Annotated in this window: 51 protein-coding genes and 6 pseudogenes (1 of these 57 running past the window's edge); 24 read left to right on the top strand and 33 right to left on the bottom strand. The window is 68.2% G+C overall.

The features are described from left to right. On the bottom strand, window positions 1-342 hold the 5' portion of the coding sequence (locus ACFV2X_RS40335) for an ABC transporter ATP-binding protein (protein ID WP_385626276.1). The gene continues 540 nt to the left of window position 1, outside the view; only the first 342 of its 882 coding nucleotides appear in the window; the start codon lies at window positions 340-342; its stop codon lies beyond the left edge, outside the window. 134 nt (window positions 343-476) lie between these two features. Between ACFV2X_RS40335 and ACFV2X_RS40330 the strand changes: the two genes are divergently transcribed. From ACFV2X_RS40330 to ACFV2X_RS40295, 8 genes and pseudogenes are all read left to right on the top strand, one after another. After that, window positions 477-1604 carry a sensor histidine kinase gene (locus tag ACFV2X_RS40330; protein ID WP_385626275.1) on the top strand — a complete coding sequence of 376 codons (1128 nt, stop codon included), beginning with the start codon at window positions 477-479 and terminating at the stop codon, window positions 1602-1604. After that, window positions 1601-2203: a DNA-binding response regulator gene (locus ACFV2X_RS40325; RefSeq protein WP_385626274.1), complete on the top strand. Its 603-nt coding sequence runs from the start codon at window positions 1601-1603 to the stop codon at window positions 2201-2203. The genes ACFV2X_RS40330 and ACFV2X_RS40325 overlap by 4 nt, the downstream gene beginning before the upstream one ends. Before the next feature lie 253 nt (window positions 2204-2456). Continuing rightward, entirely contained in the window at window positions 2457-2792 is a 336-nt protein-coding gene (locus tag ACFV2X_RS40320; RefSeq protein ID WP_385626273.1) for a pirin-like C-terminal cupin domain-containing protein, read from the top strand. 24 nt (window positions 2793-2816) lie between these two features. Then, window positions 2817-3290, top strand: coding sequence for a TetR/AcrR family transcriptional regulator (locus tag ACFV2X_RS40315; protein WP_385626272.1), 474 nt, complete (start codon window positions 2817-2819; stop codon window positions 3288-3290). After that, window positions 3209-3451: a hypothetical protein gene (locus ACFV2X_RS40310; protein WP_385626283.1), complete on the top strand. Its 243-nt coding sequence runs from the start codon at window positions 3209-3211 to the stop codon at window positions 3449-3451. The genes ACFV2X_RS40315 and ACFV2X_RS40310 overlap by 82 nt, the downstream gene beginning before the upstream one ends. A 380-nt stretch (window positions 3452-3831) precedes the next feature. Further along, window positions 3832-4857: pseudogene (locus ACFV2X_RS40305) on the top strand (LLM class flavin-dependent oxidoreductase). Window positions 4858-4879: 22 nt separating this feature from the next. Further along, window positions 4880-5176, top strand: coding sequence for an NAD(P)-binding domain-containing protein (locus ACFV2X_RS40300; RefSeq protein WP_385626271.1), 297 nt, complete (start codon window positions 4880-4882; stop codon window positions 5174-5176). Between the two features lie 57 nt (window positions 5177-5233). Then, complete coding sequence (locus ACFV2X_RS40295) at window positions 5234-5551, top strand: hypothetical protein (RefSeq protein ID WP_385626270.1); 318 nt, start codon at window positions 5234-5236, stop codon at window positions 5549-5551. A gap of 965 nt (window positions 5552-6516) precedes the next feature. Here ACFV2X_RS40295 and ACFV2X_RS40290 read toward each other — a convergent pair. The 3 genes from ACFV2X_RS40290 to ACFV2X_RS40280 all read right to left on the bottom strand — a co-directional run bounded on the left by ACFV2X_RS40290 (window position 6517) and on the right by ACFV2X_RS40280 (window position 9824). Then, window positions 6517-8256 carry a pyruvate dehydrogenase gene (locus ACFV2X_RS40290; protein WP_385626269.1) on the bottom strand — a complete coding sequence of 580 codons (1740 nt, stop codon included), beginning with the start codon at window positions 8254-8256 and terminating at the stop codon, window positions 6517-6519. A gap of 220 nt (window positions 8257-8476) precedes the next feature. Further along, entirely contained in the window at window positions 8477-8815 is a 339-nt protein-coding gene (locus ACFV2X_RS40285) for a GNAT family N-acetyltransferase (RefSeq protein WP_385626268.1), read from the bottom strand. A gap of 22 nt (window positions 8816-8837) precedes the next feature. Then, window positions 8838-9824, bottom strand: coding sequence for a pirin family protein (locus ACFV2X_RS40280; protein ID WP_385626267.1), 987 nt, complete (start codon window positions 9822-9824; stop codon window positions 8838-8840). 122 nt (window positions 9825-9946) lie between these two features. Between ACFV2X_RS40280 and ACFV2X_RS40275 the strand changes: the two genes are divergently transcribed. Continuing rightward, window positions 9947-10435 carry a carboxymuconolactone decarboxylase family protein gene (locus ACFV2X_RS40275; RefSeq protein WP_385626266.1) on the top strand — a complete coding sequence of 163 codons (489 nt, stop codon included), beginning with the start codon at window positions 9947-9949 and terminating at the stop codon, window positions 10433-10435. A gap of 85 nt (window positions 10436-10520) precedes the next feature. Here the strand turns inward: ACFV2X_RS40275 and ACFV2X_RS40270 are convergent, their stop codons facing one another. The 4 genes from ACFV2X_RS40270 to ACFV2X_RS40255 all read right to left on the bottom strand — a co-directional run bounded on the left by ACFV2X_RS40270 (window position 10521) and on the right by ACFV2X_RS40255 (window position 13848). Next, window positions 10521-10985 (bottom strand): MarR family winged helix-turn-helix transcriptional regulator, encoded by a 465-nt coding sequence (locus tag ACFV2X_RS40270; protein ID WP_385626265.1) that lies wholly within the window; start codon window positions 10983-10985, stop codon window positions 10521-10523. Window positions 10986-11112: 127 nt separating this feature from the next. Continuing rightward, complete coding sequence (locus ACFV2X_RS40265) at window positions 11113-12063, bottom strand: NmrA/HSCARG family protein (protein ID WP_385626264.1); 951 nt, start codon at window positions 12061-12063, stop codon at window positions 11113-11115. A gap of 248 nt (window positions 12064-12311) precedes the next feature. Beyond that, window positions 12312-12842, bottom strand: coding sequence for a MarR family winged helix-turn-helix transcriptional regulator (locus tag ACFV2X_RS40260; protein WP_385626263.1), 531 nt, complete (start codon window positions 12840-12842; stop codon window positions 12312-12314). 181 nt (window positions 12843-13023) lie between these two features. After that, window positions 13024-13848, bottom strand: a complete 825-nt coding sequence (locus tag ACFV2X_RS40255; RefSeq protein WP_385626262.1) for an NmrA family NAD(P)-binding protein — start codon at window positions 13846-13848, stop codon at window positions 13024-13026. 261 nt (window positions 13849-14109) lie between these two features. On the opposite strand from ACFV2X_RS40255, the gene ACFV2X_RS40250 reads away from it, so the two are divergent. After that, a complete protein-coding gene (locus ACFV2X_RS40250) occupies window positions 14110-14472 on the top strand; it encodes a MerR family transcriptional regulator (protein WP_385626261.1) in 363 nt (120 codons plus the stop codon). A 147-nt stretch (window positions 14473-14619) separates the two neighbouring features. Here the strand turns inward: ACFV2X_RS40250 and ACFV2X_RS40245 are convergent, their stop codons facing one another. Next, window positions 14620-15534 carry an alpha/beta hydrolase gene (locus ACFV2X_RS40245; RefSeq protein ID WP_385626260.1) on the bottom strand — a complete coding sequence of 305 codons (915 nt, stop codon included), beginning with the start codon at window positions 15532-15534 and terminating at the stop codon, window positions 14620-14622. Between the two features lie 109 nt (window positions 15535-15643). Here ACFV2X_RS40245 and ACFV2X_RS40240 point away from each other — a divergent pair, with 109 nt between their 5' ends. Then, window positions 15644-16072, top strand: a complete 429-nt coding sequence (locus tag ACFV2X_RS40240) for a MarR family winged helix-turn-helix transcriptional regulator (RefSeq protein ID WP_089512216.1) — start codon at window positions 15644-15646, stop codon at window positions 16070-16072. A 15-nt stretch (window positions 16073-16087) separates the two neighbouring features. On the opposite strand, the gene ACFV2X_RS40235 is transcribed toward ACFV2X_RS40240, so the two are convergent. From ACFV2X_RS40235 to ACFV2X_RS40220, 4 genes are read right to left on the bottom strand one after another with little or no spacing between them, the layout of a single operon-like run. After that, window positions 16088-16438 carry a zinc-binding dehydrogenase gene (locus ACFV2X_RS40235; RefSeq protein ID WP_385626259.1) on the bottom strand — a complete coding sequence of 117 codons (351 nt, stop codon included), beginning with the start codon at window positions 16436-16438 and terminating at the stop codon, window positions 16088-16090. Next, a complete protein-coding gene (locus ACFV2X_RS40230) occupies window positions 16356-17009 on the bottom strand; it encodes an NADP-dependent oxidoreductase (protein ID WP_385626258.1) in 654 nt (217 codons plus the stop codon). The genes ACFV2X_RS40235 and ACFV2X_RS40230 overlap by 83 nt, the downstream gene beginning before the upstream one ends. Before the next feature lie 54 nt (window positions 17010-17063). After that, a complete protein-coding gene (locus tag ACFV2X_RS40225; RefSeq protein ID WP_385626257.1) occupies window positions 17064-17474 on the bottom strand; it encodes a (4Fe-4S)-binding protein in 411 nt (136 codons plus the stop codon). 30 nt (window positions 17475-17504) lie between these two features. Continuing rightward, a complete protein-coding gene (locus ACFV2X_RS40220; RefSeq protein ID WP_385626256.1) occupies window positions 17505-17813 on the bottom strand; it encodes a GNAT family N-acetyltransferase in 309 nt (102 codons plus the stop codon). Between the two features lie 289 nt (window positions 17814-18102). Here ACFV2X_RS40220 and ACFV2X_RS40215 point away from each other — a divergent pair, with 289 nt between their 5' ends. After that, window positions 18103-18570, top strand: a complete 468-nt coding sequence (locus tag ACFV2X_RS40215) for a MarR family winged helix-turn-helix transcriptional regulator (RefSeq protein ID WP_385626255.1) — start codon at window positions 18103-18105, stop codon at window positions 18568-18570. Window positions 18571-18840: 270 nt separating this feature from the next. On the opposite strand, the gene ACFV2X_RS40210 is transcribed toward ACFV2X_RS40215, so the two are convergent. The 4 genes from ACFV2X_RS40210 to ACFV2X_RS40195 form a co-directional block, all read right to left on the bottom strand. Then, window positions 18841-19224 carry a nuclear transport factor 2 family protein gene (locus tag ACFV2X_RS40210; RefSeq protein ID WP_385626254.1) on the bottom strand — a complete coding sequence of 128 codons (384 nt, stop codon included), beginning with the start codon at window positions 19222-19224 and terminating at the stop codon, window positions 18841-18843. Between the two features lie 2 nt (window positions 19225-19226). After that, on the bottom strand, window positions 19227-19538 hold the full coding sequence (locus ACFV2X_RS40205; RefSeq protein WP_385626253.1) for a hypothetical protein: 312 nt from the start codon (window positions 19536-19538) through the stop codon (window positions 19227-19229). A 474-nt stretch (window positions 19539-20012) separates the two neighbouring features. Beyond that, a complete protein-coding gene (locus tag ACFV2X_RS40200) occupies window positions 20013-21209 on the bottom strand; it encodes a serine hydrolase domain-containing protein (RefSeq protein ID WP_385626252.1) in 1197 nt (398 codons plus the stop codon). Window positions 21210-21429: 220 nt separating this feature from the next. Next, window positions 21430-22290, bottom strand: coding sequence for an SDR family NAD(P)-dependent oxidoreductase (locus ACFV2X_RS40195; protein WP_385626282.1), 861 nt, complete (start codon window positions 22288-22290; stop codon window positions 21430-21432). A gap of 89 nt (window positions 22291-22379) precedes the next feature. Between ACFV2X_RS40195 and ACFV2X_RS40190 the strand changes: the two genes are divergently transcribed. After that, window positions 22380-23273 (top strand): helix-turn-helix transcriptional regulator, encoded by an 894-nt coding sequence (locus tag ACFV2X_RS40190; protein WP_385626251.1) that lies wholly within the window; start codon window positions 22380-22382, stop codon window positions 23271-23273. 17 nt (window positions 23274-23290) lie between these two features. On the opposite strand, the gene ACFV2X_RS40185 is transcribed toward ACFV2X_RS40190, so the two are convergent. Beyond that, window positions 23291-23914 carry a LysE family translocator gene (locus ACFV2X_RS40185; RefSeq protein ID WP_385626250.1) on the bottom strand — a complete coding sequence of 208 codons (624 nt, stop codon included), beginning with the start codon at window positions 23912-23914 and terminating at the stop codon, window positions 23291-23293. Between the two features lie 388 nt (window positions 23915-24302). Between ACFV2X_RS40185 and ACFV2X_RS40180 the strand changes: the two genes are divergently transcribed. The 8 genes and pseudogenes from ACFV2X_RS40180 (at window position 24303) to ACFV2X_RS40145 (ending at window position 30051) form a co-directional block, all read left to right on the top strand. After that, entirely contained in the window at window positions 24303-25373 is a 1071-nt protein-coding gene (locus ACFV2X_RS40180; RefSeq protein ID WP_385626249.1) for an LLM class flavin-dependent oxidoreductase, read from the top strand. Then, complete coding sequence (locus ACFV2X_RS40175; protein ID WP_385626248.1) at window positions 25370-26038, top strand: NADPH-dependent F420 reductase; 669 nt, start codon at window positions 25370-25372, stop codon at window positions 26036-26038. Before ACFV2X_RS40180 ends, ACFV2X_RS40175 begins: the two co-directional genes overlap by 4 nt. A 48-nt stretch (window positions 26039-26086) precedes the next feature. Further along, a complete protein-coding gene (locus ACFV2X_RS40170) occupies window positions 26087-26563 on the top strand; it encodes a GNAT family N-acetyltransferase (protein WP_385626247.1) in 477 nt (158 codons plus the stop codon). Then, window positions 26451-27188, top strand: a pseudogene (locus ACFV2X_RS40165) (glutaminase); the annotation flags it as partial. The gene ACFV2X_RS40170 and the pseudogene ACFV2X_RS40165, both read left to right, overlap by 113 nt. A gap of 67 nt (window positions 27189-27255) precedes the next feature. Next, entirely contained in the window at window positions 27256-27699 is a 444-nt protein-coding gene (locus ACFV2X_RS40160; RefSeq protein ID WP_385626246.1) for a glutaminase, read from the top strand. Between the two features lie 64 nt (window positions 27700-27763). After that, a complete protein-coding gene (locus ACFV2X_RS40155; RefSeq protein WP_385626245.1) occupies window positions 27764-28606 on the top strand; it encodes an alpha/beta fold hydrolase in 843 nt (280 codons plus the stop codon). A 35-nt stretch (window positions 28607-28641) separates the two neighbouring features. Further along, entirely contained in the window at window positions 28642-29331 is a 690-nt protein-coding gene (locus tag ACFV2X_RS40150) for a MerR family transcriptional regulator (RefSeq protein ID WP_385626244.1), read from the top strand. Window positions 29332-29649: 318 nt separating this feature from the next. Then, the gene (locus tag ACFV2X_RS40145) at window positions 29650-30051 is read left to right on the top strand and encodes a hypothetical protein (protein ID WP_385626243.1); all 402 of its coding nucleotides are present in this window, start codon (window positions 29650-29652) and stop codon (window positions 30049-30051) included. A gap of 210 nt (window positions 30052-30261) precedes the next feature. On the opposite strand, the gene ACFV2X_RS40140 is transcribed toward ACFV2X_RS40145, so the two are convergent. Further along, entirely contained in the window at window positions 30262-31101 is an 840-nt protein-coding gene (locus ACFV2X_RS40140; RefSeq protein WP_385626242.1) for a transposase family protein, read from the bottom strand. Between the two features lie 52 nt (window positions 31102-31153). After that, complete coding sequence (locus tag ACFV2X_RS40135) at window positions 31154-31477, bottom strand: hypothetical protein (protein ID WP_385626241.1); 324 nt, start codon at window positions 31475-31477, stop codon at window positions 31154-31156. Between the two features lie 610 nt (window positions 31478-32087). Between ACFV2X_RS40135 and ACFV2X_RS40130 the strand changes: the two genes are divergently transcribed. Beyond that, window positions 32088-32405, top strand: a complete 318-nt coding sequence (locus ACFV2X_RS40130) for a hypothetical protein (RefSeq protein WP_385626240.1) — start codon at window positions 32088-32090, stop codon at window positions 32403-32405. A gap of 234 nt (window positions 32406-32639) precedes the next feature. Here the strand turns inward: ACFV2X_RS40130 and ACFV2X_RS40125 are convergent, their stop codons facing one another. Then, window positions 32640-33296 (bottom strand): hydrolase, encoded by a 657-nt coding sequence (locus ACFV2X_RS40125; protein ID WP_385626239.1) that lies wholly within the window; start codon window positions 33294-33296, stop codon window positions 32640-32642. A 404-nt stretch (window positions 33297-33700) separates the two neighbouring features. Here ACFV2X_RS40125 and ACFV2X_RS40120 point away from each other — a divergent pair. Continuing rightward, a pseudogene (locus ACFV2X_RS40120) lies at window positions 33701-33945 on the top strand (IS5/IS1182 family transposase); the annotation flags it as partial. A gap of 96 nt (window positions 33946-34041) precedes the next feature. Here ACFV2X_RS40120 and ACFV2X_RS40115 read toward each other — a convergent pair. The 10 genes and pseudogenes from ACFV2X_RS40115 to ACFV2X_RS40070 all read right to left on the bottom strand — a co-directional run bounded on the left by ACFV2X_RS40115 (window position 34042) and on the right by ACFV2X_RS40070 (window position 40688). Beyond that, entirely contained in the window at window positions 34042-34203 is a 162-nt protein-coding gene (locus ACFV2X_RS40115) for a hypothetical protein (RefSeq protein WP_385626238.1), read from the bottom strand. Between the two features lie 85 nt (window positions 34204-34288). Continuing rightward, window positions 34289-35587 (bottom strand): carboxylesterase family protein, encoded by a 1299-nt coding sequence (locus ACFV2X_RS40110; protein ID WP_385626237.1) that lies wholly within the window; start codon window positions 35585-35587, stop codon window positions 34289-34291. Window positions 35588-35869: 282 nt separating this feature from the next. Then, a pseudogene (locus ACFV2X_RS40105) lies at window positions 35870-36484 on the bottom strand (response regulator). A gap of 13 nt (window positions 36485-36497) precedes the next feature. Beyond that, a pseudogene (locus ACFV2X_RS40100) lies at window positions 36498-36899 on the bottom strand (ABC transporter permease); the annotation flags it as partial. Then, window positions 36896-37876, bottom strand: coding sequence for an ABC transporter ATP-binding protein (locus ACFV2X_RS40095; protein WP_385626236.1), 981 nt, complete (start codon window positions 37874-37876; stop codon window positions 36896-36898). The gene ACFV2X_RS40095 and the pseudogene ACFV2X_RS40100, both read right to left, overlap by 4 nt. 295 nt (window positions 37877-38171) lie before the next feature. After that, complete coding sequence (locus ACFV2X_RS40090; RefSeq protein WP_385626235.1) at window positions 38172-38525, bottom strand: SDR family oxidoreductase; 354 nt, start codon at window positions 38523-38525, stop codon at window positions 38172-38174. 13 nt (window positions 38526-38538) lie between these two features. Continuing rightward, window positions 38539-38850, bottom strand: coding sequence for an SDR family NAD(P)-dependent oxidoreductase (locus ACFV2X_RS40085; protein ID WP_385626234.1), 312 nt, complete (start codon window positions 38848-38850; stop codon window positions 38539-38541). 63 nt (window positions 38851-38913) lie between these two features. Further along, window positions 38914-39228: pseudogene (locus ACFV2X_RS40080) on the bottom strand (response regulator transcription factor); the annotation flags it as partial. A gap of 62 nt (window positions 39229-39290) precedes the next feature. Next, window positions 39291-40043, bottom strand: coding sequence for an SDR family NAD(P)-dependent oxidoreductase (locus ACFV2X_RS40075; protein WP_385626233.1), 753 nt, complete (start codon window positions 40041-40043; stop codon window positions 39291-39293). A gap of 252 nt (window positions 40044-40295) precedes the next feature. Beyond that, the gene (locus tag ACFV2X_RS40070; RefSeq protein ID WP_385626232.1) at window positions 40296-40688 is read right to left on the bottom strand and encodes an ester cyclase; all 393 of its coding nucleotides are present in this window, start codon (window positions 40686-40688) and stop codon (window positions 40296-40298) included. A gap of 161 nt (window positions 40689-40849) precedes the next feature. Between ACFV2X_RS40070 and ACFV2X_RS40065 the strand changes: the two genes are divergently transcribed. Further along, window positions 40850-41779 (top strand): AraC family transcriptional regulator, encoded by a 930-nt coding sequence (locus ACFV2X_RS40065; protein WP_385626231.1) that lies wholly within the window; start codon window positions 40850-40852, stop codon window positions 41777-41779. A gap of 73 nt (window positions 41780-41852) precedes the next feature. On the opposite strand, the gene ACFV2X_RS40060 is transcribed toward ACFV2X_RS40065, so the two are convergent. Together ACFV2X_RS40060 and ACFV2X_RS40055 are read right to left on the bottom strand one after the other, a co-directional pair. After that, window positions 41853-42260 (bottom strand): hypothetical protein, encoded by a 408-nt coding sequence (locus ACFV2X_RS40060; RefSeq protein WP_385626230.1) that lies wholly within the window; start codon window positions 42258-42260, stop codon window positions 41853-41855. A gap of 92 nt (window positions 42261-42352) precedes the next feature. Next, a complete protein-coding gene (locus tag ACFV2X_RS40055) occupies window positions 42353-56215 on the bottom strand; it encodes a hypothetical protein (RefSeq protein WP_385626229.1) in 13863 nt (4620 codons plus the stop codon). Window positions 56216-56959: the final 744 nt, after the last annotated feature.

Below are 56959 nucleotides of genomic sequence, written 5' to 3'. Positions count from 1 at the left end.
GCGGTCGACGTCGTCGTGCCGCCGGGTCAGCATGCCGATCAGCCGGACCGACTCCTTCACCGTGAGATCCGGAGAGAAGCCGCTCTCCTGCAGCATGATGCCCATCCGCGAGCGCACGGCAGCGCGGTCGCGCGGGCCTTGCCCCAAGACGCGGACGGTGCCCGACTCGGCCGGCCGATGTCCCTCGATGACCTCGAGGGCCGACGTCTTGCCTGCGCCGTTCGTGCCGAGCAGTGCGTAGAACTCGCCACGCCGCACTTGGAACGACAGGTCCTTCACAGCATGGAAATCGCCGTAGCGGACGTTGAGCTTCGTGACCTCGATGACTGCTGTAGTGGACATGCCTCGATTCCACCGGCCGCGACGCGCTCTCGGCAGTGCCATCGCATCACGTCCCCGCCATGACATTCCTGGCAGGCATGCATGACGCAGTGTCACTGGTGTACCGGAAGCTCCGCACGGATACTGGCTGAACGATGTCTGAAATTACCGAGGCGACGGCACAGGGACGACTGCGCCGGCTCAACCTGATCACGCTGCTCCCGGTGGTCGCTGTCGGTGGGGTGCTCTTGGTGGCGCTGGACGCCGAGTCCTGGTCGGACGCTGTGGTCCTGGGCCTGGGTGTGGTCGCGGCACTGGTGGCCTTCGTATCCTGGGCGGCAGGCAGTCTGGCCCGGGTCGCCGTGCCGTGCCTGGTCCTCACCGCGGGTGTCTGGCTCTTCGGTGTGCTGGTGGCCGGGAGTGGGAAGGCGATCTTCGGTCTGTCCGTCGTGGGCCCGTTGGTCGTGCCGCGGCTGCGCCGCCATCGTGGCGCAGCCGCCGTCACCCTGGTCGCCTACGTCGCCGTCGTGGGCGCGGCACGGTTCCTGATGACGGATGACGACCCGCGTCAGGTACTGATCAGGTATGTCATCGTCCCCGCGGGCGTCACCGCCATCGTGACGGGGCTGATGTTCCCCAACAAGCGGTTCTACGATGTCGTCCACGACTTGGAGGAGTCGCGTCGGCATGAGGCGGAGCTGGCCGTGGTGCGTGAGCGTATGCGGTTTGCCAGCGACCTGCACGACATCCAGGGTCACACCCTGCACGTGGTGAAGCTCAAAGTCGCCCTTGCACAGAAGCTGGTGCACCGCGACCCCGGCCGGGCAGAGCAGGAGCTGCACGAGATCTACTCACTCGTCAGCGACACCATCACCCAGACCAAGGAGCTCGTCTACGCACAGCGTCGACTCAACCTCCCCGCTGAGCTGGAGAATGCGAAGAACCTGTTCGAGGCCGCTGGCATCACGGTACACATCCGCCGCGATGCGTGCTCGGACAGTCGCACGGGCGAGCTGCTCGGCCAGGTCCTGCGCGAGACAACAACCAACATCCTGCGGCACGCCCAGGCGCGGGAAGTCCGGATCACGTTGTCCGAGTCAGGCATCACCATCGTCAACGACGGCGCAGCAGACAAGCCGCTCTCAGAACTCAGCGGTCTCGCCGTTCTCGAACAACGCGTGGCCGACAACGGGGGAAAGCTCACAGTGGACCAGAAGAACGGGCATTTCCTGACCGCCGCCGACTTCCCGTCGCCTGGTCCCGAGGCACAGGAGGCCCGATGACCACCATCGTACTCGCCGACGACGAGGCACTCCTGCGCAAGGCGCTCGCGGCGCTGCTGCCGCTCGAGGGAGACATCGCTGTGCGCGCCGAAGCCGAGGACGGCGAGGACGCCGTCCGCGCCACCCTGCGGTACCGGCCCGACGTGCTCGTCATCGACCTGGAGATGCCCGGCGTCGACGGGCTCAGCGCCGTCTCGGCCATCCGCAGCGTCCGGCCGGACCAGGTGATCCTCATGCTGACCAGGCACGCCCGGCCCGGGGTACTGCGCCGGGCGCTGAAGCTCGGTGTCCAGGGATTCGTCAGCAAGTCCGCTGAACCGGCGCACATCGCGTCCGTCATCGCGACCCTGCACGAGGGACGGCGCTGGATCGACCCGGACGTCTCCGCGCTCGCCCTCATCGACGACTGCCCCCTCACCGACCGCGAGATCGACGTCCTGCGCGCCACGGCCGACGGCTACTCCGCCGCCGACATCGCCGGTCGGCTCCACCTCGCCGAGGGCACCGTCCGCAACTACCTGTCCAATGCGATGCGGAAGACCCAGGCCCAGACCCGGCACGAAGCGGCGCGGTACGCCCGCGAACACGACTGGCTGTGACCACACCCGACGAGTGAAAGACACGAAGCGGCTGAGGCCCCCTCTGACCTGGACAGCCTGATCCTGGAATGGAAGGTCCCCAGAGGAAACAGCGCCAAGCATCGAGAAGGCATACGGTGCGGCGATTCCCCTGCAGTTGGCGAGAGGATCGCATTGAAGATGTCGCGGAGATCGGCTCGGCGCCGAGATCGTCATCGGACCGCACGTGACGTTCATTCTCGCCGTGGACGCGGCTTGCGAGCACGGCCTCCTCATGGACAGCGAGGGCATCTGCTTGATCGACACCGTGCTGCGGCCTGCCGCGCTCGGCTACGTCCCTCGCGGCGCGGACACCCTGAAGACGTCGAACGAGACCGACGCCTCGGTGCGGACCATCCGCACCGGAGGGCTGCCCTTCGGGGATGAGATCGTCACGTGGTGGAACTTCATCGGTCGCAGCCGCAAGGACATTGTGAAAGCCCGCGAGGACTGGGAGGCCCCGGCCGACCGGCTTCGGCGCCATCGAGGACTTTCCTGGCGGCTACTTTCCCGCACCGGCCCCCTGCCGAACGCCGCCATCACACCGCGCCAGAACCCGTCGACCCGCTGACCTACACCCTACGAAGGGCACACCATGAGCAAGTCGTCCACCACCACGGTCATCGAGCGTGCCGACGCAGCTCGCAACCGGCAGCTCCTACTGAACACGGTCCGCGAGATGATCACCGAGACTGGCGTGGAGCAGGTGACAATGGACGGCCTGGCCGAACGGGCGGGCGTAGGCAAAGGCACCGTCTTCCGCCGCTTCCGAAGCAGGGCCGGCATCTTCCACGCCCTCCTGGACGACGACGATCGCGCCTTCCGGGAACGAGTCCTCTACGGCCCCCACCCCTGGGCCCCGGCGCAATGCCGGCCGCCCGACTGGCGGCCTACGGCCGTGCCCGCATCAGGTTCCTACTGGAACGTCATGCCATCGCCCGCGCCGCCTTGGATCACAACCAGTCGATTCCCGCCGGGGAGTCGACCTTGTCCCAGATCCATCTCCGCATGCTTCTTGGGCAGGCCGGGGTCGACGCTCCGGACGTCGACAGCCTCGCCCTGCAGCTGACCGGCGCGCTCGAAGGCCCCATCCTGCTCTACCTGCCCATGTCCCCGCGGGCCAACAAGGCCCTCCACATCGCACGCCTGGCCGACAGCTGGCAGATCCTCATCGAACGCCTCTGTCAGCCGACCCCTGAGCGGGAAGCCGAAGCCGACCGGGAGGGGTGACGATGGGCGCCGCCGTGCGGGCCTCAGCACCGCCGAATGGTTGATGCATCACCTTCTTGCCAACATAGGAGCCAGCCGCGCGTCGGCCGACCAGCAGAATCCCGCACCGCGAAGTCCTGGGTCACGGCACCCACCTTTCGAAGACGAGATTTCATCAGTGCGGTCGATGGTGGCGTCCGCCGGGGAAGGCATGGCGCACGTCACCCGCGATACCTCTCGGCTGCGACAGAGCGGCCAGCGAACGACTCCCAAACCTCTCGGGCCGAACGATGCACTCATGCCGCACCCCACGAAGTACCACCACTTCTCAACTGGTTGACAAATCAATCAAATGCCCGGATAATTGACACCTCAACAATCGGTCTGCACAGGAGCCCACCATGTCTGGTCTCGTCTTCGGTCTGGACACATTCGGAGACGTACTGGAGGACGACTTCGGCACCCCGGTGTCCTACGCGAAGGCCATCCGCCAAGTAGTCCAGGAGGCCGTACTCGCGGAGGAGACCGGCGTGGACGTCATCGCACTCGGCGAACACCACCGCCCGGAGTTCGCGATCACCACCCCGGAGACTGTGCTGGCCGGGATCGCCACGCGCACCAACCGGATCCGTCTGAGCTCCGGCGTGACCGTGCTCAGCTCCGACGATCCGGTCCGCGTGTTCCAGCGGTTCGCGACCGTGGACGCACTGTCCAACGGCCGGGCCGAGGTCATCCTCGGACGCGGATCGTTCACCGAGTCGTTCCCCCTCTTCGGATACGACCTCGCCGACTACGACGTGCTGTTCGAGTAGAAGATCGAGCTCTTAGCCAGGCTGCTGGAGGAGAAGCCCGTCACCTGGAGCGGCAGCAAACGGACTCCGCTGGAGAACGCCGACGTCTTTCCCAAGACCGAGTCCGGTCACCTGAGCACCTGGGTGGGCGTCGGCGGTTCTCCCCAGTCGGTCATCCGCACCGCGCACTACGGCTTCCCGCTGATGATCGCCATCATCGGCGGCAGCCCGGAACGCTTCGTGCCCCTCATCGACCTCTACCGGCGCGCCGCAGAACAGTTCGGCACGACCGCCCATCCTGTCGGCATGCACTCGCCCGGCTTCATCGCCGACACGGACGAGCAGGCCCGGGAACTGCACTGGCCGGGCTACAAGGTCGTCCGGGACCGCATCGGCGCACTGCGGGGCTGGCCGCCGCTGCGCAAGGACGAGTACGACTCGGAGATCGAGCACGGCTCCCTCTACATCGGGTCGCCGGAGACGGTCGCCCGCAAGATGGCCCGCGCGATCAAGGCACTCGGCGTCGGCCGCTTCGACCTCATCTACGGCAACCAGCCGATCAGCGCCCGCCTGCGCGCCGTCGAGCTGTACGGCACCAAGGTGCTCCCGATGGTCCGCGAGATCCTCGCGAGCTGACACCGTGAACGGAGAAGAAGACATGCTCAGCACGCCCGTGAACACCGTAGGCATCCTGGGTGCGGGCAAGGTCGGCACGGCGCTGGGGCGGCCGGCCCAGGCCGGCGGCTACCGGGTGCTCATCGCGGACTCGGGCGACCCCGCCAAGATCGCGCTCACCATCCAGGTCCTCACCCCTGGCGCGATCCCGGTCACCGCGGCTCAAGCCGCCGCGGCGGCGGACGTCGCCATCCTGGCGCTGCCGCTCGGCAAGTACCGCGCTCTCCCCCTCGATGCATTGCGCGGCAAACTCGTGATCGACGCCATGAACTACTGGTGAGAAGTCGACGGCATCCGCGAGGACCTGACCGACCCGCTGACCTCCTCCAGCGAGATCGTGCAGGACTACCTGACGGATTCACAGGTGGTCAAGGCGTTCAACCACATGGGCTACCACGATCTGGACGACGGGGCCCAGCGTCCGGGAACGCACGGACGTAAGGCAATCGCGATCGCCGGTGACGATCCGAACGACCTCACCACCGTCGCCCGCATAGTCGATGCAGTCGGCTTCGACCCCGTCATGGCCGGCCCCTGGCCGAAGGGGTACGACTGGAACCGGGCACCGAGCCGTTCGGCGCCAACGTGGGCGCCGAAGAACTGCGTGCGATGCTTCTCCGCTTTCCGGAGTCGGAGCGCGGAAAGAGCGTACTGAGCGCGCGGGCCGCCGCCGCGGAGTCGGCGGAGCACGCGGCCTGATCGCCCAATCCGACGCGGTCGGCAGACTGATAGCTCAAACGTGGTGAACAACTCGTCGAGCAGCACCATGGCCTGCTCCGGGCGGCCCTCCGCATCGGCCATGAGCGCCAGCAGCAAGGCCCTGCGTTGCGGACAAGTATCGCCGGATCGCCGAACATCGTCTGCCCTCGGCCGCGTAGGGCTTCGCCGGGTCACGGTCGCCGGTGTACAGGAGCGTCGCGTCGGCGAAGTGGCCCAGCCCAGTTCGTCGGCCATGGCTGTGCCCGCTTCCGTCTCCGCTCTGGCGTCGGACAGCCGGCCCGCGCCCAGCAGGACGCTGGAGCGGTTCATGAGCCACGGAGGCGTGGCGGCTGCCTGGCCTTGCCGCTGGGTGCGCCGGACGCCGCTCTCGGACTCGGCGGGTGACTCCGCCGGACGCCCTGCCACATCGAGCATGAACGCTTTCCACAGTTCCTCGGGCACCCAGAGGGAGCGCGAGAAAACGGCTTCGGAAGCGATGTCCTCGGCCTCGTCCACGCGCTTGAGCCCCGCGCCCAGTCGCACTGGTAGTAGAGCACGCTCGAGTGAGCCGCCATGACGGTGGCCAACGCGGCCCTGTCCCCCGCTTGCTGCGCGGACCGCAGCGCCCCGTCAACCGCCGCCCTGGCCGTGGCTCCCCAGTCCCCCACCAGCCCCAGATCGAAGCAGCGCAGGGCCAGAAGGTAAGCGCGCAGGCACTCCGGGACCCCCGGCAAGGCCGCTCCGATGCCGGCTTGGCACGCTCCCTCCGTGAAGTCGTACTGGCTCGACACGCGCGCGAGGCTGAGACGCACCCGCGCCCCCGCCTCGCAGGGCGGCGGAGAGCTGGGCACAGTGGTTGCACCAGCGCTCGTCAGGTCGCTGAGGTCGTGAAACTGGACCTCGATGAGGACGGCGACTGTCTCAGGGGTGGGGAATGTTTCGGAGGTTGGCGCGGGCCAGGTCGAGCATCTTGCCGACGCCCCCGTCGAGCACTGTCCGGCCCGCGGCGAAGGCGAATCCCTTGACCTGGGCGGCCGAGATGTGCGGCGGGATCGACAGCGCGTTGGGGTCGGTCACCAGGTCGACCAGGAACGGTCCGTCGTGGGCGAGCGCCCGCTTGAGTCCCTCGACGACATCCCCGGGGCGCTCGATGCGGATCGCCTCGATGCCCGCGCTGCGGGCGATCGCCGCATAGTCCACCGGCTCGTGGTCGGTCTCGTGCTCGGGCAGCCCCTCGACCAGCATCTCCAACTTCACCATGCCCAGGGAGGAGTTGTTGAAGACGATCGTCTTCACCGGCAGATCGTGCAGTTTCACTGTGAGCAACTCGCCCATCAGCATGCCCAGTCCGCCGTCACCCGACATCGATATCACCTGGCGGCCGGCGTAAGCGAACTGCGCGCCGATGGCGTGCGGCAGCGCGTTGGCCATCGTGCCGTGCAGGAACGAACCGATCACCCGGCGCCGCCCATTGGGGGTCAGATAACGCGCCGCCCACACGTTGGACATGCCGGTGTCCACGGCGAACACAGCGTCGTCAGCCGCGAGTTCGTCCAGAACCGAGGCCGCGTACTCAGGGTGGATCGGGGTGTGCCGCTCGACGTCGTGGGTGTAGGCGGAGACCACCGTCTCCAGCGACTTGGCATGTTTGTGCAGCATCCGGTCCAGATAGGTACGGCCCCGCTTCGCCTCGACCAACGGCAGCACAGCCCGCAGCGTCTCCCGGACGTCGCCGTGGACCCCGAGTTCCAGCACAGTACGACGGCCGAGGCGGCCCGCATCGTGGTCGATCTGCACGGTCCGTGCCTGCGGCAGGAAGTCGTTGTACGGGAAGTCTGTGCCGAGCAAGACGACCAGGTCGGCCTCGTGCATTGCGTCGAAGCAGGCACCGTAGCCCAGCAGACCGCTCATGCCCACGTCGTACGGGTTGTCGAACTGGATCCACTCCTTGCCCCGCAGGGTGTGCCCGATGGGGGCGGCAGCCTTCTCGGCGAGCGCCATGACCTCGGCGTGCGCGTCCCGCACTCCCGCACCGCAGAACAGCATCACCTTCCGAGCCGCGTTCACCTTCTCGGCCAGCGCCCGAACCTGGGTGTCCGGCGCGACGACCCGGCCGCGCTCAGTGACCAGGTCGCTGCTTCCCGTCGGGTGAGTCGCCGCGTCGTGCGCGACATCGCCCGGTATCACCAGGACCGACACCGCGCTGTTGCCAAGAGCCCGCTGCATGGCGATCCGCAGAACCCGGGGCATCTGCCCGGGGGTGCTGATCATCTCGCAGTAGTCGCTGCACTCTGTGAACAGCCTTTCCGGGTGGGTCTCTTGGAAGAAGCCGGTGCCGATCTGGTGGGACGGGATGTGCGAGGCGAGTGCCAGCACGGGCGCACCGGAGCGGTGCGCGTCGTACAGTCCCTGGATCAGATGCGTGTTTCCGGGGCCACAGCTTCCGGCGCACACTGCGAGCTTGCCGGTCAGCTGTGCCTCAGCTGCCGCAGCGAAGGCGGCGGCCTCCTCATTCCGTACATGCACCCACTCGATGCCGTCGGTACGGCGCACCGCGTCGACCACCGAGTTCAAGCTGTCACCCACCACGCCGTAAATCCGCTCCACGCCCGCCTGGCGCAGGATGTCCACCATTTGCTGGGCCACGGTCAGCTTCCGCATCGCCGGACTTCTCCCCTCGGGCTGCACACCCGTCTCATGTGGCTGTCGGCAGCCTCAATATAGTTGATGCGTCCACTATAGAAGCACGGGCGCCCGGGGGGCCTTGGCCCCGGAGGGAAGGCATGCATACGAAGTTCCTGCACCCGAGCCGATCCGCACCGTGCGCGCCGGAACCCGTACGCGGGACCCGAGTTGGCCGCCGAAGAGTCGAACGGACTACTCAGTCGAGCTGCGCCTTCAGCCACCGCAGGATGTCGGGTGTGACAGGGTCGGTGATGTCCGCGAACTCGTCGTGCCGCTTGAGGAACTTGGCGACGTAGGGGCAGACGGGGACGATCCGCATTCCGGATGCGCGCACGTCGGCGAGTGCCTGCTGGACCAGCTGCGGGCCCAGCCCCTGGCCGGCGAACGCCTCGTCGACCTCCGTGTGGAAGAAGACACGCTGCACGCCCAGGTCACGGTAGGCGGTCAGTCCCGCGCGTCGGCCGTCGACCAGGATCTCGTACCGGCGATCGGCGTCCGCCCGCTCGACGACCGTAGTGGTGGAGGACTCACTCATGGTATGCCTTTCGTGAGGGAGGTCAGCGGGTCGGTGGGTTCCGGCGCGGCGTGATGGCGGCGTTCGGCAGGGCCGGTGCGGGAAGGCGGCCGCCGGGAAATTCCTTGATGACACCGAAGCGGTCGGAGGAGGCTTCCCAGTCCTCGCGGGCCTTCACGATGTCCTCGTGGCTGCGACCGATGAAGTTCCACCACATGACGATCTCTTCCCCGAAGGGAGGTCCCCCGAGGAGGACGACCCGCGCCGGGGCGTCGGTCTCGTTGACCATCGTCAGGACATCCGCGCCGCGAGGGACGTAGCCGAGTTCGGCAGGCCGCAGCACAGTGTCGATCAGGCGGATGTCCCCGCTGTCCACGAGGAGGCCGTGCTCGAAGCTCGCGTCCACGGCGAGGGTGAGCGTCCTGTGCGGTTCGATGACGATCTCGGCGCCGAGCGGCGTGAAGGCCCGGACCGGGGAGGTCCGGCCGACGAGCGAGCCCAGGAATACCCTGATCTCGGCCCCGTCGACCTGCGCGGGTTCAGGCACGTAGTGCTGGAAGTCCCGGGCGGTGTTGCGGTGTTCCTCGGGCAGCGCGACCCACAGCTGGACGCCGTGGATGACGGTGGTGTTCGGGGTGGAGACCTCCGAGTGGGCGATGCCGTATCCGCCGGTCATGAGGTTCATCTCGCCGGGCCGGACCAGGGCGTGGGTGCCGAGGGTGTCGCGATGCTCGACCTCTCCACTGAACAGCCAGCTCACCGTCTGCAGTCCGGTGTGCGGATGCGGGGGCAGGTCCATGCCACCCGATGCGGCGACCTCGTGCGGACCGTAGTGATCGGCGAAGCACCAGGCGCCGATGAGTGAGCGCTCCCGCTGGGGCAGTGTCCGCCGCACACGCATCGCGCGCGGACCGCCGAGGGGGACCTCGCGCGCCGACAGGACGTCGACGCGGGGGGCTCCGGTCGGCCGGTCGCCTTCGACGAGCGCACCGCAGCGCAGGGCCACGGCATCGGTTTCCGTGTTGCTCACCGAGAGCACCTCCCGCTCGATCTGGTTGTCGCATCAACTATAATGCCACGAGGGCAGGCCGATGGCCACAGCACCCGCACGAACACGGGCCACTTTGAGCGTGGCCCGAAGGAGGCCTCGCCGTGAGCAACTACCCCAGCAGTTCCCCACCCCGCAGGATCTTCGTCGACAAGCAGAGCCCCAAGGCCTTCCTTGCCCTGGTGCAGGTTTCGGAAGCGGTCCGGGCAACAGCCTCCGAGGCCGGACTTGACCGCACCACGGTGGAACTGATCAACCTCCGTGTGTCGCAGCTCAACGGCTGCGCCTACTGCCTCGACGTGCACACCAGGGCGGCCCTGCGCGCCGGTGAATCACCGCAGAGACTCGGTGTCCTGAGCGCATGGCGGGACACCGGCCTGTTCACGCCCTCGGAGCGTGCGGCCCTGGCGCTGGCCGAGGCCACAACCGATCCGGTGAACACCGCGGCTCAGACATCCGCCTACGAGGCCGCCCGGCAGGTTCTCCCCGAGGCTCAGATCTCAGCTGCGATCTGGGTGGCGGTCACCATCAACGCGTTCAATCGCGTGTCGGTCATGAGCAAGCACCCGGTGCCCTCGACTCCCGCCAAGTAGGGGCGGTCGGCCCGCCACACCGGGCTGTCGAGGTCGCAGCGGCGGCGGGGCAACTCATGGCCCCCTTCGTTCCCTTCCCGCTCTCTCAGCGGCCACCGCGGCGACGCTCACGCCGGCCACATGACGCAGGCCGGGCCGCCCGTTCGCGAGAGGCTGGTTCCTCGCCGAGCTTCTCCAACACGCGCTCGGAGATCCGAGCCAGCAACCGCAGCTCGGACGGCGTGACATGGTCGAGGAAGAGCTCTCGCACCGCCTTCACATGACGCGGGGCGGCGGCTTCGACCAACGCTCGCCCCTCGTCCGTGATCGCCACGAACGTGCCACGGCCGTCTTCGGCACACTCGTCCCGCACCACCAGACCACGCTGCACCATCCGGGTGATGTGGTGGGACATCCGGCTCTTCTCCCACTCCAACGCCCTGGCGATGTCCAGAAGCCGCCGCCGGTCCGGTACGTCCGTCAGCTCGGCCAGTACGGCGAAGTCCGCAGGCGAGACGTTGAACTCCGTCTGCAACAAGCGAGACAACCGGCCCATGAGTCTCTCATTCATCCGGACGAAGCTCCGCCACGCACGCTGCTCCTCCGCCGTCAACCTACTCACCGCCTGTTCCATGAAGAGGCTGCGGCCGCTCGTCGGTGGTCCGGCCCCCGGGGCATGGCCCGCCGGCGGTAGCGGGTCAGTCCACCTGGATGTTCGCGGCGTTCTGGGCCAGCCAGTCGTCGAAGCTCTCGAGTGCCGGGTTGATCTCCCGCAGGAGGTCCAGGTCGCGGGCGCCGGTGAACTCCTGGTCGAAGTCGCCGTAGTACTGGAACATGTTGGCGATCTCGTCACCCGCCGGTACGCCCAGGGAGCGGAAGACGTCGTAGGGCACCGACTGGAAGCGCACCGGCTCGCCGATCGCGGCGCCCAGCTTCTGCGCGTACTGGGCGCCGGTCAGGTGGTCGCCGGCGAGGCCGACGGTCTGGCCGATGAACCGCTCACTGTCCTTGAGGATGGCGAGCGCCGTGCGGCCGATGTCGTTCACGTCCACGCCGGCCAGCAGCTTGCCGTCCTCAAGCGGCAGGGTCAGCGTCAGTACGCCGTCCTCGGCCCGCTTGGGACCCATCATCGACAGGAAGCCCTGGAAGAAGAAGGTGGTGTTCAGGAAGGTGGTCGGCACCCCTGCCTGCCGGAACAGCTCGTTACCCTCGCCTTTAACGTCGAAGTGCGGGACGTTGTACTTCCCCTGCAGGACGGGCATCCGCTCGTCCTGCAGCGGCAGCAGTTCACGGGTGTCCTCCAGCGTCGACCACACCACGTGCCGCAGCCCGGCGTTCTTCGCGGACCGCACCAGGACCTCGATCTCCTCAGTCTCCTTGGCCGCCGAACCGTGGGCCCAGAAGTTGGTGACGAGGAAGGCACCATAGGCACCCTCGAACGCCTCGTGCACGGACGGCTCGTCATGGAAATCCGCCCGCACGACCTCCGCACCGAGCTGCGCGAGTTCCCTGGCCGCGGGCGAGCCGGGGTTTCGGGTCAGCGCACGCACCGTGAACCCCGAGTCCGGATCGGCGAGGATCGCCCGGGCGGTGCCGCCTCCCTGGGCACCGGTCGCTCCGGCAGCCGCGATGACCTTCTTCTCACTCATGCCAGTACCCCTACACACAGAGATATTGATGACGCATCAACTGAAGCGCATCCTGGTTGATTAATCAACCAGTGGCACGAATTTCAGCCGCGATCGACGCCCGCCGCCACCATGTAGATGACGCATCATCTACACGACCACCGGCACTCGACCTGTCAACCGGACATCTGTCCGCGCTCGCCGAGCCCTTCAACGCCACGTTCAAGCGCGAGGTGGGCCGGGGCCCGTTCCGTCACAGGGCGGCCGGGTCACTCCTCCCGATCATCCAGGTTCGCGATGATCCTCTCGGCGATGGTGCGCAGTTGCGTGACCTCGGTCGCCGTGAGGCCGGAGAGCACCGTGTCATGGGCGAAGACGTCCTGCAGCGGCAACACTCGCTCCACGAGGTCGAGGCCACGACGTGTGAGGACGGCCTGGTAGGCACGGCCCTTTTCAGGAGTGTCCTCGCGGCGGAGCAATCCGGCAGCCTCGAGTGTTCGGAGTGCATGTGACAGCCGGCTCTTGTGGAACCGCAGCGCCCGACTCAGTCGGGTGAGGCCCATCGTGTACCGATCTGCGCCGGCGAGCAACGCGAGAATCTTGAAGTGGCTGTGCGGGATGCCGGCATCGTCCTGCGTCTTTCGCTCAAGTTCGGCTTCGACCAGGTGGGCGAGAATCACCAGTGACTGCCAGTTCTCCCGCTGCTCCTGCGACACCCGGGGCGTGGCGACCTCGACCGATTCGGCCTGAGAGCGGGCCCGCCCCCGCCCGCTCGGCCGCGGCGACGTGAGATCGGACAATCGGTCAGCCACCTCTCCCGGCCTGCCGGACGACCGAGCCTTCGTACTGTGAGCCCCGTAGTGAGTTGTGAATTCAACTCACTAGGGCAACCACCCTGCCGAGAGAAGTCTAGTCCTGCCAACCCGTCTGTCCCGTGACCGGAGCAGCGCGCAGATAGGGCCGGGCCCACCCGGGGCCTCGTCAGCGCGGGGCGATGCCCGTGTCCGAGGAACGGAGCGCCTGATCAAGGAGACCCGCACCAGGGCCTGCCAGCCAGCGGTCGAAGTCCAGCAGGAAGGGAAACTCCGCGCGCAACGCGTCGAGGTTCGCGTTCCCCGCCAGCCTGCCGTCGTCCACAAGCGCTTCCAACTTGCCGAGGATCTCGTCCTGTCCCGGCAGCGTCGTCGGCAGACGGCTGTAGCTGATCATCCGGCCGGCGGCCCGGGTCAGATTCTCGGCCAGGGCATTGCCGGTGAGAGCGTCACCGGCAATCTCCAAGGTGCGACTGGCGTAGCGGTCGGGTGAGCCGAAGACCGCGGCGACGATGCGGCCGATGTCGCGTACTGCGATGAACTGCATGGCCTGGTCCGGGCGCATCAGGAAGGACAGGTGTCCCCGTTCAAGGCCCATTTCGGGGGTCACGAGGAGCTCCATGAACGTGGCCGGCCGAATGATGGTGCCGACGATGTCCAGATTCCGGACATGGGCCTCGATACGGCTCTTGGTGTCGAGATGGTCCACGCCCGTTGTCGAACCCGCGGTGACCGCCAAACTGTAGACGAGGTGGGCGACGCCGCAGCGCTCGGCGATCTCGGCCACCGCCGCGCCGAAGCGGACCTCGTCCTCGTTGGTCACGTCGGCGCCGGCCTGGCCGGAGTTCGGCTGGACACTGAAGACGCCGTGAGCGTCGGAGAAGGCCGCGCGGAGCGACTCCGGATCGCCGAGGTCACCGCGGACGGTTTCGACGCCCGCGGCGGAGAGGGAACTGGCCCGGTGGCCGGACGGGTCCCGCACGACCGCGCGCACCCCCCAGCCGTCGGCCCGCAGCGCAGCGGCGACCGATCCTCCCTGTGCCCCGTGGCGCCGAGGACGACGACGGTTTTGTCGATGTTGGTCATGCCGACCACACTGCGCCCTCGGTGATCACGACCGTGTTCCTGATGAACATTGCTGATTTTTCCCGAGGCCTTGCGAAGTGAGTCGGAGACGTGCTGGTCATAGGCGTGCTCCAGAGTTCGGACGGACGTCAGGTGCAAGCGGGACGTGGAGTCGAGTCAGGAAGTCGGGATGCGGATCGGAGAGGTCGCCGCGAAGGCGGGCGTCAGCGTCAGGGCGCTGCGCTACTACGAGCAGCAGGACTTGCTCCGCTCCTCCCGGAATCCGGGTGGCCAGCGCCGGTATCCGGACGGTGCCGTCGAACGGGTCAGGCTGATCCAACAGCTGTACTCCGTGGGCTTGACCAGCAGAACCATTCGCGAGGTGCTGCCGTTCGCTGACTCCGGCGGGGCGTCACCGGAACTGCTGGAGCTGCTCGGCGCCGAACGCGACCGCCTCGACCGGCAGATGACGGACCTGCAAATCGTGCGCAGGCGGCTGCACGACTGCATCACCGAGGCGCGCAATCATGGCGGACCAGGAAGTTCATCCTGAACCAGGGGGCAACCGGGCCGAGTGGGCAGTTGATACGTCGACGGCACCAGGGGCGTGTCCGGGAGGCGACCACTTCCCTTACCGGCTCAGGAGAAGCGGTCAACGCCCGCCAGCGCCGTGACCACATGGGTTCGCCGGTTCGGATGCCTACAGGTTGTCGACGTAGAAGTTCGTGAGCCGTTCGACGGCGGCGTCGACGTATTCGGGCTCGTCGTACATCTCGTAGTGGCCGGCGCCCTCGATCACCATCAGGTCGACCGGGTTGGGGGCCATCTTCCACAGCTGTATGCCCGCCTCGTAGGAGCGTGTGTTGCCGATGCGTCCGGCGAGGATGACCTGCAGTGGCTGGGTCATGAGTGGGTCGACCAGGTGGAACGCGTCGTAGCCCAGCAGGAGGGAGTCGCTGCGCGAGAGGCGGCGGTTGGTGGAGTGCTCGTTGCCGCCCCGCTCGGTGCGGTAGAAGGTAATAGCCTGCGTGGTGTCGATATCGGTCAGACCGGCTGCCGCGGCGTCCTCCAGGGTGTCGGGCAGCCAGTTCACTCGGGTCATCTCGCCCGAGCGGGACTCCTCGATGCGCGCGTCGGCGAGGGCGTCGAGTGCAGCGGCCGGGCCGTCGGGCTGGAAGCCGCGGAAGGAGGTGCCCATGTTGCCGGGGACCACGGTTCCGACCGCCTTGATGCGGTGGTCCGTGCGGGCGGTGTGCACGGCGTAGCCGCCGCCGGCGCAGATACCGAGGACGCCGATGCGCTGCGGGTCGATACCGGGGGTCGTGATGAGCGCGTCGATGGCGTAGGAGATGTCCTCACCGCGGCGGTAGGGGTCTTCGAGGTCGCGTGGCTCGCCGCCGCTCTGCCCCTGGTGAGCGGGATCGAAGACGAGCACCGCGATGCCGCGGGCGGCGAGGCGGGACGCGTAGTTGGCGCCGATCTGCTCCTTCACGCTGCTGCCGGGCGTGGAGAGCACCACGGCGCGCAGCGGCGCGGCGCTGTCGGCATTGTCGGGCAGGTGAAGGTCGGCCGCGAGCTCGATCGGTCCGCGCGGGATCGTGATGTGCTGAGGCATGGACAGCGCCCTTCGTGAGACCATTCTTCCATAGCTGCGCCAGTACAAAAACGATACTTGTACAGTTTGGAACTAATACAGAACGGTACCACTTGGTTGGGGGACTCACATGTCGGCCGACGGTGCGCAACTGTGGACGCTGAACCAGCGGCTGCTGAGTGTCGTGATGGACGCCTGCACGGAGGAGCTGACTGATCTCGGGCTGGAGACGAAGGAGTTCTTCGTCCTGGCGGAGGTGGCCGCGTCGCCGTACCCAGCAGAGATCGCGGCGGCACTGCTGCTGCCCAAAGCAAGCGTGACGGTCTACGTCCGCAACCTCGTCGCCAAGGGATTCATCCGGCGCGAGATCGACGACGCGGACCTGCGGCGTCACCGCCTCGTACTCACCTCCGCGGGCACAAAGGCGCGAGATCGTGCACTCGCAGCCCTGGCGGCGGAGTACGACCGCAGGCTGGCGAGAATCACCCCGCAGGACCGCACCGAGCTGCAGCGCATCCTTCAGGAGATGCTCTCGCCCGCCGACCGGGCGGAGGTCTGACCACGCAGGCCCGGGCTACGCCGGCAGTACTACGAGCTTGCCGCTCAGGTGCCCGGACCGACTCACCGCCAGTGCCGCCGCAGACTCGTCGAGGGGGTAAGTGCCCGCGATGGGCATCTGCAGCCGTCCCGCCTCGATGAGGGCGAGGATGTCACCGAGCGCTTGAGGACCCCCCGCTCCCGGCTCGGCCATGTGCACCTGGATTCCCGTGTCCGCGGCATCGAAGGCCACGAGTGAGAGGACGCGTGTCGGACCGCCGGCGAGTTCGATCGAGTCCGGGATTTCACCGCGGCCGGAGGCGTCGAGGACCGCGTCGACTCCGTGGGGGGGAAATCGCTCGTACGCGGTCGACCAGGCCCTCGCCATAGATGACCGGTTCCACACCGAAGGAGCGGAGCTGTTCATGGTTGCGTTCGCTCGCGGTGCCGATGACACGCGCACCGCGAGCGACGGCCAGCTGTACGGCGAAGGTGCCCACGCCACCGGCTGCGGCATGGACCAGCAGCGTCTCCCCCGTGGAGATCTTCAGCTTGTTGAGGACCTCCCAGGCGGTGATACCAGTACCGGCCAGGGTTGCGGCAACCTCCCACGGGACGGAAGCCGGCTTGGCGACCAGTGCAGCGGGGTCGGCGAGCGCCGACTGCGCGTAGGAGGGCGCAAGGGAGGCCCCCAGCACCTCGTCACCGACGCTGAAGGCGGTCACGCCCTCGCCGACCTGGTCGACTACGCCGGCCACGTCGGAGCCGAGGCCGCCCGGGAGATCGACGGGCATCACCTGGCGCATGTATCCGTGCAGGATCTTCCAGTCGATCGGATTGACGCCTGCGGCCCGTACCGCGAGCCGTACCTGCCCGGGGCCCGCGGTGAGCGGCGGAACATCGACGATACGCAGCACGTCAGGGGTACCGTACTCGGAGAACTGCACTGCAAGGGACATCTGCTCGACTCCAAGTTCTTGGGTGCTACATGCGGGAGAGCGGGCACGGCCGTGTCACTGACCGCAGGGCCCCGCATGGTCGCAGTACGGCTGGAGGCGGCTCTGCCCGCAGCCGCACAGAATGACCCTGGTCTCGGCGCGCGCGCCTTGCGGCGTGTCCACGCTCAGCTCCCCGCGCACGGTCAGCTGCCCGATGGCACTGCGGGTGATCGTGGTGGGCCGGTCGGGGGTTTCCGTCCCGCCCTCCACGAGTTCGTACTGGAGCGCGCCCGAGGGACAGCGCCGCACGACCTCCGCCAGGCGCTCGGCCGTAGTCCTGTCCGGCTGGATCCACGGTCGCTTCGTCGGGTCGAACACCTCGGGCAGGCGATGGACGCATTCGGCGGCGTGGAGGCAGCGCCTGGCCTCGAAGATCACCGTGATCGATTCCGTCCGGTATGCCTTCTGCTCGGATTCGCCGCTCATGCCCGCCTCCGTTCCTGCCGTGCTCGGCTTTCAATCACTGACCTTGCTGCGGGACTGGTACAGCAGGTCCTGGTACTCGGGGTGCCGGCTGATCCAGCCCGCGAAGAAGGGACAGGTGGCCAGGACCCGCAGGTTCGCGGCACGTGCCTCGTCAAGGGCTGTACGGACCAGTGCGGACCCGACTCCCGCGCCCTCGTACTCCGCCTCGACCTCGGTGTGCACGAACGCAACGAGTTCCGTCGTGCGGATGTATTCCGCAACGCCCGCCACCTTGAACTCTCCATCAACACGGGCCTCGTAGCGCTTCGCCTCGGGCACGTCGCTCACTTCGACCGTCATGTGTCCTCCTTGTGGGGTCTGATCCCGCTCAACTCAGCAGAATCCCGTCAGCCAGGACATCAGCCTAGCCCTACAAGGTTGATGCATCAACTTAACCCATGGCGAAGGCATCCGAGCGCCGAGCGAGCACGGGGCGCCGACCTCCAGGCCTGCACGAGACATGGCTCGAGCACTCGTCGGCCAGGCGCGAGCCGAAGCATCCCGGTCACGACGCACGCGCCCTCGCTGAGGGTTGCGTCGTCGCCACCACCAGTAGATGAGCTGTCAACGATTTCGTTAGACTGCCCCCATGGACGCACAACCGCGCTGGCTCGACCCAGAGCAGAAGGCCGCCTGGGACAGCTTCATCCGAATGCAGGAGACACTCATCGGACGGCTGTCGCGGCGCATCCAGGCCGACTCCGGATTGTCACCAGCCGACTACATCGTGCTCGTCAGCCTCACCGAAAGAGGCAACGGGCGGATGCGCTTCCTGGATCTGGCCAAACTCGTGGAGTGGGAGAAGAGCCGAATGTCCCACCAGGTCACGCGGATGGCGAAACGCGGGCTCGTGGCCAGGGAGGAATGCCCCGACGACGGACGCGGAGCATTCATCGTCGCCACCCCGGCCGGCTACAAGGCGATCGAAGAGGCCGCACCCCCGCACGTCGAGCACGTCCGCCGCCTGTTCATCGATGCCCTGACCCCGAACCAGCTCAGCACACTCGGCCGGATCTCCAAGCGCGTCCTGGACCACATGGAGAAGCAGCCGGACTGACCGGGCGGGGGACGCGACTGCCTGGATCACGAAAGGCCTGCCCTGCGCCGACCCGAAGGGACGTCCTGGCGCACGGGGCCGCCGGTGGATGAGGGTTTCCCTCCTCTCCCCTCACGCCAGGGCTGGAAGGGCGCAGGGTTTGCTGAGCTTGCACCCGGAACACTAGGACAACATGGTTGACCTGTCAACCTCTGGGGATCGGGGCAGAAGTAGCCGCACATCGGCCGCCCTTGGCGGCGGCAAGGCCGGCGCCGGGTGGCGCTGCCGGGGCTACACCATAGTGTTGCCGTTGGCGGATTTTTCGGCAGGGACGACGTCCCAGTGTTCCACGATGCGTCCGTTGTCCAGCCGGAAGATGTCGACGATAGCCACGGGGTTCGGGGCCCAGCCGTGGACGATGCTGTGGGTGAAGACCAGGTCGCCTTGGGCGGCGATCCGCTGCGGCTCCCAGGAGAAGCCCTCCAGGTTTGGAACGACGTTGCGCAGGGTGTCGAGCCCATTGGGCATCTGCGGGCTGTGCTGGATGCAGGGTTCGGCCCAGTATCGGTCTATCGCGGTGAGGTCCTTGTCGGCGGACAACTCGCGCATCGCGGTGAGTACGATGTCGACGTTGCGTTTTGCCTGATCGTCCTGCGCGGCGGCATGCTGGGTCATGGTCAGGCCTCCTTGATCGTTCCGATGAAGTGGTAGAGCTTGCCGTCGACGGTCACGTTGGAGTACAACTGCCCGTTTTCGAAGTCCTCCAGGTGCGTCACCGTAGCCCCGCTCACCTCGGTCCAGGAGTTCAGACAGACGCCTTCACGGATCTCTTGCAGCTTCAGAGCCACCGTTTCAGCGTGACCGTCGGGGGCGAGCCCCGCACCGTGCTCCACGACGAAGCTGCCCTGGGTCGGCGAATCGAAGGTGAACCGCACCTTTAGGTCGCCGAGGTCGAAGCGGTAGCTGTGGTCGGCTAGTCGCTTGGTCATGGCACGTCCTTCGGATGGTCGATCACAACCTCGACGACCATAAGTTGAAGTCTCAACTCACAGTCGGCGTTTGCGCAAGCCTTCTGAGACGTGGAACACACTCTGAGGCTTGTGGAGCCGCTCACGTCAGACGGTGGACCCCGCTGCGAGCGGCGTTCGACCTGGTTGACAACCCTCCGGTACAGGCCCGATGAGGTTGCCGCCATCCGCGCCGAGCAATGCACGTCGCTCGCTTGGGCGCCGTGCCGGCCCTGCGGTGACATCCCGCCTATTCGCCGACACCGTCGTAGGTCTACTCAAACCCATTGACTTGCCGTGCCGTCGAGGCGGCCCTCGCACGAGCATTGCCCGCTGGGGAGGGCGCATCGGCAGCACGAGGCGAGTCTCCGGTGTTACACCGGCTCCGACGGCCCCTTCGACAGACGCTGTTCGCCGCCGTGGCCGTCGACCCGCCGTGAGGGCGTACCTTGCGAGTCAGAGGCCAGAACGCCCGGAGGCCGGGTCGGGCCGCTGGGGCCGCTCGCCGAGGACCCGCGCGAAGAGCGCCTCCCGCAGGGCCACTTCACGAGGATCGTCCCAAAGCCGGAAGCCAGTGCGGTTCATCGCGTACGCGAATCCCGTACCGGTGTCCGGGTCTGCGAAGGCGAATGACCCGCCCAGGCCCATCGTGCCGAAGGCCCGGTCCGACTCGGAGCCGAACCTGAACGCCGGGAACGGCTTGACGTACCCCAGGGAGAACCTCGTCTCGACGCGCAGCACCTCGTCGAAGTGTCCGTTCGTCGGAGGTGGGGCAGCGACGCGCAACGCGTCCATCGTGGCATCGGTGAGACCCAGGGCGGCGCCGCCGGTCGCCACCTCGCCGTAGAGCTTGGCGATCGACCGCACCTGGCCGACGCCGTTGGCCGCCGGAATCTCCGCGGCCTGTACATCCGGCCGGTTGAAGTTCTCCACGGTGCCCAGCACCCGCGGATTGCCGAACGCCCTGGCGGTCAAGCCCCGTGGGTTCGCGTATGCCCGGACGAATGCTGCCGGCATCGCTCTCAGGTGCAGCATCATCTCCCAGGGACGGAATCCGTGGATACGGGCGACCTGATCGCGATCGGTGTCCTGCGGCAGGCCGAAGTGGAAGTCGAGGTCGAGCGGCGTCGCGACCTCGTCGGCGAAGAACCGGCCGATACGGCGTTTTCCGGGGTCGATCCGGCTGATGAGCTCGCTCTCGTACCAGCCCAATGACTGGCCGTGGTAGCCGTGCCGGGTGCCCGGCTCCCATGCCGGACGCTGTTCGGCAAGAGCCGTGGCGAGGGTGCGGGAGCCAGTCAGGTCGCCGAGCTCGAGTGGCCGGTCGATCACCGGCAGCCCGGCCTGATGGGCAAGCAGCTGGCGGACGGTGACATCGCCCTTGCCAGCGGCGGCGAATTCGGGCCAATAGGCCGCCACACGCTCATCGTGGTCGAGCAGGCCACGTGCGTGCAACACCAGGAGCGCCACTGCTGCCACGCCCTTGGACGTCGAGAAGACCGGCACCATCGTTTCCGCCTCCCAGGGAAGATGGTTGCGGCCGTCCCGGTAGCCGCCCCAGAGGTCCACGACCTTCCGCCCGCCGTGGTAGACGACGCAGGCAGCGCCGATCTCGTTGCGTACGGCGAAGTTCTCGCGAAAGGCGTCGGCCACTGCGCCATAGCCTTCATCCACGTCACCGCGAACCATGCGGCCTGGTACATCGAGCTTGAAGACCACTGCTTCCCCTTCATGTCGCGGCTCCCACCCTGGTGCGTGGGGTGACCCGCTGGTGTCGATTCGAGACGTCGCAACTGCACGCCGAGGGCGCGGGTCGCCGATCCGGTCGCAGCGACGCCGCCCCCTACAAGAGTGAAGCCGTAGTCGCGTCGCATCAGCGGAAGAGATCGGTCTGGCCGTTCGACGCGGTCAGGCCACCATCGACGGCGATGTGCGCGCCGTTGACGTACGAGGCGCCGGAGCCGGCAAGGAACGCCACGACAGCGGCCACCTCGGCGGGATCGCCGGGCCGGCCCATGGGCACCCGGTCGTCGAACCGGTCGCGCAACGGCGTACCTTCGGCGAGCGCTGTCCGGATCTCCTCGCTGCTGGTCGTCACACCGGGATGGACCACGTTGACCCGGATCTCCCGGCCATGGTCGAGGGCCATCGCATTGGTCAGATTGGCCACCGCTCCCTTGGTCGCGTTGTAAGCGGCCTGCGTCCAGTCACCACGCACGCCACCAACGGATCCGATGTTGACGATGCACCCGCGGACCGCGCGCAGGTGGGGCAAGGCGGCGCGGGAGGCAAAGAACAGGCCGTCGACGTTCACGCTCATCATGGCACGATAGGCATCCTCGCTCGTGCTCTCCACGGTGCCCGGCTGCGCCAGCCCCGCGTTGTTGACCAGGACGTCCAGACGCCCGAACCGCTCGGCCACCTCGTCCATGAGTGCGGTGGCGGCGGCCAGGTCGGAGACGTCGCCGACCCACGGGTGCATGTCACCCCCGTCCGGGCCGCTCTCGATGGCCTGGCGCAAGGTCGATTCGGTACGCCCCACCAGTACTGTGGTGTATCCGTCGGCGGCGAAGCGGTGCGCGATATGGACGCCCAGGCCGCCCCCGGCGCCGGTGATCACGGCCACGCGGCTGTTCTGGTCGTTCACCAAGTCCTCCTGTTGTGTGCGTGCTTCGAACACTAGGAAGATCACGGAAGTCTCGGCATGCATCAGGGCGACAACCGACCGGAACATCGGCGACAAACACATCCTGAGAGCAGACTCGTAGGACGATGGACGACAACAAGACGGCATCCTTCTCGCTCGACTCACACCGTGCGGCCATGACCGGTCGGGACGACTTCGAGCGGAGCTGGCGTACCCACGTCGGAGATGAGTTCCCCCTCCCCCGGTTCAGCGCGGCGACAGCGACCGACTTCCGGGTACGCTTCCGTGCCGCCAGGGTGCGCGACGTGGCGATCACCAGCGTGGACGGGGCGTCGGCAGCCCAGACGGCGGACGGACCGAGTCATGACGCCGATCAGGTCCGCCTATGGCTGGTGCACAGCGGAGCCTGGGCGCTGGGCAGCAAGCGAAACACCGTGGAACACACCGTGGTGGCGGGAGGTTTCCTGCTGCGGCATGCCGCACGGATGCATCACTTCGCTCTCCCGCCCCACACGAGAGCGCAGTGCATCGTACTGCCCGCTGCTCCCTTCTCTCTTCTACTCGGTGGCCGCGAAGTCGCCGGTCACGCCGACGCCGCCGAGGTACGCCTCCTGGTGGCGCACGCCAACATGGTTGAGGAGGCGCTGCCCGATCTGAGCCCGGCCGGTGTCCAGGCCGCGCGTGACACGCTGGTCGAGTTGGCCACCGCGGTGACGCACCACGGCTTCGACGATGTGAACACCCGCCTTGCCCCGGCCCTCGGCCAGGCGGCGAAGAACCTCGCAGAGCAGCGGCTCGCCGACGCCGATCTCTCGCCGACGATGCTGGCCCGGGAACTGAACGTTTCTGTGCGTACTTTGCAGCGCGCGTTCGCGGCGGGTGGGGAATCGGTGACCGCCTACATCCGGGAACGGCGCTTGGAGTTGGCAAGGCAGGCGCTGTCGGCTTCTCGGCTGGCCGTCTCGGAAATCGCCGCGCACTGGCAGTTCGCCGACAGCAGCCACTTCAGCCGCGCCTTCAAGCGGCGCTATGGACTCACACCCACCGAGTACGCCCGACAGAACACCTGATCAGAGGCGGACCGGCGTCAAACACTGCTCAAGGCCAACGCGCCCGCAAGCGCGAGGATGCAGATTCCCGAAATCTGGTCGACCCGACGAGCGATCGATCCCTTGTACGACCGAAGCCGCCATCGAAGAATCCTCCCGGCCCCGACGTAGAGGCCGCCAATGACGGCTTCAACGCCCATGTAGGCCAGGCCCAGAACGGCAATGTGCAGTTCCGCATCCCGTCCGCCGCTCGTGAATTGAGGGAGGAGTGCCGCGAAAAGCAGAAGCGCTTTGGGGTTGGTTATGGCGACCATAAATTCCTGGCGGGGGATCCGCCACCGACCGGTGCGGCCCTCTTCGTCCTCGACCACCGAAGCGGCCTCCGGCCTGCTTCTCAGCGCTGCCACACCAATCCAGACCAAATACGCTATTCCACTCCATTTAATTACGGCCAGCAGGCCAGGAGACTGCGCGAGGACCGCGCCGAGACCCAGTACGACGATGCCGATCAGCAGAGTGAAGGCAGCGAGGCGCGCGAGGATGCCGACAAGAGCCCAGGAAGCGCCGCATCGGATGGCGTTACTCAGGCCCAACAGCTGGTTCGCTCCAGGGATTATGGATATCAATACGGCAGAGGGAAGGAAGTCCATCCAATAGATCACGCTCCCAGCATCGGCCGTATGGCCAATGCTGGGTACGGAGGCACCGCGAGATATTGATCACGCAGTACGACAAACCTTCGATGCCGAGAAGCTCGATAATGCGCGCACCGATGTCGCCGAGTGCGAAAGCGCCAACCCCGCCTGCCAAGAGGGGCGCCCCCGACTGGCGACGCGCGGCTACACCCACCGCGACACGATCTAGTTGACACGCCAACCATAGAAGTGTCATGGTTTACGTGTCAACTAGATCGGCGGAGGTGGTGTGGGCGCGGGACCTGACCGGCGGGGAACTCGCGCAGGTCGCCCGGGACGGACGTCCCGCCCGGTCGTCACGAAGCACGCACCGCCACACCCCGACACAACGAAAGCGTTGAGCGAAGTGAACACGATGGATGTTTCGCAAATCGAGTTCGGTATCGACAGCTTCGGAGACCGGCCCCGAAACGACCAGGGCGTGATCGTCTCGCACGCGCAGGCGATCCGCGCCGCGGTGACCGAAGCGGTCCTTGCCGACCAGGTCGGTATCGACGTTGTTGCGTTGGGCGAGCACCACCGGCCCGAGTACGCGATCTCCAGCCCTGAGACAGTGCTGGCGGGCATCGCGACAGCCACGAAGCGCATCCGGCTGGCCTCGGGCGTGACAGTGCTGTCCTCGGACGACCCGGTGCGAGTGTTCCAGCGGTTCGCCACGGTCGATGCGCTCTCCAACGGCCGCGCCGAGGTGATCCTCGGACGCGGTTCCTTCACCGAGTCGTTCCCCCTGTTCGGGTACGACCTCAAGGACTACGAGGTGCTGTTCGAGGAGAAGATCGACCTTTTCCATCGGCTCCTGGACGAGAAGCCGGTCAGCTGGGAAGGCACCACGCGTGCCGCCCTGCACGATGCGGACGTGTACCCGAAGACGGATTCGGGACGTCTCAACACCTGGGTAGGGGTTGGCGGGACACCGCAGTCCGTACTCCGCACCGCTCAGTACGGCTTCCGGCTCATGCTCGCAATCATCGGCGGCGCCCCCGACCGGTTCGCTCCCTACGTGGATCTGTACCGGCGTGCCAGCCACGAGTTCGGCACGACCGCGCAGCCAGTCGGCACGCATTCGCCCGGCTTCGTCGCCTCCACTGACGAAGAGGCCAAGGAGCTCTTCTACCCTGGGTACAAGGAGATCCGCGACCGGATCGGGGGGCAGCGCGGCTGGCCGCCGATCCGCCGGGAAGAATTCGACGCCGAGGTGGACCGCGGGTCGCTGTACGTCGGCTCGGTCGAGACGGTCGCGGCCAAGATCGCCCATGCCATCCGGGTCCTGAACGCGGGCCGGTTCGACATGATCTACTCCGCCGCCGGCACCGTTTCAGCCTCCGCACGTCTGCGTTCGGTCGAGCTGTACGGCACCCAGGTCATCCCTCGGATCCGCGAGCTTCTGGCCGAGCAGCCCGCGGCCACGGCGGGAGCGGCGCGATGACCAACCCTGTCACCACTGTCGGGATCCTGGGAGCCGGGAAAGTCGGCACCGTCCTGGCGCGCCTGGCGGTCGCCGCCGGCTACCGAGTCCTGATCTCCGGGTCCGGTGATCCCTCCAAGATCGCGCTTACCACCAAGATCCTCACCCCCGGAGCGATCGCCGTATGGCCGACCCAGGCCGCGGATGCCGCCGACGTGGTGGTCCTGGCTCTCCCGCTCGGCAAACACCGCGACCTCCCAGTCCCGAAGCTGGAGGGAAAGCTGGTCATCGACGCGATGAACCACTGGTGGGAGGTCGATGGTCCCCGCGACGCGATTCTCCCTCCCGACACCTCTTCGAGCGAAGTCGTTCAGCGGTTCCTGACAGGCGCACGTGTCGTGAAAGCCCTCAACCACATGGGTTACCACGACCTCGAGGACGGGGCTCGTCCAGCCGGCGGCCTCGGACGCAAGGCCATCGCGATCGCCGGCGACTCGCCCAAGGATCTCGCCGTCGTGTCTGCGCTGATCGACACTCTCGGATTCGACCCACTCACCATCGGCGACCTCGCAGCGGGCGTCCGGCTCGAGCCCGGAACCCCCGCCTTCGGAGCCAATGTCGACGCCGACCGGCTTCGCGTACTTACCGCCACCCCCGCTCCGACAAGGCTTTTTGAGCACTCGTAACAGAAGTACAGAAGCACCTCGGCCGGACCGGAGAGCCGTGGCCACGCCGTGACGGTCGAGCTCGATCTCGCCAGCCCGATCAGCTCCTACACAATTGTTCGTGCCGCCGAAACACCCGTCGGCACGGCCGACTTCGTCGTCATACCTGGCGCAAGCGAAGAGCGAATATTCTTCCATACCGAGGTGTGCCAGGATTTCGGTGGACGTGATCTGGTTGCGCTGCTGGTGAGCAAGGCACTCACAGACAGCATTCGCAAAAATGTCACCGTCGTGCCGTTGTGCCCGATGTTCGCTCGCCATCTGCGGGTGCATGGCGACGAATTTGTCGCGCATCGACAATGTGACGCAGTGAAGCGCCGCCAGGTGCCTCCTGATATCAGGGCGGACGCAACGCGGTTCTCACGGCGCGAAGATGGCAATTATGCATGGAGGACGAATGCGGCCAATCATTCCCGACTATCTGGCCGAGGTACTGAGAGATGTGGAGTCGGACACGTCCGGAGAGCCGGCGGGATACATCCCTGAGCTCGCAGCAGCGGACCCCGAGCGCCTCGGTGCGGCCTTTGCCATGGTTGACGGAGAGGTCTATGGTGCCGGTGACATCGATGTCGAGTTCACAATCCAATCGATCTCCAAGCCGTTCGTGTATGCGTTGGCCCTGTCTGATCGCGGATTCGATCCCGTGCTCGCCAAAGTCGGTGTCGAACCGTCCGGAGAGGCGTTCAACGAGATCTCTCTCGAAAGCGATACGGGGCGCCCTCTCAATCCCATGATCAACGCTGGCGCGATGACCGTGCACTCACTGGCCGGCGCGGAGGACCTGAATCCGACGGAGCGTGTGGAACGCGTGCTCCACGGCCTCTCGGCGTTCGCCGGTCGTCGACTGGCGATGGATGAGGCGGTATGTGCGTCAGAGATGGAGCACGCGCACCGCAACCTCGCCATTGCCCACATGCTCCGCAGTCACGATGTCCTCACCAAGGACCCAAGGACCATCGTGGACGGCTACACCCGCCAGTGTTCCGTGCTCGTCACCACGCGTGATCTGGCCATGATGGCCGCGACGTTGGCCAACCGTGGGATCAACCCTCTCTCGGGCGAGCAGGTGGTGCCGGAACCGGTGGCGCGTCAGGTGCTGAGCGTCATGTTCAGCTGTGGAATGTACGACGCCGCTGGTGACTGGGCGACCCAGGTCGGGTATTCCAGCAAAGAGCGGGGTGGCCGGGGGCCTGATCGGCGCGCTCCCCGGACAGATCGGCATTGCCACGTTCTCACCACGACTGGACGGTCACGGGAACAGCGTTCGCGGGGTGTCACTGTTCGAGCGATTCTCTTCGGACATGGGTCTGCATGTGATGGAGGTCCCCGCCGCCGCGCGTGCCGTCGTGCGGTCCCACCATGTCGTTGGCAGCGGACCGAACGCGCTCCGGGTCCTGCAACTGCAAGGTGGCGTCGGCTTTGCCGGAGCCGAGAGAGTTGTTCAGGAAGCCATGGACATTTTGCCTTCGGACGTCAGGGTGGCTTTGGACCTGACAAGGGTCTATTCGATCGACGATGTGGCACGGCGCGTGCTGCTGGAGGTCGCACGCCGGCTGACGCTGGCTGGTCACGAGGTCTACCTCGTCGACCCAGAGGCGAATCCTCTGACCCGCCTCCGATAACACAGAGTTCTCACACACAGATATGGGCCGGTGTTCGTTTCGTCGGCCAGGAGGGAAAGAAATCATGGGTTACATCACCGTCGGCACGGAGAACAGTACGCCGGTCGAGCTCTACTACGAGGATCAGGGTTCCGGTCAGCCGGTCGTCCTGATCCACGGCTACCCGCTGAACGGGCACAGCTGGGAACGTCAGACGCGCGAGCTGTTGGCCCAGGGCTATCGGGTCATCACCTATGACCGTCGTGGCTTCGGCCAGTCGTCGAAGGTGAACTCCGGTTACGACTACGACACCTTCGCCGCTGACCTGAACACGGTCCTTGAGACCCTCAACCTCCAGGACGTCGTCCTTGTCGGTTTCTCGATGGGCACCGGGGAACTCGCCCGCTACGTGAGTCGCTACGGTCATGAGCGTGCCGCGAAGCTCGCCTTCCTCGCTTCGCTCGAGCCGTTTCTCGTCGCCCGCGACGACAACCCCGACGGGGTGCCGCAGGAGGTCTTCGACGGCATCGCCGCGACCGCAAAGGCGGATCGGTACGCCTGGTACAAGCAGTTCTACGCGGACTTCTACAACCTCGACGAGAACCTCGGCACCCGTATCAGCGAGGAGGTCGTGACCGGTAGCTGGAACGTCGCGATCCGCAGCGCTCCGGTGGCTGCGTACGCTGTGGTATCGGCATGGTTCGAGGACTTCCGCGCCGACGTCGAGGCGGTCCGCGCGAGCGGCAAGCCCGCACTGATCCTGCACGGAACGAAGGACAACATCCTCCCGATCGACGCCACTGGGCGCCGATTCCACAAGGCACTCCCCGAGGCCGACTACGTCGAGGTCGAAGGAGCACCGCACGGCCTGCTCTGGACCCACGCAGACGAGGTCAACACCGCGCTGCGCGACTTCCTCTCGAAGTGACGGTGGATGACCGGCTGTTTCCCTGACGGCTTCTCATGACGCGGAACCGCGTCATCGCCGCCGACGAGAGGCGTATGTGGCGCCGAACTGTTGTTGAGGCGCCGCATACGCTCCTCGAACGCGGGAGGGATACGACATGCCGTGGAGCACTCGCCGGCTCGCAGCTGGCGGACACGACAGTGAACACCATCCGCCACTGTCACCGTCTCGGTCTGCTCGATGAACCGGAGCGCCGGCACAACGGATACAAGCGGTACGAGGTGCGGCACCTGGTGAGTCTGCTGCGCATCCGATGTCTCGCAGAGCTCGGTGTGCCGCTCGCACAGATCGGTGACGTCAGCCCCGACACCGACAGCACACCGGGCGCCCTGCGCAACCTCGACGCCGAGCTCCAGCGGCGCATCGAGCGCTTGAAGAAGGCGCGGACGGACATCGCAACGATCCTCCGCGCCCGCGCGCCGGCGGACGTCCCTGCCGGATTCGAGTCCGTGGCAGCTCGGCTGTCCGAGGCCGACAGCTCGATGATTCACATCAACGGACAGCTGTACGACCAGAACGCGTTGGCGGACGTTCAGAAGATGGTGGAGGCGGACACCGACGACGTCAGTGCTGACATCGATCGCTTGCCGGCGGACGCAGACGAGGAGACGCGGAAGCTTCTGGTCGAAAGGCTCGCGCGGATTCTCGTTGCACAAACCCTGCCCAATGAGCACTGTGCATCGTGAAGTTGCAGGTCACGGGGCTGGTGTGGGCGCTTCTTGCCGTGCTCGCGCTGGTCGGTGGGTGGTGTCCACGTTGAAGATCGTCTGACCGGGCGGCTGAGGCCGTTCTCGGGTTTTGCTGCGTTCACCGTGGTGACGCTCCTACGATCGTTGAGGCCGACTCGGGTGGCCTTCACGTTGATCATCTTCTTAGCAGCTGTCCCACGCGTATGCCTGATGCCTTTGGCCCTACGCCCCGGGACCGGTCCCGGGTGGGCAGCGGTAGTAGTGGACAGTCGAGCCAACGGCTGATCACGCAGTTACCGCGCCCAGGGAGTGTACATGCCCATAGGAGCCATGTCGTTTTGCGTAGCCGCAAGTCAGACTGCATCCAGCCCCGCGCAGTGGGTGCTGATTGTCGCGATCATTCTGTTGAGTGTGTGCTGTGTTCTCGTGTTCGTAGGAGGACTGGGCTTCGGATGCCTCGGCACGGTCACGGCCGCGCTCTTCTTTCCGATCAGCCGCTTTGTTGCCACTTCCTTGGGGGCCAGTGGATTAACGGCCGGGTTGATCGGTGCGCTTATTGCGGAGATCGCGTTCCTGGTTTCGTGTGGGTCTGTCGCTGCGGTGCTCGACCACCGCGAGCAGCGGGAACGGCGGGCCGAGCTGGCGTACTGGGAAACGTGGCGGAAGCGGCCTCGGGGCATGGGTGAGATGAGGGAGTATTGGAATAGCGGAGAGTGATCTACGGTCGGCCGCGTTTGGCGGCGGTTGAGGCACCTACTCCCGGGCGGGCACTTCGAGTGGAGCCTGAGCAACCGGTTTGCCAAGCCGCTAGGCTCCGCCATGCCCAGTGAGTGCATCGTGAAAGCTGCACGTCAGATGGTCTGGTGTGCGTAGGTGTTGGGTGGCTCGGGCAGGTCCGGGGCGTTAGTCCAGCGACATGGTCATCCGTCAGCGCATGACTTCCCGGTTCGTCAGCACGAGCAGGGCTCGCACCAGCGCGGTCGCCCACTTCGGGTCGGTGCGGACCTTGGTGAGGACGCGCCAGTTCTTCAGATGGGCGAAGCCGTGCTCGACCGGGGCCCGCACCGCAGCCAGTGCCTTGTTGGACAGCTTCTGGCCGCGGGTCAGGGGCCGGTTCCGAGCCGCCTTGTAGCCGCAGATCACCGCAGGGTCGGCGTCAGGACGACCGTCGTCGAGGCCGACGAACCCCAGGTCGGCGATGGCGCCGAGCCCGGCGGCCCGCAGGTGGGCGGTGAGCTTGTCGTGGCGGCAGGCGGTGATCTCGGATGTGCGTCCGGGCCGCACCGCGGAGATCCACACCAGTCGGCCGCGGTCGTCGGTGAGCGCGATCACGAGGAGGCCATGGTATTTGTGCTTGCCCGAGTAGTTCGGCCGGTTGTCCGTCCCGGTGCGCCGGCGGGTGCGTATTAGGGAGCCGTCCAGCAGGACCACGCCGCCACCCCTTCGGGCGATCTTCTTCAACGCGCGGTCCAGGCGCGGGGCGCGGTCGGCCAGCAGGCCGACGACCTCGCGCACCCACCGGCTCACGGTGGTGCGGTGCACCCCGTTCCCGCCGGCCAGATCGCCGGGCCGCTGGTCACAGCGCAGCACCGCCAGCACGATGCCGGCGATCTTTCCGGTGGGCAGCACCCGCCACCGGGAGCCGATCTTCTTCAGGTGGCCGCGTATCAGGTCGGCGAGATAGTTCAAGGTCGCGCTCGACAGCGGCAGGCGGGCGGTGTAGACAAGGCCGTCAGGGCCCTCGGCGAGACCGTTGTTTTTCTTCACACCAAACTCAACTGCCGCCGGGTGCCAGCCAGTTACGGCTCGCTTACGCCGGTCACGGACGTGCGGTGAACCGCCCGTCTCCCCGCTTGTGCAGCCAGCCGCGATCGGCGAGCTTGGTCATCTTCGCCCGCAGCGGCTCCAGCTTGCCGCGCACCGAGGCGTCCAGGCCCAGCCGCTCGCCGACCGCCCTGACCTGCACCGGGCCGTCGGCCTCCCGCACGATCGCCAGGATCTTGCGGTAGTCGCCGGGCAGTGCGCCCTCATCGGCCGCGTCGCTGCGGTGCGGGACGAGCAGCACTGCCCGCCCGGCCACCTTCGCCGATACCGGAGCGCCAGCCTCTGCGTCGGCCTGAACCTGCTCGGCCAGGCGGTTCAACACCCGCTCCGCGATCGCCAGTTCGTCCCGCTCGACCTGGACCCTCCTGAAGCTGCTTGGTCAACTCCTCGGCGAAAGCATCCAGTTCGCTCCGGCGAGCGGTGATCCACTGCCGCTCCTGCATCCCGGGCCCTCCCGCGATCTCCTGGCGTGCCGACCTGCCGACGGATCGTATGCGGGAGCAGGCCGCGGGCGCAGCCGAACCCGGCATCCTGCCGGAACCGGACCCGCCCGGACGGAGTTGTCCAGTCAGGGAGCAGCGCCGTAGGCGCTTGGCTCTGTCCTTCCCGGCGTCCCGGGCGGCCCGCCACTCGATGATGTGGGAGTGGTACAGCCGCTCACGGCGCAGGATCGCGCCTTTCTCCCCGGCCGGGGCGGCGTCGTACTCGGCGACCATGCGCAGCTTGTATTCCGGGGAGAAGCGGCGGCGGGTCGGTTCGGTGCCGGGTCCTCGGACTCGGCTGTGGACTCCCGTCTCGCCCAGGAAGGACAATCCGGCATACCGGGTGTCTCGCCACAGACTGACAGGGAGGGCCTTGCCTCCCGCGACGAAGTCCACCCTGTGACCGCCCCACCGGCTGGCTGAGCGCCCTGAACGAGGACGGCATCGGTGCCCGCCGCCCTGCGCGCAGTGCACGCGGACGTGGCCCACTCCTGGAGCCTCAAGGAGCTCCCCGACATCAGCCACATGTCGCGGCAGGTCGCGCGCGACATCCCGGCCGAGTGGTGTGCCCAGAGCCAGGTGCACATGCGCGACCGGCGGGCCGTCGCGGAGGGCGACCTGCCCGCCGACACCGACCCGGAACTGATCGCCCGCTACACCATGACGATCGCGAACGGCATGGCCGTGCAGGCGCTGGGTGGTGCGGCGGGCGAGGATCTCCAGCGAGCGGCCGACGCCGCTCTCCGGAACTGGCCGCCGTCCTGACAACTGCCGCGCTTGAAGCAGTCGACCAGTGAGGTTCGCCACCAGGATCCGTTTTCCTGGACCGGCCTGTCATCGGCGGATCCGTAAGGTCTGACGTTCTGTCCACAACACGCAGAGGATCACGCGGTGCCCGATCCTGTTCCAGCGGCCTCAACCGGCTGGATCACGAACTACGGCTGGAGTATTGACGACAGGCGGTACCCGACACGGATCGATGCCGGGACAGCGGTGATGTCATGCCTGGTTTTCGGTGGGCGTGGCCAGGAGCTGCATCTCCCAGGTGAAGGCCACACCGCTGGCACCGCCGTGCTGCGCCTGGACCTCGGCGGCACCCCGTACGGTCTTCTCGCGGGCCCAGTCGCGCTGCCACTCGCCCAGCACGGCCATCCAGGTGATCGGGGTCACGCCCGCCTGGATCATGCGCTGCACCGCCATGTCGTGGGCCTCCCTGGAGACACCGCCCGACGCATCGGTGACGACGTAGACCTCGAAGCCCTCGCCCGCCGCCTGTATCGCCGGCATGGCCACGCAGATCTCCGTCCAGAGGCCGGCGATGATCAGCTTCTTGCGTCCTGTCGCCTTGACGGCGTTCACGACACGCTCGTCCTGCCAGGTGTTGATGAAGGTCCTGTTGATCGGCTTCTGCTCCGGGAACACATCCTGCAGACCCTGGAGAAGAAGGCCGCCGCGCTCCTCCAGGACGGTGGTCAGAATGGTCGGAACGTCGTACACCTTGGCGGCCTTGGCGAGCCCGACGGCGTTGTTGATGACCATCGTCGGTTCGTGGCTGTGCAGGTTGGCGACCTGGAACGGCTGGTGGTCGATGAGCGCGAGCACGCTCTCCTCGGGCGTCAGCAGCGCGCTGAGTCCGGCTTTGTTCTCGGTACCCACGAGATTCCCCTTCTGGAACTTTGCGTCCGCGGGTCTCCGGCAGTGCACCGACACCTCGATACCCCGACGTGAGCCAGATACAGGTTGGCCGGGCCGGCGACCCCAAACCATTTGGTTGACGCGTCACCGACACTAGGTGTCGATCGGTGATGCGTCAACTAGCAACGGTCTTGGGCGTTCAGGCGAACTGGTCAGGTGTGGCCACCGGCGTCCGTGAAGCGCAACTCGGGGGATACTGCTACGCGTTGGTGCGTGATAGCGGATGAGGTGTCGGTGCTGGTGAACGGCATGATTCATTTGAGGCGTTCAAAGTCCGGCCGCAGGGCTGACGCCCGCCACCAGCTCGTCTTCGTCGACCGCTCCACGATCACGACGGTGGCGGACGTGTCCGCCCGCGCACCTGTGCCCAGGCCAAGAGAATCGAGCTCCGCCTCAACGTCACCGGGATCCAGGTCCGCCGGCCTCTCGTCGGCCGCGGGGACGGCGCGCGTCCGTCTCCGGCAAGAAGAGACACAAACCCATGAAGGCCCCCGTCATCGCCGACTTACCTGGCCGCAGGTTATGGGCCGATGCCCTGCGCCCCGGCCGCAGGCGTGACGCCACGGCCGCCCGCAGCGAAGGCATCACCGACTGCTTCCAGCACTTTCCCGCCGGTCAAGCCTCCGGGCGGTTTCCGCCGGGAGGCTTGACCGGCTGACGGAATTGTCGGCAGCCTGGTTGCAGGGCTCGCCGGATCGCATCGTTGCTACAGGATCGGTCCGTCGTAGTCCATCCAGAAGTCGATGGCGTCCGATCGCGGCCGGGGTGCCGGCGCGCTGCCTTCACCAAATTCCATGACCTGCTCGGGTGCTTGCTCCACCGTGGGCCAGCCCGGCAGGCCCGATGCGTTCGGGTCGCCCGTACGCACGAAATTGACTCAGTACGCGCTCATCTGGTCGCGCAACCTGTAGTCGACCTCTTCGTAGGCGGCGTCGTTGTCCTTCCCAAGGTTGTCATAGGCGTACATCACCTCCGCACCGTGATAGGCGCCGAACTTCTCGAGGCCTTTCCGGCGGGACGCGAGTGAAGTAGTAGAGGCACGCGTCTGACTCGCCCGTTTGAGTCTGCAGGCGCACCCAGCGTTGCATGGCGCGAGTCATGATCTTGTCGGTATCGGCCTGCAGTCGGGACTTCAGCACCTGTTCCTGGTCCTCACCGGGATACAGTCGCAAAAAGCGCTCGGCGTCCGCGCCGTACGTCTTGCGGACCGACTCCTGATACTTGTCCGCATCGGTGTCCGGTGGGCTGGCCAGAGCGAGCGAGGCCTCGTCCGCGTTACTGCCGAGAAGGATCGGCACGTCCAACTGTTCTCCGGATGCGTAGATCTCCGCCGGCGGCCGGTCCAGGAGGTGGCCGTCGATGGAGGGACGCCAGTGGGCGTCGAGTGACTTGGCGGCGTCGAGGATGCGCTTGACGGACATCTTGCGCATCTCCTCCACGGAGGCGTCCCCCAGGTTCTCGCTCAGACGTCTGCCGGCGTCCTCTGCCGCCGCCCTGGTATCGGCCTGATCGTCCTTCTCGGTGCTTCCGGCCGTGCCCATACAGGCCCCGCTCCCGGGCAATGATGCCGTCCACCAGCCCTTCAGCGAGTGGCGTCGCGCCCAGAATGCACAAGCTCGCGCCGCCGGCGGACTCTCCCCCGCGATCGTCACTTGGTCGGGTCTCCGCCGAACGCCGCGATGTTCTGTCGGATCCATTTCAGCGCGCAATCTGATCGAGGATTCGTCGTGAACCCCCCGCCCGGAACGTAGACGAGCACGGGAAGCTTCGCCGAGGCGGGCTTCGTGCTGTGCCAGATGTTGAGGGTGAGACTGTCCTAGCTGACCGGATACGGGTTGAGGAACGTGTCCTTGAACGGGAACGTCCGAGAACCTGTCGGCGGTGAACACCTCGGAGCGCGGCTCGGGAGGCTGAGGCGGACTCCGACGCAAATCTCCCACGGGGAGCCGGGCGTAGGCGATGTCCGCGAATATCTCGACCGTGCGCTCGTCGTTGAGGACGCCTCGCACGGGCCCCTCCCGCGTGGAGACGAGCGCGGAAGGCTGGGGATCGGTCCCGCCCGCGATGCGGTTCTGCGCGGGTGGGTAGGCGAGGACGGCAGTGGTACTCACGAGTGTTCCGGCAAGCAGCCAGGCCACTTGGAGCAGGGCGCGCCCTCGAAGCCACCAGGGTGCAGTCACACCGAGGGCCGCGAGCAGCGTGCCCAGGAGTGCCCAACTCCACCACGGGCTCCGGTTGCACCATGCAAGCATGGCCGCGATCGCGGTAAGAGGAAGGAGGGGTACCCAGTATCTGGGAGATCGAGTGAACCTTCGCCGCCGACCCGCCCCTACATTGGCGTTTGCTTGACCAACGCCTGGTGGGTGAGTCTTTTTCCGGTTCGCACTAAACCAATCTTCGGTTCCTGGACAGAGCACACCTGCGCGCCGGCAGTCAATCGGGCCGGTGACCCGCAATGCCTGGCCGTTCCCGGCCTCGCCGCTGCCCTCTGCTGCTACAAGCGACTCGTCCGCTTCACCACATACGACACGGTCTTATATCCAACCCCGCTCCCGTGCGAGACGCACCGCCGCGTGCCGGTTCTCCGCGCCGAGCTTGCTCGCGGCCGACGACAGGTAGCTCCGTACGATCCCCTCGGCGAGTGCGGCGCGCTCGGCGATCTCCGCGAGGGGCGCCCCGTCGGCGGCGTGCTCCAGCGCCCCGGCCTCCCGCGCGGTCAGCGGCGAGTCCCCGGTGGAGATCGCGTCGGCGGCCAACTCCGGGTCGACGTACCGGTTTCCGGGCGTGCAACGTGCGGATCAGCTCGGCGAGCCGCTGGGCGCTGACCGTCTTGGGGACGAACCCGCGCACACCCGCCGCGAGCGCCCGCTTCAGATGCCCGGCGCCCGTGACTGGTCACGATCAGTACCTGGCAGGCGGGCAGCTCGGCCCGCAGCGATGTGGCGACCTTCACACCGTCGGCGCCGGGCATCTGGAGATCCAGTACGGCGACGTCCGGAGCGTGCGCCCGTGCCATCGCCAGTGCTTCGGGGCCGGTGGCCGCCTCGGCGAACGACGACCAGGTCGTCCTCCAGGGACAGCAGGGCCGCCAGGGCCCCGCGGATGAGGTGCTCGTCGTCGGCGAGCAGGACGCGCACGGTCGGCGTCACGGGGCGACCTCCAGCGCACGAGCCCGCTGCGCAGGGCCGGCGTCGCCGATCCGGCGACGATCTCCACGTCCCGCAGCTCTCCGGTGCGCAGCCGCTTGAGGACGAGTTCCTCGCGCCGGACGACGAAGACGCCGACGAGGGCCGAGTAGACGGCGAACAGCAGTGAGAAGCCGACCGCGGCGGGCAGCATGAGCGTGCCGGTGGTCAGCCCGGCTCCCGCGAGATCCATCTCCTTGGCCGCCGACTTCACACTGAACGGCAGCACCAGCGGCACGAACAGGGTAGCGATCAGGGCCCCCTTGTTCCGTCCAAAGAGGGTCAGCTCGGCGCGGGCGAGGGCGACCATGCGCGACCTCGGCGTGCTGATCGCGCCACGCCGCACCGAGGCGCTCGGGGTGGCCGTGGTGGTGCTCATGCCACGTACACCTTCGCCGTCTCCGGTGCCGTTCTGTCGCTCGTCCGTGAGGAGACCTCTTTGGCGATGCTCAGGAAGGCTTCCTCCAGGGACGCCGAGCGCACGTCCAGGCGGCGCAGCTCGACTCCGGCCTGTCCGGCCCACACCAGCAGTCCGGTGGCCGCGCGCTGGAGTTCCCGGGTTTGCAGCTTGACCGTCCGGCCGTCGACCTCGTGGTCGCTCACGCCCAGTGAGGCGAGCGGTGGCAGGTCGCCCACGAAGTAGCCCGCGGGGAGTTCGAAGGAGATGTGGGACGGCTGAGCGGCGGTCACCTCGGCCCGGGCCCAGGTGGCGGCGATCCGTCCCTCGTGCATGATCGCGAGCCGGTCGGCGAGGTGCTCGGCCTCCTCCAGGCAGTGCGTGGTCAGCAGCACCGTCGTACCGGCGTCACGCAGTGCGCTCACCAACTCCCAGGTGTCCCTGCGGCCTTCGGCGTCCAGCCCGGCGCTGGGCTCGTCCAGGAAGAGCACCTCGGGGTCGCCGAGCAGCGCGAGCGCCAGGTCCAGGCGGCGCCGCTGGCCGCCGGAGAGCTGCTTCACGCGGGTGTCGGTCTCCGACTTCAGGCCGACCAGCTCCAGGACTTCGGCCGGCGGGCGGGCGCCGCTCACACACCCCGCCCACATGCGGGCGGTCTCCGCGACTGTCAGTTCGGAGGGGAAGCCGCCCTCCTGGAGCATGACCCCGGTGCGGGGGCGTACGGCGGCCCGCTCGGTGTACGGGTCGTGCCCGAGGACGCGCACTCGCCCGCCGGTCGGAGCCGCGAGGCCCTCCAATAGTTCGACCGTCGACGTCTTGCCGGCGCCGTTCGTGCCCAGCAGCGCGAAGACCTCGCCGCGGCGCACGGAGAAGTCGACACCGCGCACGGCCTCGAACCCGCCCCCATACACACGCCGCAGGTCCGTGACCTCAATCACAGATTCGTGTCCGTCTGTTCTCATGTTTCAACCCTCTCCGTGGAAGCGCGGGGCACCAGCGCGCCCTGTCACCAGCCGGCATGACAAACGTCATACGGCGGTTGTGTGAGAGGGAGGCACGCCTGTTCAGTACTCCGGCAGCGGTGCGGCCCTGAGCTAGTGATCGTCGTTGACCAGGCGTGAAGGGCGTGGCTGAGGTCGGCTGCTGGACTGGGGAGTTGGAGTCGGTGTTCGGGAGCGGGTGGGAGGCCGGTTCGGTCGGGCGGATCTGCGGTGGCGCATGCGGGACTACGTCCGCGGTCCGCTGGGTGCTCATAGCTCAGTTCGCCCGCGGGTGAACCGCGTTCAGAACTCCTGCCCGGCCGGGCGCACCAGGACCTCGTGCACCGCGAATCGCGGGTGCCTCGTCACGGCGAAGACAACGAGGCAGTTCCGTGGCGACGCCGCCTGGCTCGATCAATGTGACGCGGATCTTTGGTTTCAGCTCAAGGCGCAGCGACTCGCTCCATCCATTGACACCCCACTTCGTCGCAGCGTGCACGCCGCCGCCGGGTTCGGCGCGCCGGCCGGCCACGGAACTGATGTTGACGATGTCGGCGTGCGCGGCGGCTTTCAACTGATCGAGGAAGACCTCAGTGGCTGTGATCGTGCCGAGGAGACTCACTTCGATCATGCGCCGATAATCGTCACCCCGCCTCGCTGCCGAAGGGCCCGACGAGCGCCACACCTGCGTTGTTCACCAGCACGGTGGCTCTGCCGAGTTCGGTTCGTACGCGGTCGGCCGCGGCGACGAGAGACGCGCGATCGGTGACGTCCGCCTCGATGGCAATCGCGCCGTTGCCGACCTCCTCTGCGATGGCCGGGATGCGATCGAGCCGGCGAGCCAGAAGTGCCACGGCGAGTCCGGCCGCCGCGAGTTCTCGGGCGGTCGCGGCGCCGATCCCGGAGGATGCACCGGTGACGACGGCGACACCAGCCGAGGCGCGGGAATCGGTCATACGTCTGTCGAGCCTTGCGGTCTCGGAAGAGACCGACTGTTGCTCATGCGCCTTGCGTTCACGTCAGTTGACGACTCCGTGCTCCCACGCCCCCGCAGCGATCTCCACACGGTTACGGGCCCGCAGTTTGTCCTGGATCCGGCTCAAGTGGCTTTTCACTGTGCTCAGGGAGAGGGTCAGCTTCTCCGGAATCTCGTTGTTCGTGCGCCCTCGCGCCACGAAGCGGACGATCTTGTGCTCCTGCGGGCTCAGTCGCTGTGTGGCGGCCGAGTTCTCGGTGTGCCGCGGTGGGCTCAGGTGCTCCAGAAGCCACACCGCGACAGACGGGGAGATGAGAGAGTCCCCTCCGGCCGCGGCATGCACCGCCTCGATCAGCAGCCGGCGCGTGGAAAGCGGCATGGAAGCTGGGACGCTTCAGATGCCACCCACCGTGTGGTGCCTCAGGTCTGGTTCTCGCCACCGTCGACGTAGACGTTCGCGCCGACGACGTAGCTGCTCTGGTCCGAGGCCAGGAAGGCCACGACTGCGGCGGCCTCCTCGGGCCGGCCCATGCGGCCCTTGGGCACGGTCGCGGCGACCTGCTCCTTGATGGCCCGGGCGGTCTCCTCGTCGCCGAAGGCGGCGGTCCCCCCGGGAGTCTCGATCCATGCCGGCGAGACCACGTTGACCCGGATGCCACGGCCCTTGAGCTCGGTGGACCACGTCCGCGCGAAGGACCGGACGGCCGCCTTCGACGCCGCGTACGCGCCGAACGCCTCCATTCCACGGTCAGCGGCCGTCGAACCGACCAGGACGATCGAGGCTCCGTCGTTGAGCAGCGGCAACGCCTTCTGCACGGTGAACAGCGTGCCTCGGGTGTTGGCCGCGAAGGTCTGGTCGAAGTGCTCCTCGGTGGTCTGTTCCAGCGTCATGAACGAACCGATCGCCGCATTCGCCACGAGCACGTCCAAATTCTGGCCTCGCGCCCGGACCGCCTCGTAGAGCCGGTCCAGGTCCTCCGGCTTCGCGATGTCGCCGACGACCGCGGTGGCCCGGTCCGTTCCGATGGTCTTGACGGCGGCCTCCAGCTCGACCTCGCGTCGCCCGGTGACGAACACGTACGCACCCTCGTCCGCCAGCCGTACGGCGGTGGCCAGACCGATACCGGTGCTGCCCCCCGTGACCACCGCCGTCTTGCCTTCGAGCTGTCCCATGTGAGTGTCTCCATCACTTTCTCGTTGCCGATCCGTTCGACATCGATACTGCGGGAGATCACGGATACTATCCATGATGCAGAGTCCAGAGTTCTTTACGCATCGTCCAGGAGGTACCGTCGGTGCTCGGATACCGGGATCCAGTTGCTGACACCTCGCGAACGGCCGCCGCGCCGACGGCGAAGACCACTGAGACGTAGCCTTCGACACCGGCCGCACGCGGCGGGCTCTGCGTGGCTGAGCCCGACTGGGTCAGCCCACGAGCTGCTTCTTCAGGGCCTCGACGTCGTGGACGTTGGACATCTGCACGAACTTCCCGTCACGGATCCGGTACAAGGCGAACTCGTCGATCTCGATCGGAGCGCCAGTGGGGGCCACCCCGAGCCATTCCTTGGTGGGGGTGCCGTGGTTGACGGAGTGGCAGGCCAGGGTTTCACCGTGGATCGCCACTTCCTTGATCTCCCAGTACATGTCGGGGACCGCGTCCGTGATGCTCTTGAGCGCCGCGACTACGTCCGCGCGAGTGGCCGGCTCGCCGTGCGAGAGGATGGACTCGTTGACGAACTCGTCCATGCGGTCGAACTCATGCGCGTTGAGCGCCTCGCAGTAGCGGTCGTAGAACTCGCGAATGCTGAAGTCGGACATGACTGCCTTTCTCACCCGGCGTCCGGGCTGTACTTGTGTGCTCATGGTTGACCTGCGACATCGATAATGCGGGAGCAGTGGAGTACTATCCATGATGCAGAGTCCACAATTCTTTACGTATCGTCCAGGAGGTGCCGTCGGTGCTCGGATACCGGGATCCAGTGGCTGACGCGATCAGCCTGCTCCGGCCCCGCACGGTGATCGGGCCCAGTCTCCGGGCCGCGGGCGAGTGGGCGCTGCGCTTCGACACGTTCTTGCATGTGCGGATCGGTGGCCTCGTGCGCGGCACGTGCTGGTTGATCCTCGAAGGACACGAGCCGGTGCTCCTGCATGAGGGTGACACCTTCATGCTGGGCAACCCTCCGCCCTACGTGCTGGCCGGCACACTCGACGCGAGCCCGCGCCCTGCGGAGCAGGTGTGGGCGGCTGCCGAGGACGGGTTCGTGCGGATCGGCCCCGAGTCCGAGGAGGACCTCTACCTCTGCGTCGGGCACATCGCGTTCGACGACCAGAACGCGGCCCTCCTGACGGACCTTCTGCCGCCGCTGGTGATCGTCCGCGTGGGCGATCCTCATGGCGGGCGGCTCGCGCAGCTGATCGATCTCCTGGCCACCGAGGTCGGGGTCGCCGCCGCCGGCGGCCCGCTGGTGCAGAACCATCTCGCACAGATCCTGCTCGTGCACATGCTGCGTGCTCACGCCGGTCAGACAGACCGGCCCACCGGCTGGCTGAGCGCCCTGAACGAGGACGGGATCGGTGCCGCCCTGCGCGCCGTGCACGCGGACGTGGCCCACTCCTGGAGCCTCAAGGAGCTCGCCGAGATCAGCCACATGTCACGTTCCGCGTTCGCCCAGACCTTCAAGAGCCACGTCGGGGTCCCGCCCTTGGAGTACCTGATCCAATGGCGCATGAGCCTCGCGCGCGACGCCCTCGCCCGCGACACCCTGTCGATCTCCGAGCTCGCACGGGCCACGGGCTACCAGTCCGAGAGCGCGTTCAGCACCGCGTTCCGCCGCGTGGTCGGCTCATCGCCCGCACAGTTCCGGAACCAAGCACGACAGCCAGCGCACTCAACCGCGAACAGAAACTGAAGAAGGCGTCCTCAGCTCAGCTGCGCCGCTCACACCGGCGACGAAGACACCAGCACAGCGCCCGCCGGCACCACTACCAGCTACGCGGACACGCACCATGAACGCCACTGCAGTACCGGAAGTGCCGCGGTGGGGGTCGGCAGGGCGTAACCGACGGCCGTCCCCCTGCGGTGTTCAGCAGCACGCTCCACAGCGGAATCGTGGCGATGAACAGGGCCGTCGTGCCCGAGTCGACATACTCCTCGGCCAACGCCACGCCGCCCATGCCCACGGAGAAGAGCAGCACCCCGACGAGCGTGGCCCGCCGCCACCGAAGAGCCGTCAGCCGCGGCTCGTGGCGGCGTTCGGCCAAGCCCCACAGCAGCAGACCCGCCGTCAGAAACCGGACCGAGCTGCGTCGAGACGCGCTGCACCCGTCCCCTGCGCCACCGTCCTCACCATCCGCACCGCGGCTGCCTTCTGGCGCCTGTTCCTTCGCCATAACCCCATGCTCTTTTCCAAGGTCAGAAGCCTCCAACAAACTCAGCGTGCTTCAGAACTCAACCGTTCCGGGCCTTCGTCGTGCCGACCTGGCTAGGAGAGCGAGCCCAGCGGGTACCGCGCTCCGCCGACCCCCTCCCGGCAGCGGTCGGCGCTCAGCATCCCCGACTGGCCGGGCATGGCCCTCCAGGCGTCCTCCCACAGACGCTGCTGGTCGGCCTGCTGCCGGCGGACGTCGCGCAGCTCCTCCTGAAGCTGCCGGTGGTCCCGGTAGTGCTGGTCCCGAGCCGAAGTGGCCCGGATGACGGCGTCCTCGGCGTCACGCTCCCGGGTAGCGGCCTCCCGCATCTGATTGTCGGCGGCGGCGAGCCGGTCGCGCAGGTCTCCCACCCTCTCGGTGGCGCGATCCACCGCCCTCCGGGCCACGTCGGCCATGCCCTGCGCGCGGCCCAACGCGCCACGGGCGCTGTCGCGTTCGGCACGTGCTTCGGCCAGTGCGGCCCGGGGACCGGGACCCGCCTGCGGTGTCGGCTCATGCCCGTCGGCGGTGAGCAGCCGCAGCTGGGCGGCTTCCTGGTCGACCTCCCGCCGGGCGTCCAGTACGGCTTGCTCCGTCTGCGCGAGCCGCTGCTCCGCCGTCGTGACCGCCGCCGAGTGTGGCGCGGCCTCCTCCTCGGCGGCCGCGCGTGCCGCCTCGGCGTCGCGGAGACGATCGGCGAGGGAGCCGCGGGCGGACCTGGCGGTGGCGTGTGCCGCCGCGGCGGCGTCCCGCGCCTCGGTCGCGGTGGTCAACTCCCGCCGCGAGTCCGCCAGTCGCGACTCGGCCTCCGCCTCCCTCGGCACCAGCTCCGTCTCCCGGGCGACCTGGTCTGCCTCGGCGGCGGTGGCGTCGGTGGCCGTGACGATCGCGGCGCGCAGCCGGTTCCAGGTGTCCTGGGTGGCCGGAGTGAGGTCGACGAGCGAACCGTCGGCACCGAACGGCCAGAACCGCAGTCCTGTCGCTCCGCGCACCACCAGTTCCACCGGCCGGCCGGCCGCCACCGCGGTGCGCGACCCGACGTACAGAGCGCGGGCCAGCGCGGTGCCGTCCGGGTCGGCGCCCAGATGGAGCCAGAGCTGAGCGGCGTTCTCCCGCTCGTCCAGTCCCCGGGCGAGCACCGCGGGCAGCTCGGTGACCGGATGCGTCCGCCAGTTCCGCAGCGTGTCGTTCGGCTGCTCGGAGAGCATCGACGACAGGTCGTACACCTGGGAGGCGGTGCGCGGCGCGGTGACCCCGTAGCCGAGCAGGTCACGCTCGTAGACACGGGCGGTCGCGCTGCCGATGACGTAGCGGGTCTCCTCCCCCGTGACGGTGATCACCACGTCCACCATGGTCTCGTAGCTGCGTGTGGCGGGTTCTGTCCCGGAGGCGGCGGAGGAACCGGTCTTGACGCGATCCCAGCCGCCGGCGGAGCCCGAGACGCCACCCGCACGCGAGAGGGGCTGCCGGTTCAGGACGGGCAGGGTGAAACTGACCAGGTGCATGTTCTCGTCGTTGCCGCTCTGGGTCCACTGGTAGCCCAGACCGGCGGTCGATTCCGCCGACACGGAACTGCCGACCGAGTGCGATGTCACCCGCAATCGGTCGACCGCGATGTCGTCCGCCTCGGTAATCGGCCGCGGATTGTGCAGCGTCACCTGGAGGCGGGGGGTGACCGGTTCGCTCTCGACGGGCCAGGCACCGGGCATCGTGTCGGTCAGACCCGCCGCCGTGCGCGGCGCCTCGACGGGGATCTCCCCGGCCTGCACGAGTTCCCCCAGGCGGAACGCCGCCGCCTCCGGCGTCAGGTCGGCCGTCAGGCCCCACGAGCCGGAGAGCCGCGGCGCCACCGTGCGCAGCGCCTCGGCCAGCTCCTGGAAGGCGTTGAACCCGTACACCGGGGTGGCGCCGGTGGGGATCAGCCGGGACCCGGCCATGAAGGTTCGCCCGCCGAGCGGAAGTGGAGCCTGCGGCGCGGGCAGCCGTGGGTCGGTCTGAGTGATACGGGGCCGCACCGCCGGTTCGTGCCGGCGGGGTGCGACGGCCTCCGAGCCGGCGAACCGCAGTGACACCGCCACCGGGACCCGGACCTGGTGGGCGGGCCTTCCGCGCAGCAGTCTGCCAATTCGGGCGATCAGTGCGCCGCCGTCTTGATCGGACAGTGTCAGCAGGCCGGATTCCAGGGCTCCGCCGACCAGATCCGGCGGCCAGTCCTGAAGGAGTTCCGCGCGCACCGTCGCGGTGATGGTGTAGCCGATGTCGTCGAAGTCCGCGGCGTTCTCGGTCCTGGCCCAGTAGGTGTCCTGCGCTGCGCGGGCGGTACGCGAGCTCCGGCCGCGGGTCCCGGTGCCGGACAGCACGGGACCGGTCCGGTCGGTACGGCCGGACCGTGCCTGAGGACGCGGGTACCGGGAGATGGGGTTCGCCGACACCTGCAGGGAGCGGGTAACCGTCTCGGACTCGGAGCGGTTGCCCGGGGCATGGGAAGCGATCTGGTCTATGCCCACCCCGGCGCCGGCGGGCCGGCCGCGGACCTCCCGTCGAGCCGGAGGCTGGGCCACAGGCTCGGCGGAGAGAGCGACCTCCACGAGACGGCTGCCGTGCCGTCCGGCGTGGCGGAACCAGAGGCTCACCCTGCGTCGGCCCGGAAGCGCCCGCAGTCCGGCGGGCGAGGTCATGTCGGCGATACGGGCGGCCACTCCCATCCGATAGGCGAAATGCCCGGGTCGGGTCACGCCCGGTGCTTCCCTTTCCACCAGTGTGAGCAGTTCGCGCCGCAGCCGGTCGCGGCTCTCGTTGCGCCGTATCGGGTCGTCGAGCTGGGTGACGGACAGGACGCTGGCGAAACCGATGTCGCCGCTTACCACGTAGTGCTCCGGCAACGGCACCGTGTCCGGCTGCACAACCGGCCGGGGTAGCTCCACCACGCCGGTGAACCAGTGTTCGAAGCGGACCAGTTGGCTGTCGGAGAGCTGGAACCGGACGGCGCGCGGGAGGTCGATCGCGAGGGTGATGTCCTCGCGTCCGCCCCGGCCCGCGACGTTCATGGCGACGTTCCGGGTGCCCTGACGGAGGGTCACGAGCAGAGTGGCGTCGGCTCCGATGAGGTGGTGTTCCGCGGCCTGCGTCGGGGTCCGTACGACCGAGGAGCTGGCGGACCGCTCGCTCGTCCTGGCTGTGCGGTGGGTGTAGGCCCCCCGCACGCTGGGGTTGGCCAGCGAGGCCCTCTGCGGCGTGCCGTCGGAGGCCGGCGGGGGCGGCGACTGGAGCGCGCCGAGTCCGCCGCCGTACTGGTGGGAGGTGGTGACGGAACGCCCCTGCGCGGACGTGTCCTTGGCGGCCAGGTTGCTTTCCGTGTAGGTGTTGTACGAACCGTGGTACGTGGGATGGTGCAGATATCCTGCGATCTCCACGGACAGCTCCTGGTCGGCGAGCAACCCGGGCAGGGTCAGACCTTCCATGACGTAACCGCCGTTGAAGATCTGCCCGGCGCGGGCGAGCAGGCTGGCAACCCTCAGCTGCTGGAACAGGGCCTCCCCCGCGAACGCCTGCTGGTCCTCGACCGCCGTACCGGTCAAGTACTCCCAGAGCCGGTTGCCGGGGCCGGTCACCGCACCCGGCAACCGGCTCGCGGCTGCCTCGGCCCATTGCCCGAACGTGCCGACGGCCGGATGACCGGGATACGTGCCGGTGACAATCTGCCGGAACGCCTCCTGGAGGGCCGCGCTGCCGCGGAAGACGTCCACGTTCGCGTCGTCCGGCAGCCTCAGCAGCCCCTCCCGCGGACGCCCCGCCTCGTCCGTCAGGCCCAGCCGCACGTGGTCGTCGTCCTGCCCGCCCCCGGTGATGGGCGCGCGGACCCGGTGCGGCGCGGCCGACACCACGGGGCGCGAGTCCCACGGGAAGGTGCGGTGATGCGGCACCACGAGGCGGACGCGTCCGGTGGCGAACGGCGGAGCGGGTACGGCCGGCTGGATCGCCGCGGGGTCTGCCCCGAGCGCCGGTTCGGGCGTCGGTTCGGCGGCGAACCGGACCGTAGGCTCCTCGGCGGTGCCCTCGTAGAGATCCAGCGTGAACAGAGCCGGAATCTCGAAGAGTTCGGTGCCTGCGTCCAAGGTGATGTTGAACGGGTCGACGCCGGACGCGGATCCGGCACTCGTGGCGGTTTCGTGCCGCCTTCCCCAGGTGTAGTCCCCGGTCGCGTCCAGTGCCGCGGCGCCACCGTCGACCGGGAAGCGCGGACCGCCTCCGGCGCCGACGGTGCCGCCGAACTGGTTGCTGCGCTGCCGGCCGCCGCGCGCCTCAAGGGAAAGGAAGGTCACGGTATCCACGTCCGGCAACCGCCGGACGTGCGCGGCGGGCGGCAGCCCGGCCTCCGCCTGGGCCCCGGGCGGGGTGCGGTCGCGAGTGGCGGAGAACCGCAGCTGCACGCGGCGCGTGCCGCCGCTCACGTGGTCGGGGAGCTCGAACCACAAGGGCCTGCCCCCATCGACCGCGTCGGGCATCGCGGCGGCCTGCCCGAGCCGGGAACGCAGTTGCGCGAACCTGCGCAGATTCTCCAACTGCTGTTCGGCACGGGTCTCGTTGAAGACGGACTCGCGCTCGGCCGGCGGCAGGAAGCCCTCGCGCCGCAGCCATGTCTCCGCCCGGTCGAACATCGGCCCGGTGCCCTCGGGGGCGACGGGCACGGCGGAGTATCCGATGCTCTCCAGGTTCTCCAGGTGCTCGGGGAGCCGTCGCCGCTCCTCCGGCGTGGGAACGTGACCGGTCGTGGTGCTCCGCTGCGGCAACCGCAGGGACACACCGTCCGGCCAGGGGCCGAAGGAGCCGGTGATCTCGCCGCCGCCCGAGCGGATGAGCGTGACGCGGTAGGTGATGTCCGCCGGTGTGACCAGATGGCTGCTGGTCGTGTAGAGGGCGTGCATCAGCGCCACGGAGCTGCTGGTGTTCAGCGCGTCACCGGACTGCCAGGACACGCCGGCCTTGGCCATGATGCTTCCGCCCATGAGCCTGGCCGCGTCCGGATGGCCGACCTCGTGGTCGGGGGTGAACATGGGCCCGCCGCTGCCGTCGAGCGCGACACCACTGGTGAGCCGTGACGACTGCTCCACACCGGAGCTCTGGGTGAGCCAGGACTCCAGGGAGAACTTTCCGTCCGGTGTCCCGGCGGCGGGCCTCTGGGGTAGCACGGTGGCTTCGAGCCGGAGCACGCCCAGCGAGTCGCCGTGCCGGTCGAACAGCACCGGCGAGTGGACGCCGCCGTCACGCATCATCGGCAGGCCGCCCCTGAGGGTCCGTTCGGAGAGGAACTCCTCCAGTTCCTCGTGGGAGTCCGCGCCCAGGTTGTTCAGCACGGTGAAACCTTCGTCCGCGCGCAGTTCGTCCAGCAGCCTGCCCGGATCGAGGACCTCGTCGACGCCCCACAGCGGCAGGTCGCCGAGACCGGCCGGCTCGGGCAGCGGCCCGGCGCCGCCGTCGCCGAAGACCCGGTGCTCGGGGAACCAGACGGTCAGCGGTCCCCCCACCCGCTCCGGGCTCCAGGCGTCCACCGGAGCGTTGCGGTCCGTGTCGATCCGTATCTGCCAGCGGCTGGTGTACTGCACGGCGTGTGCCGGATCGTTGGCGCGCTGCATGCTCCTGGCCGTCAGGCCGTCGCTGACCGTGGACGACTCGGAGGACTGGTTGTGCGTCAGGCTGAGCACCAGGGCGCCGTCGAACCAGCGCAGCGGCCCGGCCGGACCGTCGTAGATCCCGATCCACGGGATCGGCACGGTCCGCATGGTGCCGGAGCCCGAGCTCCTGGAGGAGGACTGTCCCCCCTCGCCTTGCCGCTCCAGGGTCGTCCGGCGCGGAACCTCGCCGGAAGTGCCCGCGCGGGAGGAAAGCTCGGGGTCGGTCAGCCGCAGCCGGACATCGATCGTGCGTTCCTGGCCGTCCACGGTGACGGTGACGCGGTGTCCGCGGGCGCTGCGCACCTGCGGCAGTTCCCGGGCGATCTCCGACTGGCTGAGTACGGCGGCGAGTTCCTCGCGCACCGGACCATCGGCCGCGCTGCCGGGCTCCACTCCCAGGCCGTCGAGGACCTGCTGGTGGAGCGCGCCGAGCACGTCCTCGGACAGCGGCTCGTACAGGGCGAGCCCCACGGAGCCGTCGAACCTCGCGCCGTAGGTCAGCGCGTACGGGGACAGGGTGCGCGGCGGCTCCTCCTCCGCGGGAACGGCGGGGACCACGTCCATCCCGTCGTCGGCGGGCACGTCGAGGATCGTCACCGCGTCCGTGTCCTGCCCGTCCCTCGTGTCCCGGGCCGTTCGCGGGTGTGTGGCGGTCTCCTCCGCGAGTGGGGGCGTCAGGGCGCTCTCCGCGACCGGGGCGGAGACCTCGCTGGTCTCCGCGACCTGGGCCGGAGGTGTCCGGGTGACCGGGGCACCGGAGGAGGTACCGGCCCGCTTGGAATCCGGCGTGCTCGGCCGCGGTTCGGAGCCGAAGAACACCGCCGGGCGCGCCGAGTCGCCGGAAGCGGCGGCAGTCGGCCTCGCCGGACTCCCTCCGGTGCGTGCGCCGGGGTCTGCCGGCGCCGTCGAGGACGGCGCCGTCGCAGCGGCACGCGTGGGGGTGCCAGGAGACGTACTGCTGTCGGCGGACGTGGTGCCCCAGCTGTAACCCGAGGTACCCGCGAGCTGCGACACGTCGGGCCGTCGAGCCTGCCGGGCCTGGGCGGTGGGTTCGGTGGCCGCCCATCGCGCGGTGTAGGGGGCGGGGTCCTCCTGCTGGAGAAGGGCGACCGGCCGGCCGGTCTCCGGGCCGGTCGTCCAGAGGGAGCCGTCCGGCGTCAGCACGGTCAGACGCAGCCCCAGGACGGGCGCGGCCACGGCCAGAGTGAGCCAGTCCGTGGCCTCAGGGCCTGATCCGGTCCGCAGAGCACGGACGGCCTCGTCCGCGGAACCGCCGAAAGCGGTCACGAGCGGAGCTCCCGACGGCCCTGTCTGACCTGCCACCGCAGACCACAGCCGTTGTTCGTCCGGCGGCAGTCCCAGATCGGCGGCGAGCGCGTCGGCGAGCGCGGCCCGCAGCTCCTCCGGACCGGCGGGCCAGCTGTGCCCCGCCAGTCGGCCACTCTCGGCCGGCGCGACGGCGGTCAGCGCGTGCGCCAGCACGTCCCCACCCGGCAGGACATACACCGGCGTCAGCCCCCGCTCGGCCAGCTGCTCCTCCTGAGAAAGGGGCCGCTGCCCGGTGTTGGGAGCCTGCGCCTCGACGGCTGCGGGGCGCGTCGTCTCCTCGGTCTGCCCCGCCCGCAGAGGCGCCGGTGCCAGAAGAACGTCCGCCGACTCCCAGGACTCGCCCGGCCCGGTGGAAGGACCGGCCGACGCCTCACTGCCTCGGGTAACGGTCACCTGGGCGAAGGGGGACTGATGACGCAGCCGCATCGGCACACCCCACACCGTGGTCACCCACCGGCGGTTGTCCTCCTCGTACCAGGTGTCCAGCGCGGACACCTCCACGACAAGCGGCACATATCCGCGCCTGCCCGCGTTCCGCGCATTGATCGCATCGATATTGCGCCGCAGCTCTCCCGACTGGCTGTTGCCCCTCATCTCGTTGTCCGTGATGACCGTCGCCGTGCTGTGCGCACCCAGCACATGCTCAAGCGCGGCCGCCAGACCCTCAGCCGTGGAATCCATCGCCCACGGACCAGGATGCGGAACGATCACATCCGTGTATGCCACATGCCGGCCGAAGCCGGTGACCGAGCCTCGCACCAACGACAACTCGCGCGACCCCGTCCGCCTCCGCACGCTCTGCTGCAACGGGGCTTGCATCACCGGATCGAAAGCACTGAGGTTTCCCCGCCTTTCATACAGATCAGCAAGAAGACTGACGTCTTCCCGGCCCGCCCCGCCGTCCACGGCAGCCACGACCGTGTTACGCATCCTGTCCAGCGCTTCATCGAGCGGCGTGTAGTCCTCCGTCGCACGCAACCGCCGACGCTGAACCGACGGCAGCCGCCGGTACCACGACGCCCCCTCGACCTGGGACCAGGCCACCTCATCGGCCTCACCCTCATCGTCGAACGTGATCAGCGTAGGCCCCGGCGATCGCCGCGCGGACCGCGACCCGGAACCACTCGACGGAGGAGCAAACAGAATCGGCTCACCAGACGAGGACTCACCACGCCCACGGGCGTCGCTGCGGCGCTCGTAGGCAGCTTGAGCGGCTGCCCGCAACCGCACGTAGAAGGGATTGTTCTGACTGGTCTGCCACATGTGCAAATAGATCAGCATCTGGTTGAGCACGGTGTCGTACTCGACCAAGGTGCCGGATGCGTCTCCGGCCGCCTTCCCCCAGCCGACCAGGCGTTCCTTCTGTGCGGTGGTGATCTTCCCCGACCGCTCGAAGTTGTACGCGTACCGCTCCAGCGTGCGCGGTTGCGCGCCGTAGACCAACTTCTCCTGCAGCATTGTCTGCTGAAATTCGCTGAACTCCCGGTCCCCGGCCAAGGCCGTCTTGAGATCGTTGAGAGTCCGCCTGCGTTCCGCCGCCAGCGCACCGACCTCCGCGTCGGTCGCCCCAGATCGCACCAGCTCCATCACCGGGCTGCTGCCGAACGCCTGATGGGCCACGACATGAGTGAATTCGTGGGCGATGTGACCCAGCAGGAAGGAGGTACCGCCTCTGACCTGAGGGTCGACGTTGAAGGTGTACTCCGCGCCGTCTCCCGTGCTGTTGAGCTTGATGCCCGGCATGCCGCCCCGGGGGTACTGCATCACGGTCACCAGTGGTTCTACGGCCATCAGTTCCTCAATGACGGCGCGAGTCTCCGCGGGCAGCGTGCGGTCGTCGCGGAGCCTGCCCAGCTTGTGGACATAGTCGCTCATCATCGCGTGGAATCGGTCCGAAGGAACGGCCTGGGCTGCCTTCTGAGCCTCACCCGCCGGACTCCGAACGTCGAGGTCGGGGTTCTTCCCTGCCCTCAGGGCCCCGTCGATCTCGGTCAGCAGGTCCCGGAAGACGTTCTCGGGGTTGAGCTGCCGCATCGCCGCCTCGGCCTGCTGGGCGAGCCGCTGTGTGCCCTCGACGCGGGACCCTTCACCCTGCTTGTGGGCCACGTAGGCGCGGGAGCTCTCGGCGATGGCTTTGAGGGCGAGCAGACGGGCGCCCTGTCTGCTGCCGGGCAGGGCATGGAAGGCCCTGAGTTCCTCGTCGATGTCAGCGATCCTGGAGCTGCTGCGCAGCCCGGGTGCCGCCGTACTCTGCTTGAACTCCCTTTCCGTCATCATCGCGGACACCGGCAGCGGCCGGGGTCGGGGTGCTGTGGTGGGGGGAGCCAGCAGGGCCCCCACGTCCACAGGCAGTGGGCGGGTGATCGCGTCGGCCGGCTCGGGCGCCTCCGGCGCCTCCGACTGGCGGGCCGGTGGCGTAGGCAGCTCCGCTTCAGGCTCTTCCAGGGCGCGTCCCGTCAGCTCGCCCTCGGCTCGGTCCCACAGTTGGCGGAAGCCCGTGAGGATGTAGGGGTTGTCCCTGCTGCCGAGGTTCGAGGGCCGGCCAGGGCCGTAGAGCCTGCGCAGCAGCGGCAGCAGCGCCGGGTCGTGCTGCTCCACCCAGTCCGACCCGTTGTTGCGCGGGCGGCGCCGCGAGTTGGAGTCCTTGCCGGTGTTCGCACCGAGATAGGCATTGCTGAGTTGCGCGAAATACTCGTGTGCGTTGCTGGACGAGTGGTTGGGGACAGGCCCGTCCGGCCACTGAGCGGCCGGGACCGCGGCAACCTTCGCCTCGAACACGTCGCGGATCAACTGCCGGTCCTCGGCGCTCAGCACCGACTCGATCGCGTGCGCCCACTCATGACGGGCAACGGAGTACCCATCGTCGTAGAAGTCGTCGCCGAGCACGTCGGTGCTCTCACCCAGCAGGTTCTCCTCACCGACGCCGACCAGACCACGGCGGCGGTCGAAGAGTCCCCGTGCGACGTCGAACGACCGGTCTCCTCCGGGATGGTGGCGGCCCTTGAGCCCGGCGAACTCCTCAAGCGACGTCATCGGCCGGTTCCGGGGCACCACGACGAGGCGACGGCCCCCGGTCAGCAACGCCACCGCGATCTGCGGATCGGCGAGCATGTCCGCGACCAGGGCCTCCGCCTCCTCCCGGGCGGCCTCGGGCTGTTCCACACCGTCAGGAACGACGACCAGCAACCGCGTCGCCACCGCCGTAAAGTCCTCCACGGACAAGCCGGCACGCAACTGCTCCACGAACGCCCGGTTAGCAGCCAGGAGCTCCCGGTCCCGCCACGGCAGCGACGCCAGCTCCCGTGCCCGCGCGTCCGCGTCCATCGCGACGAGCCCGGCCACCGTCTCCACGAGAGCCGGCGGGAGAGGAGTGGGTGACGGGGCAGGGGCAGGGGCGGGTCCCGCCGGCACCGTGCTGCCGGCCGGTCGTACTGACGGCGCAGTCGTGGCGGGCGGCGCGAACAGGAAGTCGGGCTGGGCGGGGGCGAGGGGCCGGCCGACCGGCGGCAGTCCGTGATCCAGCCTCGCCTCGTTGTAGAGGTTGAGGGAGAGGACCGCCAGGGTGTCGCTGTCGCGCTCGATGGTCTGCGGAGTCTGCTCCATCGACGCGTAGCTCCGGGCCTCGAGCCTCACGACGGCAGGAACAATAAGCGCCCGACCTCGGCGGTCGGGATTGGCATCCAGTGTGCGGAAGTCGGTACGGATCCCCAGTGCCTCGTACTGGCTCACGAACCGTTCCGGCCTGTGCAGGAGCAGGTTGTCGAGGTACTGGCCGACCGTCGCGCGCAACAGGCCGCGTGACATGGTCAGCGGCAGGTCGAGGACGCTCCCGCCCCTGACGACGGTCTCGGCGAAGCGGGCGGCGATGCTCCGCGCCCGATGCTCAAGATACGCGCGGAGCCCCTCACCAAGGCTGCTCCGCAGGGCCGCGAGAGAATCGCGGGAGGCCACCGCAGTGAGGTCCTTCGGCCGCTGTGTCCTGTCGAGCGTTGCTCCTCGCACAGTGGCGGCGACCTGGGTGTATCCGAGCGCGATCACACCTTCCAGTTCGTCGCCGTCCCACGGGTTCGCGGCATCGGCCCAGCGCGGGTATTGGCTGAGCCAGCGTGCGAAGTCCTGACGGGCCCAGGCACCGAATGCAAGGCCGGCGCCCGCATCCGCATGAGCGATCTGCACGGGTGGGGACTCACGCCGCATACGGCCCCTGACGTGTTCGATGAACGCCACGAGTCGTGAGGTCGGAGCGGTCGCCGTGTGATGCACCAGCGTCGCGTATCCGGCCTCGTTGATCCTTACCGGCAGATCCTCCGCGAGGGGATCCACTACATATCCTGCCGATTCGGGGAAGATCTGCCCGATTCTCGCTCCCGGCCTCGCGTGCCGGAGCCGGGACATCACGTCGTTGACGGCCGCGTGCACCTCGGACCGTTCGGCCCGGCCGTCCGCCGGCCCTCGCGCCAGACCACGAGCCGGCTTCGTGACGATCTCAGGGACCGGCACTCCCCCAGCCTTGTCCAACGTGATCGTCAGAAGCCCGGGCAGCTCCACGATGTCGCCGAACTCCTCGACCTCCGCGCCACGGGGCAGCTCCACCCGGTACCGGTGCAGCTCGGCCTCCAACCCACTGGCCGGACCGAACCCCTCCACCGCTCCCGGAGCGGCAGAAACCAGCGGCGCCACAACAGGCGGCTCGCCTCGCCGCGAAGAAGGCCCAGGCTGGGCGGAATAGCCCCCACGCACAGGCGTACGCCCGGAAGCACGCTGCTCCACCCTGTCGCGGACGGAAACACGCGCAGGAGGAGCAAGCTGATCCATCCTGTCGCGGACCGCCGCCTCCAGACGCGAAACAGCATCCCACCGCCTGCTCTCCGGCCCCTTGTCACTCTTCCATTCCGTCACGCTGACCAGCACACGCCGCAAATCCTCAGTCCCCGCATCGCGCGGCAACCGCGACACCGCCCGATCAATGGCACGCAGCGCGGAAGAACGGCGCGACCCCCCACTCTCCGAGATCCGCGGCCAGTCACGAATCGGATCCAGCCCCGCCCCACGAGCCGGCGGCGCGAAGAGGACGTCCGGCCCTTCAGACTCCGACCCCAGCCGGTCTTCCCCTTCCCCAGCAGAGCCCGGCACCGCGGACGAGGAGGATTCCGGAGACTCGTCCGAGGACCCGGGCAGGACGGTCTCCGCACTGGACGCGGCCACCAGAGGCGAGTCGGAACCAACTGCGGTCGGCTCCGTCACAGACGTGGAGACCTGGTCAGCCCGCGAAGCAGGTACCTCCACGTCAGGCGCTGGCAGGGTCGGTGGCTGCTCGGAGTCCGGCTGCGGCCGCGCGATGGCCTCCGGCTCCGGCTCCGACTGCGGCGCGGGCCGTGACCGCGGCTGCGGTGCGGGCTGCGCGGTGGGCGCGGGGCCCTGAATGAGGGAGCCCAGCAGGGCGGTCGCGGGCAGGTGACCGGCGCGCAGGTGTTCGGAGGCGACGAGTTCCACGACCTCCTCGGGCCGTGCCACGACGCCCATGGGGTTCTCGTCCGGTGCGACGTGCTGTATGCGGTCCAGCACGGCGCGTTCGGCCCACAGGACAGACTCCTCCCGTCGTTCCGGCGCCACGGCGGGATCGTCGAGCCGCGCCCGGGCGGCGTCGATGTCGAAACGCGCCGCGCCCGGGTGACGCTGGCTGGGAGCAGGAACGGCCGGTGCGGGAACGATGCCCGTGGTGGGCGCCGTGTACGTGCCCGGACGCGTGACCGGGACCTCACCGCTCTCCTGCTGTCCGCTCGTACGGCCGCCTTCCTCCGTGTCCGTGCCGGGGTGCGTCGCGTGCGGCGGCGTGCGGGCCGGGTCGGACGAGGTGGAGTCCTCCGCCGGCGCGGTGGCCGGGCCGGTCGTGCTCGTGCCCGGTGTCGTGACGGGCACGGCAGAGACCGCGGGGCGCTCGCCCGGGGCGCTCTCACCGACCTGCTCCCGTTCGGCGGCGGGCGCTTTGGTGGAGGACGTCAACGTGCTGTCGCCCTTGCCGCCACCGGTCGCCGCAGGCGCCGTGTTACCCCTGGCCCCCGGCCGGTTGTTGAGCCGCCGTTCCAGGTCGGCCTCGCGCTGTATTTGATCAAGACGGTCGTGGAACTCGCGGTCGAGCTGCTCCGTCCTGCCACTGCCCGAGCCGCGTGCGTCGGCATACCGCTCGCCCCACACCCGCGCTTCCCGCAAGGGCATGCCCTGCGATTGCGCAAACCGGGTCACGATCTGGTCCGTCTGCTCCAGGGCGGATACGGAGGTCTCCTCCCCTGTCTCCCTGACCGTGCCGCTGCCCTCCCTGGTGGCATCGATCTGGCGGAGGCGATCGTGGACGCCTTCCTGTACGCGTGCCTGGGCTGCGCTGTCGCCGGCCCGGTGAGCGTCGGAGAACTGCTCCCCCCAGGCGCGCGCTTCGTCGGCGGGCATGCCGCGGTCACGGGCGTAACGGCTGAGGCCTTGTCCCGCTTCCTCGGAGCTCAACATCCCGCGTGAGCCGGGGTTTGCTGTGCCCGTGTTGTCCCGGTGGCGATGGCTGTCCGGCGTACGGGCCGAGTGGATGCCGCTGTCGCCTGCCGATGGCGGCTGCGGACCGGCCTTCGGGCCAACGGTTTCCCCGGAAGGCCGCGACGTGCCGGACGAGGACTCCCGGACCTCGTCCCCGGCCTTCGAGCCGGAGCCGCGGTGCCCCGATGCGGCGGGGGGCTCGGTGACGGGCCTGTCCCTGGATGGTGACGGCGCATCGGCGCTTCTTCCGCTGCCGCTGCCGATCCGACCGCCGCCGTCCGGCTGCGAGGTGGTGGGAGGCCGGCCGAACCGGGCCTCGTTATGGATGTCCACCCACATGTCGCGCTGCCGCCGCTGCTCCGGACTCAGGACGCCGTCGCCGCCGCGCCCCTCCTGGTCCTCGCGGGTCGCCACTGCCACATCCGTGGACGAACCACGCCCCGACCCCCTGCCCTGCTGCGGGTCGGAGGGCGAACTGCCGTCCCCCGAGCGCGATCCGGAAGGACCACGTCGGGACGGCGAAGCGGGAGATTCGGCCGACGGCGGCTTCGTCGATGAGTCACCGCTCTTTCCCCCTCCCGGCTTTCCCCCTCCCGGCTTCTCCTCTCCGGGGCGTGCCCTACCGCCGCTCTCCTCGCCACCGCTGCGGCCCCCGCCCCCGGAGTCCTCGAACTGCGTGGACCGGCCGTTCTGGCCACCGGTCCGCGGCCGGTTGTCGAGCATCTCCCTGATCGCGGCCCTCTGCGCCCTCTCAGCAGCGAGGTCCATGTCCCGGTAGCGCTGGACGACACCTTCCTGAACCCTTTGTTCAGCGGCCGAGTCACCACTGCGGCGTGCCTCCGCGAGCCGGTCACCCCATACCTTGGCCTCATCCGCAGACATACCACGACTCTCGGCATGCCGGGCCAGACCCTGCCCCGCCTCCTCAGGAGTGGCACTCCTCACCCCCGGAAGCGGCGAGGGACGACTGGACTTGGGACCAAAGTCCGAAGACTCCTTCACCACCTGCTCCCGCGCCCTGTCAGCAGGCGGGACGAGTTCACGCAGACGGCTGAAGACACCCTCCTGAACCCTTTGTTCAGCGGCCGAGTCACCACTGCGGCGTGCCTCCGCGAGCCGGTCACCCCATACCTTGGCCTCATCCGCAGACATACCACG

The sequence above is a fragment of the Streptomyces sp. NPDC059679 genome (assembly GCF_042734105.1).
In the GTDB taxonomy this organism is placed as follows: domain Bacteria; phylum Actinomycetota; class Actinomycetes; order Streptomycetales; family Streptomycetaceae; genus Streptomyces.
This window is presented reverse-complemented; position numbering and strand designations above follow the sequence as displayed.

What these genes read in the sequence shown, in the direction of transcription:
- ACFV2X_RS40085 (WP_385626234.1), bottom strand. Translation starts at nt 38,850, where the DNA reads ATGACCGATTCCCGCGCCTCGGCTGGTGTCGCCGTCGTCACCGGTGCA.
- ACFV2X_RS40315 (WP_385626272.1), top strand. Translation starts at nt 2,817, where the DNA reads ATGAGCAAGTCGTCCACCACCACGGTCATCGAGCGTGCCGACGCAGCT.
- ACFV2X_RS40230 (WP_385626258.1), bottom strand. Translation starts at nt 17,009, where the DNA reads ATGTCCCTTGCAGTGCAGTTCTCCGAGTACGGTACCCCTGACGTGCTG.
- ACFV2X_RS40235 (WP_385626259.1), bottom strand. Translation starts at nt 16,438, where the DNA reads ATGGCGAGGGCCTGGTCGACCGCGTACGAGCGATTTCCCCCCCACGGA.
- ACFV2X_RS40110 (WP_385626237.1), bottom strand. Translation starts at nt 35,587, where the DNA reads ATGCTTGCATGGTGCAACCGGAGCCCGTGGTGGAGTTGGGCACTCCTG.
- ACFV2X_RS40210 (WP_385626254.1), bottom strand. Translation starts at nt 19,224, where the DNA reads ATGACCCAGCATGCCGCCGCGCAGGACGATCAGGCAAAACGCAACGTC.
- ACFV2X_RS40320 (WP_385626273.1), top strand. Translation starts at nt 2,457, where the DNA reads ATGGACAGCGAGGGCATCTGCTTGATCGACACCGTGCTGCGGCCTGCC.
- ACFV2X_RS40240 (WP_089512216.1), top strand. Translation starts at nt 15,644, where the DNA reads ATGTCGGCCGACGGTGCGCAACTGTGGACGCTGAACCAGCGGCTGCTG.
- ACFV2X_RS40220 (WP_385626256.1), bottom strand. Translation starts at nt 17,813, where the DNA reads ATGACGGTCGAAGTGAGCGACGTGCCCGAGGCGAAGCGCTACGAGGCC.
- ACFV2X_RS40060 (WP_385626230.1), bottom strand. Translation starts at nt 42,260, where the DNA reads ATGGCGAAGGAACAGGCGCCAGAAGGCAGCCGCGGTGCGGATGGTGAG.
- ACFV2X_RS40090 (WP_385626235.1), bottom strand. Translation starts at nt 38,525, where the DNA reads ATGATCGAAGTGAGTCTCCTCGGCACGATCACAGCCACTGAGGTCTTC.
- ACFV2X_RS40195 (WP_385626282.1), bottom strand. Translation starts at nt 22,290, where the DNA reads ATGTTCCGGTCGGTTGTCGCCCTGATGCATGCCGAGACTTCCGTGATC.
- ACFV2X_RS40270 (WP_385626265.1), bottom strand. Translation starts at nt 10,985, where the DNA reads ATGAATGAGAGACTCATGGGCCGGTTGTCTCGCTTGTTGCAGACGGAG.
- ACFV2X_RS40225 (WP_385626257.1), bottom strand. Translation starts at nt 17,474, where the DNA reads ATGAGCGGCGAATCCGAGCAGAAGGCATACCGGACGGAATCGATCACG.
- ACFV2X_RS40190 (WP_385626251.1), top strand. Translation starts at nt 22,380, where the DNA reads ATGACCGGTCGGGACGACTTCGAGCGGAGCTGGCGTACCCACGTCGGA.
- ACFV2X_RS40215 (WP_385626255.1), top strand. Translation starts at nt 18,103, where the DNA reads ATGGACGCACAACCGCGCTGGCTCGACCCAGAGCAGAAGGCCGCCTGG.
- ACFV2X_RS40330 (WP_385626275.1), top strand. Translation starts at nt 477, where the DNA reads ATGTCTGAAATTACCGAGGCGACGGCACAGGGACGACTGCGCCGGCTC.
- ACFV2X_RS40265 (WP_385626264.1), bottom strand. Translation starts at nt 12,063, where the DNA reads ATGAGTGAGAAGAAGGTCATCGCGGCTGCCGGAGCGACCGGTGCCCAG.
- ACFV2X_RS40155 (WP_385626245.1), top strand. Translation starts at nt 27,764, where the DNA reads ATGGGTTACATCACCGTCGGCACGGAGAACAGTACGCCGGTCGAGCTC.
- ACFV2X_RS40245 (WP_385626260.1), bottom strand. Translation starts at nt 15,534, where the DNA reads ATGCCTCAGCACATCACGATCCCGCGCGGACCGATCGAGCTCGCGGCC.
- ACFV2X_RS40095 (WP_385626236.1), bottom strand. Translation starts at nt 37,876, where the DNA reads ATGAGAACAGACGGACACGAATCTGTGATTGAGGTCACGGACCTGCGG.
- ACFV2X_RS40250 (WP_385626261.1), top strand. Translation starts at nt 14,110, where the DNA reads ATGCGGATCGGAGAGGTCGCCGCGAAGGCGGGCGTCAGCGTCAGGGCG.
- ACFV2X_RS40325 (WP_385626274.1), top strand. Translation starts at nt 1,601, where the DNA reads ATGACCACCATCGTACTCGCCGACGACGAGGCACTCCTGCGCAAGGCG.
- ACFV2X_RS40290 (WP_385626269.1), bottom strand. Translation starts at nt 8,256, where the DNA reads ATGCGGAAGCTGACCGTGGCCCAGCAAATGGTGGACATCCTGCGCCAG.
- ACFV2X_RS40145 (WP_385626243.1), top strand. Translation starts at nt 29,650, where the DNA reads ATGCCCATAGGAGCCATGTCGTTTTGCGTAGCCGCAAGTCAGACTGCA.
- ACFV2X_RS40150 (WP_385626244.1), top strand. Translation starts at nt 28,642, where the DNA reads ATGACGCGGAACCGCGTCATCGCCGCCGACGAGAGGCGTATGTGGCGC.
- ACFV2X_RS40070 (WP_385626232.1), bottom strand. Translation starts at nt 40,688, where the DNA reads ATGTCCGACTTCAGCATTCGCGAGTTCTACGACCGCTACTGCGAGGCG.
- ACFV2X_RS40075 (WP_385626233.1), bottom strand. Translation starts at nt 40,043, where the DNA reads ATGGGACAGCTCGAAGGCAAGACGGCGGTGGTCACGGGGGGCAGCACC.
- ACFV2X_RS40205 (WP_385626253.1), bottom strand. Translation starts at nt 19,538, where the DNA reads ATGACCAAGCGACTAGCCGACCACAGCTACCGCTTCGACCTCGGCGAC.
- ACFV2X_RS40180 (WP_385626249.1), top strand. Translation starts at nt 24,303, where the DNA reads ATGGATGTTTCGCAAATCGAGTTCGGTATCGACAGCTTCGGAGACCGG.
- ACFV2X_RS40300 (WP_385626271.1), top strand. Translation starts at nt 4,880, where the DNA reads ATGCTCAGCACGCCCGTGAACACCGTAGGCATCCTGGGTGCGGGCAAG.
- ACFV2X_RS40175 (WP_385626248.1), top strand. Translation starts at nt 25,370, where the DNA reads ATGACCAACCCTGTCACCACTGTCGGGATCCTGGGAGCCGGGAAAGTC.
- ACFV2X_RS40285 (WP_385626268.1), bottom strand. Translation starts at nt 8,815, where the DNA reads ATGAGTGAGTCCTCCACCACTACGGTCGTCGAGCGGGCGGACGCCGAT.